The following is a 57,671-nucleotide window of genomic DNA, read 5'->3' as shown; positions in this document are numbered from 1 at the left end:
GAGTATCGAGAGGAATCTGGGTATGCATGGGTTGGGATGAGGGCAATCCTCCAAAACTCATGCTGCCGGTGGAGATGACAAGGACCAGGTGTTGCAGGAACGACAGGACCGCCAGAACGATCATCACCGCAATGAATGGCGTGATGTCCAGGCCGGAAACCGTGGGCGCCCATCGGCGCAAGGGTTTGATCGCCGGTTCGGTCACCTGAAAAACAAACCGGATCAGGGGATGGTGCAGGTTCAATCCCATGGGGCGGCGTTTCTTGAAGGTGTACCAGGCATGAAAATGAAATCCCCCTCGCACGCACAGCAACAGCATGTACAGGGTCAACAGCAGATGGGTGAAGGCGAGAAGTTCTCCCATGAACCCCATCAAGGCACCTCCCGCCAAACCTCCACGTAGCAATCCCACGATCAGGCGTTGCGCAAGTTGAACCGTCAGAAGGGCGGCGATCGGTGAAAGGTCAAGTCCGGCGATCGGTGGAATCAATCGGCGAAACGGACCGAGGACCGGTTCGGTGGCCTGGATCAGAAACTGCACGATGGGATTGTACGGATCGGGGCTGACCCAGGAAATCAACACCCGGATCAGGATCAACCAGGTGTAGATGCCAAGGATGAAGTCGAGCAGAATGGCCAGTGAACCGGATAGCCCCATGAAATGTATTCTCCTTGTTTTTGTTTCCGATACATCCACATGCGCACATGGAGAGACTTCAAGGCGACGGGCCTCGATGTCCTCTGGATGATCCGAACGGTATTTTGTACTCCACCGACACGGTCCAAAGCAACGATTCGAAGGGTTCGCGGGGTTGATTCTCGATGGCTGGGTGGCATGTTTTCTTCAGGATGGGATTCCGAGTTCCCGGGATCGTTGCCATGCGGCGGCGACGGCCCGCATCAGAATGCCCCGAAGGCCCGCTTCTTCCAGAATCCGCAAGGCGGCAATCGTCGTGCCGCCGGGGGAAGTGACCTGGTTTTTCAGGACGCCGGGATGAAGGCCGGTCTCCTGAACCAGCGCTGCCGACCCCTTAAGGGTCTGTACCGCCAGAAGGTCGGCCAGATCCCTGGGAAGCCCGCAGGCAACGCCACCATCCGACAATGCTTCGAGGATCAGATAGACATAGGCGGGTCCGGAACCGGAAAGGGCGGTAACACCATCGATCAGGGATTCATCATGCACCATCCGGACCACTCCCACCGTTTGCAGGAGGGTTTCGGCCTGTTGGATCCGAAGTGAACCGACATGACTTGTGGGACAGACGACGGTAACCCCTTCTCCGATCAGGGCCGGGGTGTTGGGCATCGCACGAAGAACGGGTTGACCAGGAGGAAGAGACGCACTCAGTGTGGCACAGGTGATCCCGGCGGCAATCGAAACGACGAGGGCCTCTTTTTCCAGGCAGGGGGCGATTTCCCTGAGTACCGATGGCACGACCTTTGGTTTGACCGCGATGACCACCAGGGACGATTCCCGCACCAGAGTGGCATTGTCGTTCGAGGAGGTGACCCCAAGTGATGCGAGGATTCGCCGCCGTTCGGGATCGGGTTCGGAGACGCGGATGGCATCCGCCGGCATTCCCGACCGGATCAATCCCTGGATCAGGGCTGTGGCCATGTTGCCGCCGCCGATGATGGCAAGGTTGGTTTCTTTCAAGGGATGTTCGGACATGGGCGTCTTCCTGGGATGAACGTGGGTGGAACATGATGTCCTTCGAACAAGTCAAAAAGACACCTTGGGGTGGATCGACGTTTCAAGCCCCTCCCCCGAGGCCATGATCCGATCCCCCTTTTCCGGGGCGACTCAACGTTTGCGAACCGCGCTTGGCGTTTTTCCCGGAATGGCGCTGACCTTTTTCCAGGCCACCTTGGCCTGGGTCTCCGTTTTGAAAGGGCCGACCCAGATTCTCAGATAAGTATGGTTCTGGACCATGAAATCCTGAAGATAGACGGGAAGGCCCATACGGCTGAGTTCGGCGAGCGCCTGGTCGGCGAGTTCGCTGTTTTCGTAGGCGGCAAGTTTGAAGGCATAGGTCCCGGGAACATGAGGAGAACGCCTTGGTTTCCCCTGGGTTTCGGGACGGACTGGCAGGGTGGGCTGGCTGGGGGCAACGATTCCAGACGAACTCTGTCCCATGGATTCCAGGGAACCTCGAACCGGCGGCATGGGTTCCCGTGACATCCATTCGGAACCATTGTCATCACTGTTGCCAGGGACTTGGGCCGTCATGCGCGAACGCATTGGCGTTCCCGATGTCAGGGGAGCACCGGGTCGCACTGTCGGCGTTTGTCCCACAAATGCCTGCGAATCGGCAGGGGGAGGCAACTCTCGTTCTTCCACGGCCCTTCCAGGTGGATGATTGGAACCCTCGGGGTCGATGATGAAGGGAGGCGTGACGGCGGAGGTGGAAGGGGGGTGTGTTGCCACATGCACCGTCTCCGGCCTGGTTTCACGGGTGATCCAGAGGGCGGCATGGACCCACGGAGCGCCTGGTTTTTTCTCCAGCAACCGTGAAAACCAAACCTTTCCCTGATCCGGTTTTTGTTTGATTCGTTCCAGTTCTCCGAGAAAAAACAGCGCCAGGTTTTCGGTTTCTCCGGGTTGTCCGTGGGGCGGGGCATGGACAGATGCGGCGGTCAGAACGGCATCGACCTCGCCACGCCCCATCATGAAGGAAACCATCACCCCAGGCCATTGCCGATCTTCCTTGAGATCGCGGATTCCGGCAAAGGCGTCCCGTCCCGGTTTGCCGAGTCGTTCCCTTGCCAGATACATCCACAGGGCGTTGGTGGCATCGGAATCATCCAGACGGCGCACCTCCTCGAAATCGGCGATCGCCTCGTCATATCGCTCCAGGAGATACAGGGAAATGCCACGAAGAAAAAGGGCTTCCCCATTGCCCTCGGGTTTCAGGCGCAGGGATTCGTAAAGGTCCACGAGTGACTGCTGGTAGGCCCCGATTGCCAAATAACCACGACCACGATGGAGGTAGGCGGGTTCATAATCGCGCCGGAAACGGATGAAGGAACTGAAATCGTCGATGGCCTTTTCGTGAAGTCCCTGGGCCAGATGGAGTCGTCCGCGATTGTAGAAGCTCCAGGAATGTCCGGGCTTGAGTTTGATGGCGCGGTCGAAATCGGCGACGGCCTTTTCCGTCCGGCCCAGTCGCGCCAGCGCAAGCCCACGGTTTTGCAGAGTCAGATGATCCTCGGGGGCCAGTGCCAGGGCAACGTTCAAATCTTCCAGCGCCCGTTCCGGATCGCCGAGGGTCAAATGAACCGTTCCCCGCAACCTCCAGGCGCGCTGGTGATCCGATTGGCTGACAAGCGCCCGGGTGCAATCTTCGAGCGCCTCCCGGGTCAAATCGGTATCGGCGTCGATCAGACTCTTTTTGTACCGCGCCGCACAACGCCCTTCGTAGGCTGCCGCCATCTGTTCTCGTCGATCGCTCCCGGTTTCGATTGCCTGACCAAATTGTTCGATCGCCTGATCCAAATGTTCCTGCCCCAACGCTTCGGCCCCCAGGACCAATGATTCTCCGATGGTTGGACCGGCCCAGCACGGTACCGACACCAGATGGATCATCAGAATCGGCCATATCCGTCTCGGGACGATCCTGGAAGGGCATCGTTGATTGTTCATGGTTGGTTCCACGCACTTGTTCATGTCCGCATTTCCGTTTCCCAGAGGTACCCATGGATCGCGGTTGCGAAACGTCAAGAAATCCGACAGATCGATTGTTCGGGAATGAATAACGCAAGTTTCACGCCAACAATCAATCCTTGGTGAACTCTTTTTTTGCTTATGATGTGGCGTTCTTCCGTGCCAGGAAGGCGGCGACGGCGGCGACGGGCATTTCGTGTCCGGTCCAGATCCGAAACGCCGCCGCGGCCTGATGGACAAGCATTCCCAGCCCATCCATCGATGGCAGCCCATGCCGTTGCGCCAATCGGGTCAGGGGGGTGCCCCGGGGACCATAGACGATGTCGTAGACCAGGCAGTCGGAGGGGAGACGTTCAAGCGCTACGGGAAGCGTTGTTTCACCTTCGAGGCCGAGCGAAGTGGTATTGACGAGCAGGGACAGTTCGTTCCAGGGAATTCGGTCGATGTTCAGGGGGATGGGATGGATGCGGTGTTCCTGGTCGAAAGGGGCAAAAAATCGGGCCAGTTGCCAGGCCCGTTCTTCGGTCCGATTGGCGAGAAAGATGGGGGCAAACGCACTGTCCAGGAGGGCGGACAACACGCTGCGCGCCGCACCACCCGCGCCAAGCACCAGGACCTTGCCACAGGTGACCGGCTTCGGGGCCTCTTCACGGAGTGCGGCAAGAAAACCATGGGCATCGGTATTGTGGCCGATGATCCGGTCCTGAAGATCGACCGTATTGACCGCGCCGACGCGAATGGCCGTGGGAGAGAGTTCGTCCATCCATGGCAGCAGAGCTTCCTTGTGGGGGACGGTGGCATTGAATCCCCGTCCCCCCAGGGAACGAAATCCCAGCAGGGCCTCGTGCAAGCGTGACGGCGGGACGTGAAAAGGAAGATAATGGTAGTCCAGTCCAAGAAGTCCCAGCGACAGATTATGAATCAACGGCGAAAGGGAGTGGGCGATCGGATCGCCGAACACCCCGAGAAGTCGGGTGCGACCACTCCCGAGACAAATCGATGGCCATTGGAAAAGAATGTCCGTGGCATCCGTGGCGGCGGAGGTGTTCAACTCACCCTTCTTTCCATGTCGGTTCGACCTGCCCCCGGGCATCGGTGATGGCCATGCCCGCCTTGTCGTACAACTCCAGTTCATCCCGGGTCATGTTGGCCATCATGGCTTTTTCAAACGCATGGCGAAATGGCGCAAGATCCAGTTGTTCGGGAACACAATCCAGGGATTCGGCGTGGCGGATGAAATAGATCCATTTTTCCAGGATTCCGGCACACTGGTCCAATGTTTTTGCAAATTTTGGCAATTCAATGAAATAATAAACAACATCGTCGAAATAAGCGTACCCGGTGATGGTTTCATAAGATTTGTGACAGGAAACGCAGTGATCGAAGTCGGGAAACAGGACAAAATCGGTGATGGTGACGACGATCACCTGATCCAGACTGGAGTAATGTTTACTTTTGGCGCTGTTGTACTGGATGCGTTTCAGAAAACCGTCCACCTCCACCTTCTCGATGTGCATTTCCACGATGAAGGAAGCGCCACGCTGGTCCTTGCAACGGACGTCGAGGAGGGAGGATTTGAGTTCCTTGAGGCGCGGGGCCGGGAAAGGATCCAGGATGGTCAACTCGGCGATGCTTCGCTCACCCTCCAGGCCCATCAGACTTTCCAAAAAGCTGATCGGAATATCCTTGGCATCCTCGCTGCCGAAGATTTTCTTGAAAGCGAAATCAATCCTTGGATCGATGAATTTCATGGGCATGCCTTTCAATGGAAAACGAAACCTTTGTCCATTTTCTCCAAAATCGACCTGTTCGTCCAGAACGATCTCTTTGAGAAAAATTCGCGGACGCCGGCAAACGCCCCGCTCAGGAACGGGCCGCGCCCTTTGCGGAAGAACCCGTGGGAAACTGGTAGATGGTGGGGGCGACCTGGACCAGGGGGACCTTCAGATTGTTGAGGGTTTCCGAATGGCCGACGAAAAAATATCCTCCGGGGGCCAGATGCCGGCAAAGTTTGTTGACGATCGCCTCGGTGGTCGGACGGTCGAAATAGATCAGGCAGTTGCGGCAGAAGATGATGTCCATGGTCTGGGAAACGTTATAACTCCCGTCCATGAAGTTCAAATGCTGGAATCGGACCATCTGACGCAGCTCGGGCCCCATCTTGACCTTCTGATTGTTCGGATCGCGGCTGCGCAGCATGTATTTTTTCTTCAGGACCACCGGCAATTCGGCGACACGATCCATGTCATAGACGGCGTTCTGGCCATGCTTGAGGGCCCGGGTGGAAAGGTCGGTCCCGAGAATCTGTCCTTTGTATTGCGGGATTCTTTGGCTTTCGGCAAATTCGAGGAGTACGATGGCCATGGTATAGGGTTCTTCACCCGTGGAACAGGGAGCGCTCCAGATCTGGACCGGACGGCGAATCCCGGCCTGGTGTCGTTTCAACAGATCGGGCAGGGCCTCCTTGGTCATATAGTCGAAATGACCCGGTTCGCGAAAAAAATCGGTCTTGTTGGTCGTGATGATGTCGATAAAATTGATCAGTTCCTGTCCCGCGGCACGAGGGTCCAGAACCCAATCGACATACTCGGAAAACGAATCCATCTTCAGGAGACGCAATCGTTTTTGCAGTCGGGCGGTTACCAGGGATTTTTTCGAGGGCGGCATCTGGATGCCGCACTCGCCCTGGATGAATTGGGCCAGTCGGTTGAAATCCTTGTCCGACAGGCCGTATCGCGGTTCGATGAAGGGGTTTTCGTCTTGCGCCATCGTCTCTTTCGTCTCTCCTCGATCCTGGATGAGGAAGTGGCAATCAGGATTTGTTTGGCCCGATCCATCCTACTTTCTTTTTGCCCGATATGGTAGCCCATAATGAACGGCATCCATCGATCAAGGTTTGTCCGGTTTGCCGGGAAGGGAAAACATCATTCGCCGCAAGGTGCAAACTCCTTTTGGGTCTGGATGGCGTGTGTCCCTTTCCTCCTGGGAATGACGACGACTCCGGAGCTGGAGGACCTGCTGGTCCACTTTGACCGTGTCGCCTTCGGCAATGAATATACCGGGGAACGGTTTCCCCGGGTCCGCAAATGGAAAAACCCGCTGCGCATCGGAATTCAGGGGGACGCCCCTGATTTTCTCGATGCCGAGATCCGGCAACATGTGGGCGAACTCCACCGGCTGACCCGGCATCCCATCGACCTTGTCTATTCCGCCGGAATGCGCCGTGCGGGGATGGTCGCCCCAGGGTTCAACACTCGCGACCTCAATGTCATCGTTTATTTCGTCCCGCGGGAAAAAATAGAACCGTCGATCCGCCACTATTTCGACAACGATTCTTCCCAGGTAGCGCGGATGATGGCCACTGCGACCTGCTTTGCCAAATTTTTCAAGAAAAAAGACGAGATTCGCGCCGCCATCGTCGTCATCCCCGCCAATCTGTCGCGAGAAGTCATCCGTGCCTGCGTGGTGGAGGAACTGACGCAGATCATGGGGCTGCCCAATGACAGCGATCACATCGATCAATCGGTGTTCAATGACAAAAGCCGATTCAACGAACTGACCCGCTACGATCGCATGCTGGTGCGTCTCCTCTATGACGAACGCCTTGCATCGGGAACGCCTCGTCCGGAAGCCCTGGCCCTGGCGCGAATCACCCTGGGCCGGTTCCTGACCCAGGATTTGGAGTAAAGGAAGACCATTGTCGCCAGGGTTTGCATGTGGCTCCAGGTGGGATACGGAAAGCCATTGTCGCCGGGAGTGGCGTTGAATGATCACACTCCGGTCCGAGGCACCTCGCCATCAACGGGGAATCGATACGGTCGAGTATCCAGGTTCGTCTCTCGTCAACGTGCGGTCAAGGATTACAAGCGCATCGTGGGGCCCTACAAGTCCTTCCATGGTTACCGTGCCTGGAGCTATATCGGGGTCGTTGCGAAACAACTGCCATAAAATCTTTAACCTTTCTGTATGATCGAAGATGTTGGATTGCGCTGTGGGGATCCCCTTTGCCCTGGCCAGGGCCACGAGCTGGCGTCCCAGTCGTTCCGCTCCGTCAAACCTTGTCTTGTCTTCTTCTATGACAGGCGGAATGATGCCGCTGGCTTCACGGAGTGCCGCAGCCGCAGTTGCATCCCTTATTTTTCGGGCCGTTGGCCGACCATGAAAAACGATTCTTGCAGGCAATATGCCGGCCTCGGCCGAGATCAGTTCAGCTCGTAGTACTGCAATACGTCCGGCAATCGCGAGGCGATTGTTTTCGAAAATCTTCTCTACATCATTGAGCCATCGTTTGACTTCAGGAACAAAAGTGGCATCTTTTTTTTCTTGGAGATTGACAAGTGAAGGAATACGCAGGAGCAAACCCTGGATTTCTTCAAGATTTACAATACGCAGCATATTCCTGACCTATTCGGGGATCAGACGGTTTTTCTTCTCGCCTTCTGACTCGATGGTGGTCCATTCAAACGCCTCTTCGGTGATTTTCAACCGAAACCGCGTCATGACTTCACTTGGCCCTGCCTCGCGGATTTCAGCTGTCGTCACAAGTGCCTTCAGGCGCTCGGGCGGTTTTCTCAATTTGATGAACTCATTTCTTGCCAGCGTCATCATTCTTTTTTCCAGTGCTTTCACCTTTTCCGGTGCCAACCCTGCTTCACGCCACTCACTTTCCGTCATCTTACGGGTTACCGCCTTGGTCAGTTCGTCGGCCAAATCGCTGACATCCACTGCAATCTCTGTCGGGCGGAGGAGTCCCCCCCCCCTTTCGTCAAGCACCGACTTGAGTCTTTCCTTGAGCCTTGGAGTCATGCGGATATTTTCCTTTTCAAGTTCCGCAGCCAGAACGGCATCAAAAGCCTTTCTCATCTCCGCTGGCGTCGGTGCGCCGCGGGGATATGCACCTGATGCAGGCTCTTCCATGGCCTTGATCACCACAGGAAGATCCATTTCGATATTTGGCATACGAAAATGGGGTACAGGCATGTGACGAAGGTACGGATGGCTTGCGTACAGTTCAGCCACCCGTACCGCTTCAAGGTCGGCCTGCATGCGGGCAATCGTTATCTCGGACAAGAGTTGCCCTATATAGTCACCAAGATTTGGCAAGCGTCCTCTCCCTTAATGCTTTTCTGCGTCTCTTGTATCCAAATCGTGCCCGACTTGAAATCAGTGGTTCACATCGATCACTCATTAAGCCGGTTGGGGTACCGGTTTGGACGTGATTGCATTTTCCAGGATGGAAAGTATCTTCTCCATTCCGGAAGGCATTTCGTCCTGCACAGCCTTGACATGAATCGCCAGGGAATAGGTCCGGTTTACTGAACTGCCTTGCTGTGTTGATCGCTGGTATGCGGTCGATACCTTAAGTTTTGCAGATCCCCACAGCCAGCCTGCATTTGCCTCAAGTGATGCATCGACCTTGAGGTTTGTGTCTGTCTTCCGGTATTCGACAGAGTTGATCTTTGCATTGAAATCGATGGTCACAAGATCAATGCGGATGTAGGGGATGGGCAGCATGGTCAATATGGGGACTTTGAGTTCCTGCGTCTCGTATACGGCGGGCACCGCTGGAGTTCCAGGAACACCCGCACTGCCGGGCGTTGCGGGTTGGTACGGTATCAGTTCCTTCGGATACTTGAACGAGACGTAAATCGGGTCTGCCGTACCGGTATCGCCGCCAGCGGTATCCTCTGTATCTTTTTTCTTGAATCCCACTTCTTTGATGAAATTGACCGTCGTCATGGCGGATTGTGCCTGAGCATTGATGACAGCGATCAGCGGTCCGCCAATCATTGATTCAAAATCAATACTGGCTAATTCCTGCCCTGGAGTTGGCATACTTGTTCTCCCTTTCTGATTTTTGAAGTATCATTGTTCTGCCGTAGTCAATGTACGACAGTCATTTATCGATCTGGTTCCTTCTTCCTGCAATGATCCGTGACCGTAAGCTCAACCCCTCTGGAACGTCCATGATCGGTCTCCCTGTCAAATTGATCTTGTTCATTTTGCATGTCTTGTATCTTTCTTTTTAAAAAATTATCTACATTTACAGATGTTTGTGACTCAATTTCTTCCAGGCCTGAAACAAGATTCATTGTCCCAAGCTCAAATATTTTGCGATGGCCGTCTTCATGTTCGTAAAGGGCGCGCCACATTATATCCCATGCGTCTTTACATTCCTGTGGCTGTCGCGTGTATCCCGTCCATCTTGGCATGGTGATGGTATAGGTTGGCATGAGATTTACGGAGGTTACGTTCTTGTTGGCGTCAGCTTTCCATTTATATTGAATATTCCCTTTAAATAGTCCCCATTCATCTCGTCCAACGAGAATCCGTAAGGCGTTTTCCAAATCGGCTGCGTCCACACGAAATTCAGCGTTCTTATTCCTGGGGCCCCATGTCAGATTAACCATCAATTTTTTTTTCAAGATTCGGCTCCATCATCATGGTTCCGCAGAACCATGTCGATCCTGCAAAAGCCGCAAATCTAAAGATAAATAGCAATGTGATTGCTATTGATCCTGGTATGATTCGCGCCCGTCAACACTCGTATAATTATCAATTTTTAGATGATAGAAAATATTTGCAAAGATGTCAATCATAAATATTCCGCGTGTCGGCAGCAAATGATTTGTCCGGTTTCCATAGGGGGAGCGAGGTGACCTATGAAACGGACTGAACGGCTGCAGAAGACACGCAAAATGAAATTCGAAAAAGCGTATGGTGGTCGGTTGGAGGCCGATTGACTCAGGAAGGGGCTGGCAGGCTGCTCGTCGTGAGCGAACGAACATTTCGATTATGTTGGGTCGAATTTTGCGGGAGGCTCAGGTTACAATGTTTGATAGTGTGGACCATCTCCCCCTTCGGGCGGTTGCCAGAAGATCGCCGTGTCGGGATCCTTGATCGAGCAGGTCTGGCAATGAAGGCAACGGTGCGAACGCAGCGGTATCCGGGAAGTCGGCCCGGAGGAAGAAGAAAAAACCCCCGCCGGGCAATAGTGGTGTTCGGGATGGTCAACGGTTTGGACCTCGGTCTGGTTCGAGGAGGGTTGGGGCGTCGCGGGACGTTGAATGCGGACATGGGGGGGTTGGTTCTCCCGATAACGGACCCCCGCCAGAAAGAGGGTCCGATCGCGGTCGATGACCATTGGTCCGTGGCAAGAAAGCGATGGCGCCGGGGAAGTGGTGTGTCTTCCGGGAGCGCGGTCGGGTCGGTGGCGGCGCAAGGTCCATGGCGCATGGCCGCGAAACAGGGACTGGTCGATGAATCCGTGGAGCATTCCCGGCCAGAGTCCCATGGCCATGCCGGGCTGGACATTTCTGCCCCGGATCAGGTCGGGCAGGACAAGGGAGTGGAGAGATTGGCGGTAACGTCGGCCCCAGGCAAGATCCTGGGGAGGTGTTTTTCCAAGCTCCAGAATCGTCGTGGCGGCGGCCACTCCCGACAGAATGGCCTGATGAATTCCCTTCATTCGTGTACCATCGAGAAATCCCGCCGCGTCGCCGATAAGAAATCCGCCGGGAAACGCAGGGTTGGGGAGCGACTGGACTCCCCCTTTGACCAGGACACGCGCCCCGGCTTCGAGGGGACGGCCCCGCGCCAGCAAAGACCGCAGCCAGGGATGGGTTTTCAGGCATTGCAGCAGGGCAAAGGGATCGGTTCGTGGGTCGGGGTAATCCAGATCGACCACCAGTCCCAGGTCAATGCGTCCCGTCTCGGAGTGGTAGGCAAAACCACCACCATGGCATCCCCGTCCCAGTGGCCAGCCGACGGCATGACCGATCGTTCCCGGACGGGAGGTGGCGGCAGGAATTTCCCAGACCTCCTTGAGACCGAGGGCGTAGTGTTGTGGTGTCTGTCCCTGGTCCAGGCGCAAACGCTGGATCAGGATGCTGGCCAGATGACCCCGGGCCCCTTCGGCGATCAGGGTGATCGGGGCGAGAAGACGAACGCCGGGTTGAAAATGCGTCATGGGTTGGCAATCCCTGTTGCGTCCCCGATCGCCGGTCACGACCCCGCGAAGGATTCCCTGGGTATCCCAAATCGGCTCCTGGGCGCAAAAGCCGAAAAAAACATGAACGCCCAGTGCTTCGGCCCTCTGGCTCAACCAGCGACAGAGTTTTCCCAGGCTGACGAGACAGCATCCCCCATGGCCAAAAAGGTTGAAATGGGGCAGAGGGCATGTCTTTTCGGGGGTGAGAAAGACGAAACGTTCCTCGGTCACCGGAATCACGGGCCATGGAACCTCCTGTTGCCAGCCGGGGAGCAGAAGATTCATCCCTTTGGGATCCATGATGGCTCCGGAGAGAATATGGGCCCCCGGATGACGCCCCTTGTCCAGAAGGGCGATGGAACGGGACGGGTCGGCCTGGGCCAGATGGATGGCCGCGGCCAATCCCGAAGGTCCGGCGCCGACGATGAGGACGTCGAAATGGAGTTCTTCGCCTTGCGTCTGGTGGGTATTCCGGTGTGTCATCGGCCAAGGTGGGTCCGTTGTATCGAAAAAATGAGCGATCCCCGGAAATTTCGATAGTGCCATTTTAGACCAGATTCCAGCAAAAAGAACCGGAAGGAACGTGAATTTTTCCTCCGGCGTGGGTAGATTCCCTTTTCGATGGACCGTTCATGAACGATCGTCATGCAGTGATGGTGTTTTGTCGCGCCGGATTCGAGTCGGAATGCCTCATGGAACTCAGAAGGGTCATCACGACACTTGGCCTGGAGGCGGAAGGTGACGCAATGCCGCGATCGGGACATGTCCTGATCCGCTCGGGCCGCGCCGGTGACGAACGGATCCTTTTGGAGAAAATTTCCTTTCGGCGCCTTGTTTTTGCCCGCCACATCGTTCTGGTGGATGATGGAGAAACACCATTGACCCCGGGAGATCGAATCGAAACCCTGTGTGCCCGGCTCGACGTTCTGTCCCGCCGAACCGGTCCTTTTTCGCGGCTTTGGCTGGGGTGGCCCGATCATGAGGAAGGAAGGGTCCTGGCCCCCCTGTGCCGGGCATTGCAAGGGCGGATGGAAGAAGGATTGCGTTCACGGGGACTGCTGGATCCCAATGGCCAGGGGGTGCGGGCAGAGGTGGTGTTCCTGGAAGGGACACGGGCGCTGACAGGTTGTTCGCTGCCGACGAACAGTTCCTCCTGGCCCATGGGGATCCCTCGATTGCGTCTGCCCGTGGCCTCGCCCAGCCGTTCCGCCCTCAAACTCGAAGAGGCCCTGGTCGGACTCGTCGGCGCGGAGATGACCCCGAGGGAAGGTCAGAAGGCCATCGATCTGGGAGCCGCTCCAGGAGGGTGGACCTGGGCAATGGCGCGGCGTGGCGTCTCCGTGACGGCGGTCGATCGCGGCGCCCTGGCCGCGCATGTGCGCAACTTGCCCGGAGTGCAACATCTGCGCGAAGATGGCTTTCGTTTCAAACCGCCCGTTGCGGTGGATTGGTTGTTGTGCGACATCGTGGATCAGCCACGACGGGTGGCGGACCTGGTGGCCCGATGGGCCGGACTGGGTTGGTGCCGCTGGTCCATTTTCAATTTGAAACTGCCAATGAAAAAACGGGACGAGGAGGTGCGGTTGTGCCAGGACCGGATCGAAGCCCATTTAAGGTCGGAAGGGCTTGGTTTTCAATTGCGTTTTCGACAACTGTACCATGATCGGGAAGAGGTGACCGGATTTCTCGGGATCACGACCCCAAGCGGCGGTTTTCCCCGTCGTCGCCGTCGTGACACGGCCTGATCAGGGGAAAGGAAAGAGAGAAACGTGACAAGTTTGCGGGAACGGTTGCTCCATCGTTTGCAATGGACCTGGGAACGGTCACGCCGCCGGATGAAGACCGGGGTGATGCAGCTTTGGCAACGTTTTTTTCCACTGCAATTGCCGCGGACTCCGGATGGACAGGTGTGGATTCACCTGGGATGCGGCGACCTGGACCTTCCGGGATTCATCAATGTCGATGCCCGTGCCGCGCCACACGTCCATATCGTCGGCGATGTCGGCGACCTGTCTCGTTTCGCCGAGGAAACGGTGGATCTGGTGTATGGCTCGCATGTCCTCGAACACATCGCGCCACGACGGGTCCCAGGGGTCTTGTGGGAGTGGCGTCGCGTGCTGAAACCGGGAGGAATCCTGCGTCTGTCGGTGCCCGACCTGGAACGGATCATCGAACTTTACACCCTTTCGGGCGGCAACGCCGAAATCATCCAGGCCCCCTTGTTCGGACAACAGGATTATCCGGAAAATCTCCATCGCGCCGTCTACGACCGCTCCAGGCTTGCACACCTTCTGCTCGCGGCAGGGTTCACCACCGTCCGCCCCTGGTCCCCAGGGGACGGACCCCTGCCCGCAATCCCCGATTGTTCCTCCCTCCGAATTTCCTGTGCCGGAGGTCCGGTCTTCATCAGCCTTAACCTGGAGGCGGTGCGATGAACAAAGCGGGACCTGGTTTGAAATGGCGAACGGCTTATGGTTCCCTGGCACTCGTCGTCTTCAACATGGCGTTGTTTTTTCTTCTGATCGAGGGACTCTCGCGCCTGATCCTCGGTATGCTCGATCCGGTGCAGACCCATGATCGACGGATCATCACCCATTTCGGCGAAGACAAACTCAAGGAAATCTATCCAGGCAGAACCTGGAATGCGATTCGATCACTCCTTGGCGAAACCTGGTCGCGGCCTCATGTCTACGAACCCTTTGTCCAGTTTCGCGAGGCCGAGGTCTCGGGGCAAGCGGTTCAGGTGACCCGGGCGGGCTTTCGCCGCCATCATGCAACCCCTCAACCCTGGCCGCCGGACCCGAAACATTGGAATGCATTCCTTTTCGGCGGCTCGACGGTGTTCGGCTATGGCGTGGCGGGAGAAGACACCATCGCCGCAAACCTGGAACAGGCGTTGCCCCGGATGAATGGCCGCAAGGTGCAGGTGTATAATTTCGGTCAGGGATTTTATTATTCTTCCCAGGAATTGATTCAATTCCAGAGACTTCTTGTTTCCGGTCACCGTCCCGATGCCGCAATCTTCCTCGACGGGTTGAACGATTTCTTTCACGAGCGGGACCAACCCTTCTACACCGAGCGCCTGCGACGGATGATGTCCTCCGACCCGGAGCGTAGCATTGTCCCGCGCATTCCGGAACTGGCGGTTGTGCGCCTGACCCACAAGGTGTTGCCTCGAATCATTCCAGAATCGCCTCCCCCACCACCGGAAACGTCCCCGATTCTCCACGCCGTGATCGACCGCTACCTCGCCAATCAACGGTTGATCCGGGCGGCGGCGGCGGCCTTTGACGTTCGCACCCTCTTCGCCTGGCAACCGGTGCCGGTGTGGCATCACCAACCGGGACAGCATCTGGTCCGCGGCGAACTGACGGAACACCCCCGGGTCGCCCCCGGTTATGAATTGTTCTTCCAGAGGTTACAGCGGCAACCATCGGAAAATCAATTGATCTGGTGTGCCGAGGTCCAGACGGGGATTCATGAACTTTTATATGTCGATCGGGTCCACTACAATAGTCGGATGAACGCCTTGATCGCCCGTTGCCTGGCGGATGGACTGTGACCTATCCGATTATGGCATGTCAATTGCTTAATGATCCAGGCGGTCGTCTGACGATGAATGGCCGGGCCGCCCCATCATACTCGAATCGCGTGGAACAAGCCCATGGCGGAAAATCAGGATTCGGAACTGGACAACCTTATTCAGGCCTCGGCCCCAGGGGGAGACGCCGAAAAGGCGCCCAGGGAGCCCAAGGAAGAGCCTCCGAAAAAATCGGGCATGTCGCCGATGACACTGGCCATGATCGGTGTCTTCATCGCGGTCCTTGCCATGGGGTACATGACCCTGGATGGCTATGTGACGAAAAAAAACGCCGAACTGGAGGCGGAATTTCAAAGAAAGCGCGTGGAATACCGGATTCAAGCCCACCGTCGCATGTACGACACGCTCCAGGGACAGATTCAGGTGGAAATGATGGATCGGATGAAAAATCAGGGGGGGCCCATTGGCCCGCGTCAGGGAATGGTTGCGACCGATGTGACCAGCCGCTCTGTCGGCGCTCCCGACACCTCTTCCGAGGTCTCTCCCCGTTTGGATCCGCCCGCGACAGGACTGGTCATGCCCCATGTCGCCCCATGATCCTTACAGAGTCCGCATCAAGATCTGCGGCCTGACCCGTCCCGAGGACGCCAGAGAGGCCGTCGCGGCGGGCGCCGATGCCATTGGTCTGGTCTTCTTCGAAAAATCGCCCCGCTCGGTGACGGTTGCCCAGGCCCGGGAAGTGGTGTCGGAACTGCCGCCGTTCGTGACGGTGACCGGATTGTTCGTCAACGCGGCGCTTCATGACATCGAGTCGATTTCCAACCAGGTCCGTCTGGACGCCTGGCAACTGCATGGAGATGAAACGCCCGATTTTTGCAACCGTCTTCCGCGACGGATCATCAAGGCATTGCGGGTTGCCGATGAAAACGACATGAGAAAGGCCGCAGCGTATACCGTCGCGGCCATCCTGTACGATGCCAAGGTTTCCGGTTTGCCGGGGGGGAATGGACGCACCTTCGACTGGTCACTGCTGCAACACCATCCAGGACATCGGCCCTTGATCCTAGCGGGAGGATTGAATCCGGGCAATGTCGCCGCGGCGGTTTCCCAGGTTCGTCCCCATGCCGTCGATGTCTCCAGTGGCGTCGAATCGGCCCCCGGAATCAAGGATCCCCGCCTGATCCGGCACTTCGTCTCCGAGGTTCATCGTGGATGGTCAGGCTCCCGATGAATGATGGAATGGACTGATGAATCAACATTGGACAACCCCCTTCCTCGGCAAACATTTTCTCGAACGCCTGGAACACCATGCCCGTGACTGCGGGGACAAACCGGCCCTGGCCTGGGAAGGGGGGGAAACGCTCGATTATGGGACCTTGTGGCGGCGGACCGGCGGGGTGGCCCGGGGACTCGCGGGACAGGGCCTTGCGCGGGGACAGAGGGTCTTTCTGGTCATGGACGGATCCGCCGCCTCGATCCTGTGCTACCTGGGATCGCTGCGCCTGGGGGCAGTGACGGTTCCGATCGATCCGGGACTGACGATGGTCCAATGGGACAGCCGCCGCGCCGATTTGCATCCGGCGATGGTGATCGCCCCCGAAGGGCTGTTGCGGAACCTGGCACGGTCTCCCCGTCCGGTCCAAGGTTCACGAATCCCGATCCAGGTGGATATGGCCTCGGTGTTTCCGGACCTGGAGGCACACCAGACTCTGCCTGATGGTCCATCGAACGATGACGTGGTGGGAATACTCTCCACCACCGGCACAACCGGAAAAGCCAAGCATGTGGCGCTGACCCTGGGCAACATCAGCGCCGCGGCACACCAGATCAACCAGGTCATGGGTCTGACCGGGGACGATGTGGAGGTGATCACCCTGCCATTGTATCATTCCTTCGGTCTGGGGCGGTTGCGCTGCGGGTTGGCGGCGGGCAGTTTTGTCCATCTTCTTCCGGGACGATTCCGTCCCGAACGATTGCTCAAGGGGATACGCGCGGCAAAGGCGACCGTGTTTTCCCAGGTACCCGCCGGAATTCGCCTTCTTCTGGCCCTGGGACAACGGATCGCCCCCTGGCTTGCAGGGATCCGCCTGGTGGAAATCGGCAGCGCGTCCATGGACGTGACGGAAAAAGAACGTCTCTGCGATTTGATGCCCCATGCCCGGCTGTGGCATCATTACGGACTGACCGAAGCCTCCCGGTCGTTGTTCCTGGAATACCACGAGGCCCGGAGCATGAACCGGCTTTCGGCCATGGGGCGCGTCACTCCCGGAGTCGAGGTGATCCTGGGGTCGGACCAGGGACGCCATGAGGGCAAAGGCGACGGGGAATTGCTGGTACGGGGGCCTCATGTCACCCCGGGATACATCCACCCCGATGGCAAACCCGGCGAAGGACTGCCGTCCGCGGGCGGGTGGTTTCCCACCGGAGATCTGGTCCGCCGCGACGAAACAGGTTTTTTTTTCCTTCTTGGACGCGCCGATGACTGCATCAACCTGGGGGGGTTCAAGGTCCATCCCATGGAGGTCGAATCGGTTCTGGAGACCTGTCCGGGGATCGGGGAGGTCGCCGTGGCCATGCGCCACGATCAGGAAAAACCATTTCTGATCGCTTTCGTCGCGCCCGATCCAACCACACCGTTCGACGAACGGACAGCCCGAGACTGGCTCGCCAGCCGCCTCGAACCGTATAAACATCCCCAGGTGTACCACCAGGTTCCATCCCTGCCGCGCACTCCATCCGGCAAACTTCTCAGGCGCGATCTCCCTTCCGTTTGAACACCACGAATTCATGGGAAAATGTGATATTCTTCGATAACGCCAACCTTCGTCTTTACTTGGACGAGCGTCTCGATTAATATTCAACACCAAGTTTCAAGTCCCTTTCCGCAATGAAACAGCCATGGATAAGCGATATGTCATCGAAAAAGGTTGCCCTGATTACAGGAGTCACTGGTCAGGATGGCGCTTATCTTGCGGAATTTCTCTTGGGAAAAGGATATGAAGTACACGGCATCAAACGTCGTTCCTCCCAGTTCAATACGGAACGGATCGACCATCTCTATCAGGGACCCGATGTCGCCGATCGCAGGTTTGTCCTTCACTATGGCGATGTGACCGACGCGACCAACCTGATCCGGATCATCCAGAAGACGCAGCCCGACGAAATCTACAACCTGGCGGCCCAGAGTCATGTGGCGGTCTCCTTCGAGACTCCGGAATACACGGCCAATACCGACGCCCTGGGGCCACTGCGCATCCTGGAAGCGATTCGCATCCTCGATCTGATCGACAAGACCCGTTTCTATCAGGCCTCGACCTCGGAATTGTATGGCAAGGTCGCGGAAACGCCGCAACGGGAAACGACGCCGTTTCGTCCCCGTTCTCCTTACGCCGCGGCCAAGCTGTATGCCTATTGGGTCACGGTAAATTATCGGGAAGCCTACGGTATTTTTGGGTGCAATGGCATTTTGTTCAATCATGAATCGCCGGTCCGTGGCGAAACCTTCGTGACCCGGAAGATCACCCGGGGTCTGACGCGGATCCAATTGGGCTTGGAAGAGACGCTGTTGCTGGGCAACATCGATGCCTTGCGTGATTGGGGTCATGCCCGGGACTATGTGGAAATGCAATGGTTGATGTTGCAACAGGAGCATCCCGACGATTATGTCATCGCCACCGGACAACAACATTCGGTCAGGGAATTCGTCGAAGCGGTCGCCGACGCGCTTGGCATGACGATTCTCTGGCGCGGCAAGGGGGTCGATGAGGTCGGGATCGAACGGGAGACAGGACGGATCATCGTGCGCATCGACCCACGTTATTTTCGTCCGACGGAAGTGGAATGTCTTCTTGGAGACGCAACCAAGGCACGGGAAAAACTGGGCTGGACGCCGCGCATCACCTTCAGGGAACTGGTCCGGGAGATGGTGGAACAGGACATGAAAAAGGCAAGACTGGAAAAACTGCTCCTCGAACAGGGAATTCCTCTTCTGGGGGCGGGGTCCCTGGATGGCTGAGGGAAAAGCGATGCGATCCAGGGAAAGGGTTTCTGGAGGTTGAGATGTCCACCGACACATTGTCTGCAAACGATTCCATGTTCCCGACCGGCGATGAGCATGCCCGGTTTCCGGAGCTGTTGGATGGGGTAGACCTGGAAGAGGGGCTGGAGAACATGGATGGCGACCGGCGCCTCTACCGCAAGGTGCTGGAAAACACGCTGCGTCGCTGCCGCCAGTTTCCCGAGCTTTTGGCGGGCCATCAGGACCAGGAGAATTGGGCCGAGGTGCGACGCATGTTTCATACGCTCAAGGGGGTGGCGGCGACCGTGGGGGCGATGGATTTGCGGGATCAGGCCTTGAACGTGGAACGGACGTTGGATACATCCAACGGAACGGGCCCGGTTCCCGAAGAGGTCATGCAGGCGTTCGAGCGCGAACGGACACGTCTTGTCACTTCCCTGACACCGTTGGAAGATGATGCCTCCGTGGAGACCTGGTCGGAAGGAACAACGAAGAAAGGAACCCAGAGGCCCATGGGAAACACTGGACAGTCCGAGGCGGTTGCGTCCCGGGAACGGCCATTGGAGGATGTGGTCCGATGTCTTGAGAAGGCGATCGACGAAGGCGATGGCGAGGTCAAGGAGCATTTGGGGGAATTGGGACGACTTCTTGGAGAGCGGGTTCGGAGTGATCTGTACCGTAATCTGTCCCGGCAGGTGGACAATTATGATTTCGATCAAGCCGCTTCCACCCTGCGTCAACTTTGGTTCATGCTTCGCGGGGAACATTTCTGACTGGAAGGAACAGGCAAAGCGTGGAAGGTGAAAAAGCCAAGCTGTTGATTGTCGATGATGAAAAGATCAACCTGGACGTGCTCCTGAGTGTTCTTGGCCAGGAATATCGCACGGTGGTGGCCACGGATGGCGCCATGGCCTTGCGCCGTCTGGAAACGCCGCCGTTGCCTGATCTGGTATTGCTCGATGTGATGATGCCGGGAATGGACGGATTTACGGTCTGCCGGAAGATGAAGGAAAATCTTCTGACGCGCAACATTCCGGTCATCTTCGTCACTTCGCGAACCGGGGAGGCGGATGAGGCCGTCGGGTTTGCCGCCGGTGCGGTCGATTACATCATCAAACCGTTCCATCCTGCCATCGTTCGCGCCCGCGTGCGGACGCACATGGAACTCAAGCGCCGCGGCGACATGCTGGAGCGGTTGTCCAATCTGGATGCCTTGACGGGCATCGCCAATCGCAGAAGATTCGATGAATTTTTGCGCTTCGAATGGAACCGGTCGGTGCGGACGGGACATCCGGTATCGATGGTGTTGATCGATGTGGATCATTTTAAACTGTATAATGACAATTATGGACATGGACAGGGAGATCATTGCCTGATCGAAGTGGCACGGGCGCTGACGGGACCGATGCAGCGGGCGATGGATCTGGTGGCGCGCTATGGTGGCGAAGAGTTTGCCACCATCCTTCCCGAAACAACGCAGGAGGGGGCGGTTGCGGTAGCGGAGCGGATGCGTCTGGCAGTGGCCAATCTGGGGATTATCCATTCGTTTTCTTCCGCCGCCCCTCATGTCACCATCAGTCTTGGCGTGGCGACGGTTTGGCCGGGAAAAGACGATCCGGCGCAATATTTGATCGAAAAGGCGGACAACGCCTTGTATCTTGCGAAGGGCCAGGGAAGAAACCGGTATGTTGTCGCGGTGTGATCATGGACAGACGGAATGGCGATCTTCCAGCCGCCCCTGGACACCAGTTCCACCCGGCGGGTGGCGCTCCGGTCGGACAAAATCAACGCGATGAAGAATGCTGTGTACTCCAGGGACAATCCACCACGGGACACGCCGCGCATCGGGGTTTCTTGAGGCAATGTTCCTTGGCGTGCCGAACGATCAGGGCATGAAACTCTCCCAGAACCGCCGCATCCGCCGGCATGGCCGCATGGACCAATCTCTGCATGGTGTCATAATCGGCCTTTCGCGCCACCCAGCCCAGCCGTTCGAACAAACGCCCGGTATAGGCATCGACCACGAACACCGGTTGCCGGGCGGCATAACAAAGAATGGAATCGGCGGTCTCCTTGCCGATTCCATGGATCGCCAACAACTGACGCCGCAGTTCGCCATTTTCCGGAGAAACAACCCGTGAAACCGTTTCCCACGGGGCCATGAACGCCGCCAAAGCCTGGAGACGGCGCGTCTTGATCCGGAAATAACCCGCAGGACGGACAATGTCCCAGAGTTCCTCCTCTGCCGCCGCCGCAATGGCCACAAAATCCAGCAATCCCCGTTCTTCCAGCCGTGCCACTGCCTTGGCCGCCTGGGTCCAGGCGGTATTCTGCACCAGAACCGCGCCGACCATCATTTCCGTCATGGTCCGCGCCGGCCACCAATGTTGCGGGCCATACCGTTCATACAACCGCCGGTAGAGACCGGAAGGATCGGCCTTCATCATTGTCGTAACGCCCCTGCAACAAAATTCAGATACCCATTCGGCGCGTCGTTCATCATGCTTTGGCAGTTCCCGCCTCCGACCTCTTCCACAATTCTTCAAAACCAGGCAAGGATGTCCCCATCACACCTTGTCCGAGAAAACATCGTCCAGTGACTGGGCATCCACAAATCGAAGACTCCATTCCTCCAGAAAGGATGGCCCGGCTTTGGCGATCTTTTCGCTGGCCCATTCGGACACCGTGCCGAAGCGGCGCTGTAATAGGCGCGTCAGGAGTGCGGCTTCTCCTTCCTGCCGTCCTTCCCATTTACCGGCACCATAGGTGGAAAGCACAAAACTTGCCTGGTCATGCAGTTCGTCCTGATAACGTTCATAGGCCTTGCGCTCTGTCTCCGGCAATTGCAGAACATCAAGCTTTTCTTTGGCCTTTTTCAATCCACGCGCCGTGAACTCGTCACGAATATCGGAATTTTTCAAAAAATAGACCCACTCGTCCAGGGTGTCGCGGGCGACATCATCAAAATTTTTCACCTTGATCAAGTAATGCTCCGGGAAAATAGCGGCTACCGAAGGGCGTTGAAACAAGGCTTTCTGCCCCTCGTCCAAGGCCAATTCTTCCTGGGTATGCATCCCCCTGAAAGAGGTGCTGCCCACATAGATATAATCGCTGCCACGCCCCAGATCAAAATAGAGAATGCTGACGGTAATGACCTTGATGACACTGGCGTAAGGCCTACCTTCCGTCATATGTTCGGTGATGGCCTTGGCGGTACCGAAGAGTAACCTCTGTAAATAGTCCCACTCTCGTTCATATTGTAATTCAACGATGACAATCTCATCCCGTGTGTTTTTGATCTTGAGATCGACACGGTTGAATTTGTCGTTGCGGGCTTCCCGATTGCTTTCGCTCTCCAGGATTTCAACGATGCGCACATCCTCGCGAAGAAGTTCGGAGAGAAACCCTTCCAGGATTTCAAAATTGGCCTTGCTGCGCAACAGACGCTTCAAGGCCCAGTCGAAACTGATCAAATGACGTTGCTTCATCTTGGAAAGACTCCGTAAACCACGGTCATGACACAATTTCATGGCCGATCCCTTCCCGCAATGGCCGGTTTCCTGAATACCTTGACGGGACCACTGTCCCTGTTCAAAGCCATGGCGACATCTTCGTCGAACAATTTCCGTTCCTCCCACCCCGTCACGGGTCGCCAAAGCCCCCGCGGCAACTCCCCCAGAGCCACCGAGCCATAGGAAACACGGATCAGGCGGGAAACCTTCATGTCCAGGGTTTCGAAGATGCGGCGAATGATCCGGTTGCGTCCTTCGCGAAGGGTCAGGGTCAACCAGTTGTTGGCGGCGGTATCCCGATCGACGACGATTTCAAGGGGACCGGTCGGGCCGTCGTCCAGTTCGACCCCCTGACGCAGCCGGTTCAAGGTTGCCTCGTTGATCCGCCCATGAACCCGAACCCGGTACCGGCGGGCGATCCGGGAAGATGGATGGGTCAACCGATGGACCAGATCGCCATCATTGGTCATCAGGATCAACCCCTCCGAATTGATGTCCAGCCGCCCCACATTGAGCAACCGTTCCGGAACATCGAAGAAAAAATCATGGATCGTCTTGCGGCCCTCCGGATCGCGACGGGTACACAAGATGTCGGGCGGCTTGTGGAACGCCAAAAGGAGACGTCTCTGCCTGCTTCCGCCCGCTACCGGCTTTCCATCGACGACCACCCGGTCCCCCGGATTCACCTGGGAACCCGGTTGCATCACCACCTGACCGTTGACCGCGATACGGCCCTCGGCGATCCATCGTTCGCCCTCGCGTCGGGAACAAAGACCCGCCTGGGACAACCACTTTTGCAGACGCATGGAATCAGCCATGAAGGGGGCCCCGCGAATGGACCGGCAAACCAAGGGCATCCATGACCCGAATCATGGTCTCTTCCGCCCGTCGCGCCGCCTGCTCGGCGCCGCGATCGAGGATCCGTTGCAGTTCTCCCCGATCCGCCATGAACTGTCGATAACGGTCCCGGATGGGTTCGAGGACCGCATTGACCGCCTCGGCGGTTTCCACCTTCAAGCGGCCATATTGATGATGACTGAAATGATCCAAGGCCACGTCCCGTCCCTGTCCCGTCGCGGCGCACCAGAGGGTCAACAGATTGGTGACCCCCGCCTGACGGGTCTCGTCGAAACGGATTTCACCCAGGCTGTCGGTGACCGCCTTCTTGAATTTTTTCAGCACCGTCGCCGCATCGTCAAGCATCATGACCCGGGCCAGTTCCGACTCGACCGATTTGGACATCTTCTTCTCCGGATTCTGAAGGTCGCGCACCCGGGCCGTCCCTTCGGCCTCGATCATCGGTTCGGGAACCCGAAAGATCGGGCCATGAATATTGTTGAAACGGATGGCAATATCCCGGGTCAGCTCCAGATGTTGTTTCTGGTCCTCGCCGACAGGTACGACCTGGGTCTGGTACAGCAGAATATCAGCGGCCATCAGGACCGGATAGGTAAACAGGCCCGCGTTCACATTCTGCCGATGCCTCTGGGCCTTGTCCTTGAACTGGGTCATCCGTTCCAGTTCCCCAAGCTGGGCGAAGGTCGAAAGAAGCCACGCCAGTTCGGCATGCTGATGGACCTGGCTTTGAATGAAAATCACACTTTTTTCCGGATCGATTCCCGAGGCCAGATAAATGGCGGCCAGTTCCAGGATGCGGCTGCGCAATTCATGGGGATCCTGGCGGACGGTCAAGGCGTGCAAATCGACGACGCAAAACAAAGTGTCGTAACGTTCCTGCAACGGAATCCAGTTCCGGATGGCGCCAAACAGATTGCCAATGGTCAATTGTCCGGTTGGTTGAGCCGCGCTCAACGCCACCGGACGGTCCGGAGATTCTTTGGTCATTGGATGTGGATCCTTCAAGATTTTTGGTAATGGCCCAGGTACCCTCTGGGTTCAATTATTGAAAGAAAAAAGGGGTCTGGGGGATTGCCCCCAGGGTTTTGATTTTGACTTTGTTTTTCACGCGCCATTTCACCCGCGCTTACCGCGACGGAAGATCCCGGTCATCCCCGCTCAGGCGGTCACTTTCCGCCATGACCATCACCATAACCGCCTTGAGATACTCCCGCTCCAACTCCACGAATTGTTCCCGTACCTGCCGGGTCGCGCTGGAATTGCGTGTGGCAATGGCCAACTTGAACGCCTCGTTGCGCACCAGATCCGCGCCAATCCCGTGAGACACCCCTTTCATCTCCTCGGCATTGGTGGCGACGACCGTCATATCCCCGGCTTCGATGGCATTGTAAAGACGGGTCATGATCCGGGGCCACTGGGTAAAGACGACGACGCGGGTGGCATGATACTCGGGACTGCCGATAAAATTGAGTTTGATGATCTTGACCTGGCTCGATTTTTTGCGCAGCACCTTTTTCTGGGTCAACTGCTTGTCCATGCGATACAACACCGAAAGCAGATCCCGCGGGCGAAACGGCTTGGCGAGGAATCCATTCATCCCCGCATTGAGACATTTGTTGCGGTCCCCTTTCAGTACATGGGCCGTGATTCCAATCACCGGAACCGAGGAGGCCGTGCCCACCGGATCGGCGCCTCTGTTGCGGATCGCCCGGGTCACCTCGTATCCGTCCATCCCCGGCAACATGATGTCCATCAGCACCAGGTCGAAAACCTCCGCCTCGATCCGCTCCAGCGCCACCAGACCATCCCCGGCCAGACTCCACGTATGCCCCGCCTGATCGAGGATGTCGGTAACAAGTTTCTGATTGTTGGGTTCGTCCTCCACCACCAGGATATGATAGGTATTTCCCCCAGCCTTTCCTTCGCCACGGGAGCGTTGTCCCACGGGACGATCGGGAAGCAAACCCAACAGCGGCATCGATTGCAGCGTGTCGAGCAATCGTTCCGCATGGGCCGGCTTCACCAGCATGGCCCCGACATGCGGACCACGTTCCAGATGAGGATCGTTCTTGCGCCGATGGGCCGGCAACATGGCGACGGTCTTTTCGCACAAATCCGATCGACTCCCCAAATGACCGCAAAGGGTGCTGCCATCGGCGCCATTCCACAATTTATGCCCGATGACGAACACATCGAATCCGGTATCTTCCCAATCCTCCGCACCGCCGGAACCGGGACTCCCAGGACTTTCCGACATCGCCCGCCATGCCGCGTCGCCATCACATTCCACGGTGACACGGGCGCCAAGCCGGCTCAGAACCCCTGCCACCAGGCGGCGATTGGTTTCCAGAATATCGGCAACGAGAATATTCATCCCCTGAAGCGGCTGCCGGTTCGTCCCCTCCATGTGCGGCGCCGTTTCGCAATCGAGGGTAAAGAAAAACCGACTCCCCTTGCCCTCTTCGCTCTCCACCTCCAGCACCCCCCCCATCAATTCGACCAGTTGACGCGAGATCGTCAACCCCAGGCCGGTGCCACCGTATTTCCTTGAGGTCGAACCATCCGCCTGGGTAAAACTGTCGAAAATCTTTTCCAGTTTTTCCCCGGGAATGCCAATCCCGGTATCGCGAACGGCGAAGGTGATCGACGAACGGGAAGGCCCGGACGAAGGAACCGAAGTGATTTCCAAAACAATCTCGCCATGCTTGGTAAACTTGATGGCATTGTTGATCAGATTGACGAGAATCTGACGCAAACGAAACGGATCGCCCCGCATCATCTCCGGGACCCCGGGATCGATGTCAAGATAGATTTCCAGTTCCTTGCGATGGGCATTGACGGCGAGGGTATCGCAGGCGCTGCCAACGGGATCCTTGAGGGGAAACAGTATGTTTTCCAACTCCATCCGCCCCGCCTCGATCTTGGAAAAATCAAGAATGCTGTTCAAGAGGGCCAACAGCGCTTCCGCCGAGGAGAGGACAATTTCCAGATAACTTTTCTGTTCGCGTTCCAGGTGCATGTCCAGCACCAGATCGGTCATGCCGATGACCGCGTTGAGCGGGGTGCGGATTTCATGGCTCATGTTGGCCAGAAATTCGCTCTTGACCTTGCTCGCCTCCTCCGCCGCCACCTTGGCCGCCAACAACTCCCGGGTACGCAACCGGACTTCCCGCCGCAACCACAGATTGCCAACGATGAAAAGCAGAAGCAAAAGAAAGACAATGGCAAAACTCCAGCGCAACCATGACGGCAGAGGTTCCCTGGGGCGGATGTTGCCGAACCATTTGTCCATCGATTTGAAGTAGATGGAATCCTTGTCGTCCTTGAGCCGCTTCAGATGAAGATCCAAAGCAAGGATCAGATCCTGATTCCTCCCGCCCGCCACCGCGTAACGAACCTCGACCGGACAGCAGATGATCGGACTGCGAATCAACGGATACTCCTGTTCCAGCACCAGTCCGCTGGTGCGGGAGACGATGGCGGCATCGGCCCGACCGAGGGCGACCAGTTCCATCGCATCGCTGTACTGTGGCACCTCGATGAACGTATGCGGGATGTCGAGGGATTTGAGCAGTTTTTTCAGACTCAGGGTATAGACATCGCTTTCCAGGCCCGCGACCCGCCGGTGCTCCAGATTGATCAGGGATTGGATGGCGCCGTCGCGGACGTAGACCTGACCCCAGTTGGCCAGGGCCGTTTCCCGATTGAAATCGAAGGTCTTGTCCCGTTCCTCGGTATGGGCGATGGCGACGACAAGGTCGATTTCACCATCCGCCAAATGCTCCAGAAGGCGCGACCAGGAACCAAACACATAGTCGATGCGCCATTGCTCCTCGGTCGCGACATACTCCAGAATATCGACGTAAAACCCCTGGGCCTTGTTGGTCGCCGTATAGAAAACCCCCGGCTTGTTCTGATAAACCCCCACCCGAATCCCGCGCGGTTGCGCATCCGCGGTTGGGACAAGAAAAACAAGAAGCGACAGCAACAACAGCATTCCCATGCCCAACCGGACACAACCCCGAAAAAAAACTCCGGGCACCGTCGCGGGTGACGACAGCGCGGTCGAAACGCGCCGACCGGTTGCTTCGAACCCCGACCGGAACGCCGGGCGGCCCATCGGATCGTCAGGGACTGCCGCGTGGACATTGTTTCTCCGGGAGGGCCAAACGGGGATGATCATGATGGTTGGTCTTTCTTTTGCATCGAGGGCCTTCATGATCAGGGAATCAGCAGCCCTCTTCACCGTGTCATTCAATCGCAGCGCGCTCCCCAACCCCATCCTGGGAACTCGAAAACGATCGGCGTATGACGCACAGTGGGTCGGATCTCAAGGGCTATCGGCCAACATTCTTCGGTCGCACGGGTCCACGTTGGAGCGTCGTCATCCTTCTGACCATGCAATGGCTGTCCGGCGGGTGTCTGTGGCATCAGGATCCCATTTCACCCACGGAGCGTCAAGAGATCATTGCAACGGACCGGCAACAACTGTTTCCCGACGAATCCCATCTTTCGAATCCGATCGGCCTGTTCGAGGCGTTGGCGCGCGGATTGAAGTTTAATCTTGGATACCGGATCGCCGTTCTCGACCAGACGATCCGGCAGGAATCGTCCCAACTGACGGGACTGTCGCTGTTGCCGGGATTGACCGCCAGCGCCGGATATGCCGATCGCGACTCGTTTTCCGCCACCTCCGGCATGTCGAGCCACGATGGCGTCCGTTCCTCCGTCTATTCGATTTCCCAGGATCGGGCCATCCGTTCGGCGGATCTGACCATGATCTGGAACATTCTCGACTTTGGCATCGCCTGGGTCCAGGCGGGCCAGGAAGAGGATCTGGCCCGCATCGCCCTGGAAAACCGTCGCAAGGCGGCGCACAACCTGTTTCAGGAGATTCGCTCGGCCTTCTGGCGGGCCGCCGGGGCGCAACAATTGGAGGATCGGATCCCCCCCGTCCTGGCATTGGCCGCCGAGGCGCTCGACAAGGCCCGCAGGGTCGAGGATGAACGATTGAAGCCGCAGCTGGAAATGTTACGCTTTCAACGGGCACTGATGGACATCGTGCAACAATTGGAAGGGTTGCGCCATGAATTGAACAAGGCCCGCACCGAATTCGCGGCGCTGATTCATCTTCCCCCCGGGGCCCCTTTTCGCCTGCTGATCCCCGACGACGACGCCCTGGCGATCCCGCCAATCGCGATGAGCCTCGATGAGATGGAAACCCTGGGATTGCTGCACCGCCCCGAATCGCGGGAAAAAATACATCAGGCGCGGATCGACAAGGGCGAGGTGAAAAAAGCGATGCTCCGGCTGTTGCCCGGCCTGGAAATCGACCTTTCGGACAATTACGATTCCAACTCCTTTGCCCTGCACCATCAATGGGAGGCCCTGTCCTCGAAGGTCATCCTCAACCTGGTCGAGCTCTTCAAGGGTCCACGATCGATCCGCCTGGCCGAGGATCGTCAATCCCTCGGCGACCTGCATCGTCTGGCAATGGACATGGCGATCCTGACCCAGATTCATCTGGCTTGGCATCAATATCGGGAAGATGTGCGCAAACTGAAACGGGCCGAGGAAATCGATGCCATCGATCAACGCATCCTGCGCCATATCGGAACCCTGACGGGCGAAAACACCCAGAATCGTCTCGAACACATTCATGCCGCCGCCGGGGCCATTTTTTCCCGCCTGCAACTGTATCAGGCCTATGCCGAGGCGCAGAACTCGATAGGAAGGATTCATGTCTCCATCGGTGTCGATCTGGTTCCGTCGATCGACGAAAACACCGCCATCGAGGATCTGGCCCGACAACTGCGTCAGGCGACCCGCGAATGGAACGAAGGGGCCTCGTCCGAACCCAAACCATTCAAACCGTTGCGTCCCATCCTTGATTCCGCCATCGACCTCCCCGCCCCGGTCGATCATTCCCCCGCGACCTCCGGGGACAATCCGCGACCTTCCCCGCCGCCCCACGTCCCAGAATATCTGCGCCATCCCGATTTCTCCATCGCCCCCCATGAGGGTGACCGGAACGATCCCGAGGCATTCTCCGACCACGATCCTTCGTCAACCACGCCGGAAACCACTCCCGACAACGAGGAAACAACCATTCCAGCGACCACCACGCAACATGCACCGACAACCACCGCCAATCCCTCCGACACCCCGGACACGAGCAAACCCGCTCCCGTGACCAGCGACCCGAACCGGAGTGAAAAAAAGGTGCAACCGTCGCCCACGGCGCTTCCGCCACGCCCCGGTCCTGAAACCCATGCCATGGTTTCACCGCCCCGGCCCACGTCAAGGACAACACGCATTCCCCTTCCCCCCGCCGACATCAAGGAGGTCTGGACCCTCGTTCAGGAATGGTCAAACGCCTGGTCGCTCCGTGATCTGGATCGTTTCGTCTCGTTCTACGGTCCCGGTTTCATTCCCTCGCACCAGGATTCCCTGGAGCGTTGGCGGGAACGGATGGGAGAAAATTTCAAGATTCTGGGTTCCATCCGGATCATGATCGACGCCCTGGAACTTCATCCCATCGATGACCGTCGGATCGAAGCCACCTTCGTCCAAAGTTACCGTTCCGACCTTCATCATGATCTTTCGGAAAAACTGCTGATTCTGGAAAAAACGGCGGGAGGATGGAAAATCGCCGGCGAGGTTTCGACCGCCATCCGTGAACCCGACCCGGACCCCCGACCCGGACCCTATTGGGTCCAGGCACTTTCGGCACGCGATGAGCAGGGACTCCGGGAGATTCGGGAAAAACTGAAACCGCTTTGCCCGACCCCGCGCATCACGACCCGGCGGGAACAGGATGGCCAAACATGGTATACTCTTCAATGCGGTCCCTTCGACCACATCAATCGGGCCAAATGGTTGCAACTGGTTCTCAAAAAAAATCATGCCCTCGCGCCACTCATCGTCGCGGCCACGAAAAAAAGTGGCACGGAGGATCATGAGGGCGCCAGTGTGCTTCCCGGACAAACCCCATCAAACGAGGGAAAAGAGTGATACGTCCGAAGGTGGCTATTCAGACCCTTTTTTCTTTCAATAATTCTGGATCCGGGAGGAAAGGACATCATGATGAAGCGACGGATCATCGTGGCGTTGGCGCTGCTCCTGCCCATGAAATTCACCCTGGGCGAAGAACAACTCCTCCCACTCCTCCCAATCCTCCCGCCCCCGGAGCCGCGCGCCGAACTGGTCACACACCGCCATCTGGTCCTGTCCAGCGACTTTGCGGCACGAATTCTGGAAATCCAACCCGAAGAGGGACAACCATTCAAACAAGGACAGCTTCTGGTCCGTTTCGATTGTGCCCTGGAAAAGGCGCAACTCGAACGAGCCAAGGCCCAGGTCAAAAGCGCCGAGACCAAAGTTGCCGTACAACAAAGACTCTCCCGTCTCGACGCCACCAGCCGGATGGAAGAAGAACTGGCCGCCGCCGAAGCCGCCACGGCCCGGGCGGAAATGAAAATCATCCAGGTTCGGATCGACCGTTGCGACCTGTCAGCCCCCTTTTCCGGACGGGTGGCAGTCCGGATGGCGCAACCGCATCAATATGTCAAGGCGGGCGATCCTTTGATGGAAATCCTCGACCCCACCGCCCTGGAAGCGGTATTCCTGCTGCCAAGCCGCCAACTGAATCAACTGCCCCAGGGAGCGACCTTCAAAATTCACATCGATGAAACCGCAACCACCTACACCACCCGGGTAACCGCCACCGGAACCCGAATCGACCCCATGAGTCAATCGATCAAGATCGTCGGACGCATCGACGGTCATCATCCGGAGCTGCTGCCGGGAATGAGTGGCCGGGCCATCCTCGAAGGACTCCGCGGACCACCATGAACCACCCTCCCGAAACACCGTCCCTGGCACACGTCATCGCCACCCTTCTGGAGCTGATGCGCAAGGCGGGAACCGTCACCACCCGTGAAGCGTTCGAATTTCTCGTGGTCAACGAAACGCGCCGGCTCGTCGTCTACAGTCACGCGGCCCTGTGGTCCGCCACGGAAGAGGGTGGCCGAGTCGTGGCCACGTCGGGTCATCCCCGTCCCGACCCCGATTCCCCGTACATTCAATGGCTCTCCACCCTGCTGCGGCAGGCGATGTCCCAAGACGACCACGAGGGGCACCTGGTCCTCGCGAAAAACAATGTTTCCGCCCCCATCGGCGCCGATTGGCCCGACCATCTGCCACCACATGGCCTTCTTCTTCCCCTGAATCGCCGCCACGATGCCGGTGAGGGAGGATTGTTCCTGGCTCGGGAGCACCGCTTCGAACGTGACGAGATCGTGTATCTGGAAGATCTGGCGATGGTCTACGGCCTGGCGTGGCACCGGATCACCAACCGCCCCTCATGGTCACACAGGGGATGGTTGTCGCTCCTGCCACGAAAACGAACTCTGGCACTGCTGTTGCTGGTGTCACCACTTCCGTTCCTGCCGATACGGCAATCGGTCCTGGCTCCGGCAGAGGTCGTGGCGGACCAGCCGATCATTATCCGTTCGCCCATGAAGGGAATCGTCGATCGGTTTCTCATCCGCCCCAACCAGGAGGTCGCCACGGGGGATCCACTTCTGGTCCTGGACGACAAGGAATTGAAAAATCGTCTGGAAATCGCCCTGCGCGAACAGGAAATCGCCGTATCGGAACTGCGGACGGCGGAACAACAGGCAGTCCACGGCGCGGAAACCTCCTCCATGGCCACCCTGTTGCGCCTCAAGGTCAAACAACGCTCCGCCGATGTCACCTACCTCGAAGAAAAATTGAAAGGAGTCGTCATTGCCGCTCCACGGGACGGCATCGCCATTTTTGCCAATCCCGAAGATTGGATCGGTCGTCCCATCGACCAGGGAGAACGTCTGTTCATGCTGGCCGACCCTTCCCGTGTCGCCCTGTCCATCCGCCTGGCCGTCACCGATGCCATTCAGCTCGAACCAGGCGACCCGATCACCCTTTTTCTCCATGGCCGTCCCGCCGACCCCATCGCGGCCACCCTGACCCATGTCCATTACATGGCCGACCTCGCCCCGGATGGAACCTTGGCCTACCGGCTCGATGGCACCTTCGATCGACCCACCCCCCTGGCCCGTATCGGCTTCAGGGGATCGGCGCGCATTTATCATGGCCGTGTCACCCTTGGCGGACACCTGGTTCGTAAACCCTGGATCCTGATCCGGCAATGGCTGGGAATCTGAATCCCCTGAGGGAAGACCTCGACCTCCACTCCGGACCGGTCAACGCCGACGGCAGCCCGTCGTGGACCATTCACGATCCGGTCTGCCATCGGTTCCATCGCATCGGATGGGAAAGCTTCGAAATACTTCTGCGCTGGTCTCTCGGCGATCCCCGGCGGATCGCAACCGCCATCCGCGCAGAAACAACCCTCGACACCACCCCGGCGACCGTTCTCGATCTTGAACGTTTCCTCCGTCAATACCATCTGCTTCAGCCACAAAGTGATTCGGAGCGACAGCGCTGGATTCAGGAGGCGCGGAACAATCACCACGCCAACATCAAGGATTTCGTTTCGCGTCTCCTTTTTTTCAGGATCGCCCTCGTTCACCCCGATCGCTGGCTGCAACGCCTGGTTCCCCGAATCTCCCGGCTCTTTTCCCGGCCCGTCCTCGGGTCGATCGCCGCGGCCACATGCGTCGGCCTGATCCTGACCCTGCAACGATGGGAGCTTTTCACCGCGGCCTTCTCCGGTTTTCTCACCCCCTCGGGCCTCGCCCATTCGGCGTTCGCCTTGGTGATCGCCAAGAGCGTCCATGAGTTGGGCCATGCCATCGTCGCCCGCCATTTCGGTTGCCGGGTCACGACCATGGGAATCGCCTTCATCACCCTGTGGCCGGTACTTTACACCGAAACCAATGACACCTGGAAACTTCCCGAAAAAAACAAACGCCTCCTCGTGGCGGCCGCGGGAATCCTCACGGAACTGGGCGTGGCGGGTCTTGCCCTGTTTTCATGGCATTTTCTCCCCGAGGGGACAATCAAGGACAGCGCGTTTCTCCTGGCCACAACCGCCTGGATCTGGACCCTGCTGATCAACCTTAATCCATTCATGCGCTTCGATGGTTATTTCATCCTTTGTGATCTCCTGAATTTTCCCAACCTGCACCAGCGCTCCTTCGCCTTTGGCCGGTGGTGGCTCCGGGAGGCGGTATTGGGCCTCGGTCTGCCACCGCCGCACCCGCAACCGGTGACGGTTCGCCGGTTTCTGATCCTCTTTTCCCTGATGACCTGGATCTATCGGACGACCCTGTATGTGGCGGTCGCCCTGTTCATCTATCATCTGCTGTTCAAATTGCTCGGATTGATCGTGTTCCTGTGGGAAATGCACCACTTCATCGTCACGCCCATCTTTCGGGAAATCCGGGTCTGGTCCTCCCTGCCACGGACCCGGACACACAATGGTCATGCCCTGATGTCGGGAATGCTGCTCCTTGTGATGGTAGCGCTTCTGTTCGTTCCCTGGCACGAAAACCTTCACGCCCCCGCCATCGTGCGCGCCAAACGCCATGCCGTGTTCCACGCCCCCGAGGCAGGACGGCTGGAACAACGCCCCATCACCCTGGGCCAGAAGGTCGAACAGGGCGCCCTCCTCGTGCGCCTGTCCGCCCCCGAGCGGATCCATGAAGCCCGATCCCTCGATCTGGCCATCGAGCGGATCACCTGGCAACTCAACGCCCCCGGCATCCGCCGGCTGCAACTGGAAGGAGAACCCTCACTCCACCAACAACTGCGGTTTAGACAGGCCCAGGTCCTGGCCCTGAAAGAGAAGTTTCGTCGTTTGAACGTCATCGCCCCGTTTCCTGGCGAGGTTGTCAGCCTCGCGCCCCACCTGAACCCGGGAGACTGGATCGCGGAACATGAAATTCTTCTCACCCTGGCCGACCGCTCCCAGGGGATCATCGAGGCCGTCCTTCCCGCCGGGGGTCCCGAACCTCCTCCCGGGACCCCGGGAATGTTCATCCCCGAGGCCGGAGACCAGCCGCCACGCACATGCCGTCTTGCGGACGTGGACCGGACCAGCCTTCAGACCCTTCCCGATCCCATGCTGGCATCGATTCATGGCGGTCCGGTCGTGGTACGGGTTACCGCCCAGGGCCTCCCCATCCCACAAGACACGCTGTTTCGCGCCACCTGCCTCCCCGAGGATCTCACCCTCCCCGTCCCCCGGATCGTTCGCGGCGCCCTCGTGTTCCAGCGCCCCGGAGAAGCCCCGATGGTCCGCCTTGGCCGATGGCTGTTGGCACTTCTGCTGCGGGAGAGTGGATTTTGAACGTCGCGGCCAGGGGTGAAAAAAATGGCGTGAAGATCGTCGGTCAGGGAATATCCAACCCCTGAGCCAACAGAGAGGTGACATGTTCGATGATGGTATCGTGCTCGTCATGATTGGCATCGAAACCGGGAAGCAATCGACGCAACGGCGCCGTTTCAAAATGGTACATCACCAATCCGGCGATGGAGGTGAACAACATCAGGGGATCGTGGCGTGAAGACAGGGAACGGATAAATCCACCGACCTCTTCGTAAACAGGCTGAAAGACATACTGGACCAACAGACGCAGCCGGGTCTCGTCGGCGTCGGTCATTTCCCGTTGCAGCAGGGCCCGCAAGATGACATCACTGCCGAAGGTCTCGACCCAGAACGAGACAAGGGCGGAAAGCCGATGCCGCGGCGTATGGGTTTTGGACAGGGCCTCGGCCAGTCCCGAAACCTGGGCCTCGAAAGCGTATTCAAGCGCCTTGAAGTAGAGGCTTTCCTTGTTCGGGAAATGGTTGTACAGCGCGGCGGCGGTGATGCCCACGGTATTGGCGATGTCGCGCATGGCGACGCCCTTGTAGCCGAAGGCGGCAAACAAGGGAAGGGCCGCTTCGAGAATCTTGATGTAGGTTTTGGTTTGTTTGGGCATGATGAGGATGCCTACCCCCTGCGCTGCCGGATGGTTGACCCGCTGCCGTCGAGTTCAATCGATCAAGCCATACTTTTTAATTTTTTCCAGCAAGCTTCGTTTGGTCACCGGCTTGGTCAGATAGGCATTGCACCCTCCCTTGTCGAAGGATGAAATCACCGTCTGCATCGAATTGAGCGCCGTCACCATAATGACGATACTTTGATCATTTGGCGATATTTTTTTTCCCTTTTCGATATCGCGCATTTGCGCCAGGGCCACCTGACCATCCATGTCGGGCATCATGATGTCCAGGCACACCAGTTCGAAGGGGTCACCACGGTCGTAGCCTTCCCGGAACAGATCCACCGCCTGGAGACTGGTTTCCGCCATGACGCATTCGCCATAAGGGGAAAGGATGCCTTCAAGCAACCGCCTGCTGCTGTCGTCGTCGTCAGCGATCAGGATTCTCATGAATCGACCTCACTTCCAATGTCCTGGTCCATGAATACACTTCCAAACCCGGCAATACCCTCCCCCAATCCGGGGCAATACCAGTCGTGGAAAGAACAATGTGTCATTATACCGTGAAAGCGAGATCAAGTGCATGGTAATTTCCACACCATCCCGCTGCTGTCTCTCCTTTCTCCATGGACCAAATCCATCCATTTTCGAAAGCGATCATGTGCAGCCTCGTCATTCTTTACCGCCCCGATCATGAATGGCCCCTGCTCCTGGGGGCAAACCGGGACGAAATGATGGATCGCCCCTGGCGACCACCGGGACGACATTGGCCCACCCGAAGGCATATCCTCGCCGGACTTGACCAAATGGCGGGAGGCAGCTGGCTGGGGATGAACGATCGGGGGGTCGTCGCGGCGGTATTGAATCGGACGGGAACCCTGGGAGCGGTTCCGGGAAAGGCAAGCCGAGGTCTGCTGGTCCTCGAAGCGCTCGATCACGACACGGCCCGCGCCGCCACTCTGGCCATCGAACGATTTCTGGACAAAAACCATCCACGTCCCTTCAATCTTGTCATCTGCGACGCTTCCCAAGGGTTTTGGATTTCCTGGAGGGCCACATCGAGCGAACACGACACCACCCGGCAAACGATCCCCTTGAGCCCCGGTCTTCACCTCCTGACCTCCCGCGACCTCGACGATCCCACCGATCCCAGAATCCGGGGGAATTTGCCTCGCTTTCGTTCCCAGCCACATCCCGACCCATCCGCCAATGACTGGTCGGCATGGATCAAACTGCTCTCCAGCACCACCCCCATCCCCGGGGTGGGTCCCGAAAGCGCCATGTGTTTCCAACTGGAAAACCGCTTCGCCACCGTTTCCAGTTCGCTGATCGCCCTTCCCCACCCCCGTCAACACGACCGCACCCCCGTTTGGCATTTCGCCGCGGGCAGTCCAGATCGTGCGACGTTCCTTCCGGTCTCCCTCCATTCGAACTGATCCTTGTGTGTCTTTTTCCGTGTCTTTTGACACACTCCATCGGCCATTTTGCACGGAGACACAACGAAACGATGGAGAGATTCCTGTTTCATCAATCGTTTAAATATGGCATCAAATCTGCGTTACCGTCGCATCCCCATTCTTCTCTTCATCGGATCCGGAGGTTTGCCATGACGTGGTTCAATAAAATCGGCGCCATTGTGGTCATTGCGCTTGGATTGGGTCTCCTGGGCGGTTGTCAAACGGTCGAACCGACCCCATCCCGCGACACCTCTGCCACAACCTCGGGGATGATCCTTGAAAATCCCTGGGCCCGCGCCACTCCGGGAACGGTACCCAATGGCGCAGTCTTCCTGAAAATCGTCAATCAGGGGTCAACGGACGACCAATTGGTGGCGGCCCATGGAAAGGTTTCCGCAACGATCGAACTCCATACCCATGTTCTGGAAGGTTCGGTCATGAAAATGCGGGCTGTACCGCACATCGATGTCCCCAAGAACCAGAGTGTGGAACTGCGCCCCGGTGGACTGCACATCATGCTCATCAATCTTCACGCCCCGCTCAACGAGGGGACGAAGTTCCCCCTGACCCTTGAATTCGCCCGTTCGGGAAGGATGACGGTCGAGGTCCCGGTCAAAGGGCCGGCGGAAATGGCGGGGGAAAATCATTCCGACCACCACCACAAACATTGAAACGCCGCCAATCGATCATCCGAAGGACCATCCTCATGGGAACGCCATCATGAATCCGTTCACGCATGGCCAAAAGCGCCACTTTCGTTGCCTTCTCAAGGTCCTGGCGTTATCGCCCCTGTTCCTGGCTAGCCCGGTACATTCCGAATCCACCGATCCTCTTCCACTGAAGGGAAGTTTTTCCCTGAAGGATGAACAGGGGACCACCAGGAAACTGGAGGACTATCGAGGGTCGTATCTTCTGGTCTATTTCGGCTATACCTACTGTCCCGATGTCTGCCCGACCAACCTGGGCATCATTGCCCAGGTATTGAACACCCTCCCGACAGGGGTCGGGGACCACCTGACGCCGCTGTTCGTTTCGGTGGATCCCGAGCGCGACACTCCGGCGCAACTCGGCGATTACACCGATGCCTTCCATCCACGCCTGATCGGACTGACCGGCACTGCCGAAGAAGTGCGGCAAGCTGCCAACACTTTCGGCGTCTATTATGCGCGGGTCGAAAATCCCGCCGATCGCGGCCATTATCTGGTCGATCATTCCTCAAGCACCTATTTTATCGACGACCAGGGACGACTCCGCGACATCTTCGAGCATGCCATGGCCCCTGAAGATATGAGACGAAGGATCGTCAAAGAAATACAACCCTGAAAGATCGGGAAGATCGTCCCATGCGGTGGAATCCGGCTTTTGTTTTTCGGTCTTGCCTTGTCTTGCTGCTTTGCTGGTCCGCGCTCCCACGGCCATCGGTCGCGGAGGTCGTCCGCAATGATCATCCCGCCGTGGCAACCTACAAAAAATTTGCCGGCGCCTTCATCCGGGGAAGGCTGTCCGAGGCCCGACGACTGGCCAAGGGGGAGACCCTGAGAATCATCGCCCGCCAGGAGATCCTGATCGAGAAAGGTCCCCCGCCGCCGCCGATCGTCGATTCCCAGTTCATGATTTTCGCCGAACAGTTTTCCGGGAAGGGACGCAAGCTCCGCCTCAACGCCCTGCATGTGGTACAAACGGGCGGAGCGGATTCCCTGTACACCCCCCCGCGGCTGCACCGCCAGGATGTAACCCTGCACGAAGGAAACGAAGGATGGCGGGTCGTCCGCTTCAAGGACAATCTGGAAAAGTGCTGCCTTCCTTAAGATTCATTCGGGAAATAAGATAAATCACTCCGGCCCATCCAGAACAATCCGGGTTCCCAAATCGACCACGCGAATGGGAGGAAGATTGAAAAATCCGGTTGCGGTTTCGGCATTGCGAAACATGTCCAGGAACAGTTTCATCCGCCATGGCGACATCTCGGGGTGGTTCCCCGCCAGAAAGATGGCCTTGCCCATGAAAAACCAGCATTCCTCCAGGCTCAATTCCCTGCCATCACCAAAACGACACCCTGCCAGTGCCTGGGGAACATCGACCGTCTCCATGAAGCCATAGCGAATCCGGATGCGATGATATTTGGTGAACAGGGTATCGATTTGCACCCGTTCCATCTCCCCGACATAAGGCAACTGATCCGTCTGAACGCTGAGAAAGATGACCTGGTCATAAAGGGTTCGGGTATGCTGCAACAATTGCACGAAGGCGGATGGAGCGACCTGAAAGTTCTGGGTCATGAAAACAGCCGTCCCCGGCATTCTTGGGAATGATTCGGTCTCGAACTGATGCAGGAAAGGTTCCAGGGGAATTTCCTGCCGCCGCACTGCCTGCCGTACCAGATCCTGTCCCTTGCGCCAGGTGGACATCAAAAAAAACAGGATCGCCCCCAAAGTCAGGGTAAACCAGCCACCATCGGGAACCTTCACCAGGTTGGCCCCGAGAAAACCGAGATCGACCGTCAGAAAAATCACGAGAAGAATCCCGGCCCTGGCCCAACTCCAGGAAAACGTCTTGCGCAATACGATGCCAAAAGCCAGGGAGGTATCGGCGATCATGGTGATCGTGACGGCAATGCCGTAGGCGGCGGCCAGGTTGTTGGAACTCTGGAAACCGACCACCAGGATGACCACCGAAAGCAACAACATCCAGTTGGTGACCGGGACATAGATCTGCCCGAATTCGGTGGAAGAGGTATGGATGACGCGAAGACGGGGCAGGTATCCCAGGAGCATCGCCTGCCGGGTGGCGGAGTAGGCCCCGGAAATGACCGCCTGGGAGGCGATCACCGTGGCGGCGGTCGCGAGAAACACCATGGGCATCAATCCCCATTCGGGGACACTCATGTAAAATGGATTGCGCACCGCCTCCGGGTTACCCAGAATCAAGGCGCCCTGGCCCAGATAATTCAGGATCAGCGCCGGAAAGACAAACAATCCCCAGGCCCAGTTGATGGCCATCTTGCCAAAATGACCCATGTCGGCATACAACGCTTCCGCCCCGGTGACGGCAAGAAAAACCGACCCCAAGATCAGGAACGTACCGCCGACATGCCCACCAAGGAGGTATTTGATCCCGTATACCGGATTCACGGCGGCCAGAATTTCCGGATGATTGAGGATTTCCTTGAGTCCGATCAGGGCGATCGCCAAAAACCACAAGGAGCAGATCGGGCCGAACAGCCTGCCGATCCGCGCCGTCCCCTTGCTCTGAAAGAAAAACAGAAAAAACAACACCATGAGAGTCACGGGAATCACATAGGACTTCAACGCCGGAGCCACCACCTCCAAGCCTTCAACCGCCGACAGGACCGAAATGGCCGGAGTGATCACCCCATCGCCAAAGAAAAAAGCGACGCCGACCATTCCCATGATCATGATCGGTCGATGCAGACCGGGTTTGTCCCGGGTCAATTTTCTCGCCAGTTCCACCAGAACCAGACTCCCCCCCTCTCCCTGATGGCTGGCACGCATGATGAAAAATTGATATTTGACCGTCAAGACCACCAACAAAGTCCAAACGATCAACGAGATCACCCCCAGGACATTGTCATGCGTCGGAGCGGGGGCGTGGCTTCCCCCCAGTGCCTCCTTGACGGCATAAAGCGGACTGGTGCCAATGTCTCCGAACACCACTCCGATCGCCCCCACCATCAGGGGAAACAAACGGTTTCCCGGCGTCTGCTGCGTCGATTGACTCATGAAGATTTCACCATCAGCCTGTTCCACCACCACGAAAAAACTTTTTTAGACATCATCCATTGAACGCATGGCCATTCCACCCGACTTCAATCAAGCAACCGGAGACTTCCCGCGCCATCGTTGCCGCAAAGATCCCGGTTGCAGGGAATGGCGCAGACGACGCAGTTTCATCCCCATGGAGGAATGGGACAACGCCTCCTCGAACCGGCTCCGGGTGGCCGCGACAATTCTTTCCCCTGTCCGGTTGTCGTTGCGATACCAGAATTCCTCGATATACACCCGCACATGTTCCGGATCCAGCACGAACGTTCGCGGATCCCGAAGCAGCGCCCCCAATCCTTCGACACGAGAAAAATGACCCAACCAGGAAGGCATCCACGGAGTTGGAGAACACTGTGGCCGCGTGTGCCAATGACTCGATGGTCCCAGGGGAATGCCGCAACAGGCCTCGATTCGGGTATGATCGAGAAACGGAAAATCAAATTTGAACGTTTCCGGATTGACGTAGATGAACGGTTTGTTGAAATATCCGGTATCCATCGACGATGTGGTGTTGATCCCAACCCCGATGTCCATGTGGGCGTACATGAGCCGGGTATCCTCGGGAACAAGAATCCGGGCATCGACATGGCGATGCCAGAAATCAACCTCCTCCCCTTCCTGGCACCAATAACCGACATAGGCGGCGGGATGGAGTTTGATCAGCAGGTTGCATCCGGCATCGAGAATCTGCCTGCAAATTTCCAGGTATTCGCCGACCATCCTGGCAACATAATCATCGATCTGGCCAGGAGACCATTCGGGATGCCAGCGACCCAGTTTGACCCGGTAGGGATGGACGCCGGCGGGAAACAAGGTCACGATCCGCCGCGATGGATCCATCCCATAGCGAAGGCAAAAAGTCTCCCGGTCGGCGATGGGCTCATGTCGGTCCAGGGCTTCGTGCAACGCGGATCCAACAATGATCATGCGATTGACCGGAACACACGCCACCGCCCCACCGGTTGTCTCGAAATATTCCAATAATCGGATCGCCATGGCGCTTCGGACCAAACAATGATCCACCCCGTTCGGCCAGAAATCCATCCCCCCCGTTGCGGAAAAATTAATGCTTGGCAGTCCGGCATGACGGGCCATGGCACTCAATGGGTCATAGGAACGCCAGGTGCTCAAAACCACCCCCTGGCATCCCCTCATGACTCGGCGAAAATCCCATTCCCCATCGATCAAACAGGCCCCTTCCCGTTGAAACACCGGATCCTCGAATGCCTCGCGGAGAAAGCCTCCCTTGTTCAAACCACGACCAGGAATCCCCAGCGTGACTTCGATCCCCTGGGCTTCGAACAAATGTTTGATCCGAACTTCGCGATAGGGATTTTCCCGCAGATGGCGCCCCGCGACCAACAGGATTCGGTTCAGGCTGGCCATGAAGATTAATCGACTCCTCTGTCATCCCGCACGATGAAAAAACGCCCTCTTTAAGGAAACCGGGAGCCAGCAGATACTGGGCAAGAACCATCAGAAAGTAAAGGGTCACCTTTTGCCTGCCCCTCGCCCGCATGGTAGCATCTCCCATCGTGATACAACCGTTTCGTCACGTCCGCCAACAACGCCCCTCTGCCTCGCGGAATCCACCCATGGAACCCCTTCCCCCCATTCTCGCCTTTGCCCCCCACCCCTGGTGGAATCATTGGCTCAGCCGGCAACAACTCCTTTCCCGTCTGGGACAGAGGGGCTGGAACGTGATCTACAGTTTCGGTCCGCTCAATGTCTGGCATCGTCATGCCCCCCTGTGGCAACAATCCCCCTGGTTGGGCTTTCTGGAACAGCGCGACCATGTCCGCGTCGATCATCCGGGAAAAATCCCCCCCCTGTGGCCAAAGTTTCCATTCTGGGATCATCAGGTCATCCGCCATCACGCCCAAAGAATGTTGCGGGAACTCGGACCGGAAACAAGGAAAATCCCTCCGATCGCTTTTCTGTTTCATCCCACCTTCGAACCCTGGTTGAAGTGGCTTGCACCACGTCATGTCGTCTACCATGTTTTCGATGCCTACCGCATGATGGAAACCTGGACCCCGGCCAAGGCGGAAATGGAACGCCGTCTGATCGAACGCGCCGACCTGATCACCACCTCTTCCAAGGGAATGGCCGACACCCTCCCCTGGGGCGGCAATCACAGAGCCAGAATCCTCAACAATGGCGCCGATTCCCGGCGGTTTCTGGAGGCACACTCGGTTCCCTGCCCCCGGGATCTCGCCGCCATTCCCCATCCGCGCCTTGGCTATGTCGGCTCCATCAATCCCAAATTGGATCTGGACATGGTTCTTTCTCTTTCACATCAGAGGCCCGAGTGGCAATGGATTTTCATCGGACCGGTGTACATGAACGGCCTCACTCCACGCGACGACCAGGCCCGGAAACGATGGCAGGAATGCCGGCAACGGCCCAACATTCATTGGCTTGACCGAAAATCATTGGAGGAAATGCCGGGTTACCTCAACCATCTGGATGTGCATCTCATTTGTTACCTGATTGCCCGGGATGGACAGGGGCTCAAGGAAGATTGGGTGGTCCATGGCTACCCGACCAAACTCCATGAATGCCTGGCAACGGGCCGTCCCGTGGTCGCGGCGCCGCAGCAGGTCATCGTCGATGAATTTCGACATGTGGTATCAATTGCCGAAGAGGTGTCCCAGTGGGAAAGGGCCATCGACAACGCCCTTGCCGGACGCGGAGCCGGTACCGCCTCCTTGCGACGCGAGGTCGCGCTTGCCAATACATGGGATGCCCGGGTCGATCAGCTGGAACGATGGCTGTTCGACATGCTCGGACACCCATGAACACCTTTGGAGCATCGCCGCAAACCTCACCGGAACGAAAAGATGGTCGTGTCGTGATTTGATTGCACCGTGAAACGTAACAGGTTACACTTGGGGCGTGATCATCCATTTCCGACATAAAGGCTTGAAGCTCTTTTTTGAAACCGGCTCAAAGCGCAAGATCAAACCTGAACACGAGGGGAAGCTGCGCCTGATCCTGGCTCGACTTGAGGCCAGTCATCAACCTGAAGATATGAGTCTTCCTGGATTGAAGCTGCACCAACTGGGAGGGAATCTTGACAGCCACTGGTCCGTTTGGGTCTCTGGAAACTGGCGCGTCACCTTCCGCTTCCAGGAAAATGATGCCGTTGACGTTGACTATCTGGATTACCATTAAGCGGAGAGAAAAAAACAATGCGCATGCACAATCCACCACACCCGGGTGAAGTGATCCGGGAATTGTGTCTCGTCCCACTGGAACTTTCGGTGACCAAGGCGGCGGAAGGATTGGGGGTCACCCGGAAAACACTTTCTTCTCTTTTGAATGGCCGATCCGGTATTTCCCCAGAAATGGCGATCCGCCTTTCCAAGTCCTTCGGAGGAAGCCCGGAAAGCTGGCTGTCACAGCAAATGATGTATGATCTCTGGGAAACAGAACATAGGGTCGGTGAAATCAATGTTACTGTTTTCAATGGCGTTCTTGCAAAATTCGATCAAAATTGATCGCATCGATACTTTTCTTCAGGAATACGATCGATCAGAGCGTCCATTCCCTCACCCCTCCCCCTCTCCCAAAGGGAGAGGGGAGAAAAAAGGTGGGGTCTGAATGGTGACGACGAGTCGGCTGGCCTAATTGGCGATGTGCGTCGTCCGCATCTCCCGAATCACCGTGACCTTGATCTGCCCCGGATAGGTCATCTCATTCTCCACCCTGTTGGCAATATCCCGCGCCAACATCATCGACCCCTCATCATTGACCTTGTCATAATGCACGATCACCCGGACCTCGCGCCCGGCCTGAATGGCAAACGCCTTCTCCACCCCATTGAAACTGGTAGCGATCTCCTCCAACTGCTCCAGGCGCTTCAGATAGGTTTCCACATTCTCCCGCCGCGCCCCCGGTCGCGCCGCCGAAAGGGCATCCGCAGCATTGGTCAAGGGCCCATAGACCGAATTGGGCTCGATGTCGAAATGATGCGACCAGACGGCATTGACGACAATCGGCTTTTCCCGATACTTCTTCGCCAACTGCCCGCCGATCACCGCATGGGATCCCTGGATCTCATGATCCACGGCCTTGCCGATGTCGTGCAGCAAACCACAGCGACGCGCCAGACTGCCATTCAAACCCAACTCCTCGGCCATTGCCCCGCAAAGAAACGCCACTTCCACCGAATGCGACAGGACGTTCTGCGTGTAGGAAGTCCGAAATTTGAGCGTTCCCAACAATTTAATCATTTCAGGATGGACATCGGTCAAACCAACCTCGAACACCGCCTTTTCGCCCGCCTCCTTGATCTCGTTCTGAATACTCTGGGTCGCCTTCTTCACCACGCTTTCGATCCGCGCCGGATGGATGCGGCCATCGCCGATCAACTCCTCAAGCGCCAAACGCGCCACCTGCCGCCGAACCGGATTGAAACCGGAAATGACCACTGCCTCGGGGGTGTCGTCGATGATCAAATCACACCCCGTCGCCGTCTCCAACGCCCGAATATTGCGCCCCTCCCGCCCAATGATCCGCCCCTTCATCTCCTCACTGGGCAGGGCAACCACCGAAACCGTCTGCTCCGATACAAATTCCCCCGCCAAGCGCTGAATCGACGTGGCAATGATCTCCCGCGCCCGGCGATCGGCATTTTCCTTCGCTTCGGTCTCCAATTGCTTGAACAATCGTCCCGAGATGTTGCGCGCATCTTCCTCGAACCGGGACATCAACTCCGCCCGGGCCGCATCCTCGCTCATCCGGGCAACCTGCTCCAACCGCTGTTGCGCCTGAATCACCAGGTCCTCATACTCCTTCTTGCGTGTGGCGATCGCCTGATTCATCTCCTCAAGCTGTTTGCGCTGCCGCTCATTCTCCCGTTCCCGCTGATCCAACTGGTCAAATTTGCGATCAAGCTGTTCTTCCCGTTTATCCATGCGACCTTTTTGCCGGGCCAACTCCTCCTCGACCGCCTGAAACTTGCTCTTGGTCTCCTCCTCCATCTGAAGTTGCGCCGCCTTCTGGCGCAGTTCGATCTCTCCGGCAATCCGGGCGGTTTTTTCCTCCGCTGCCTCGATGAGCTGTTGCGCTCTTTCTTCCCGCTGACGCAGCGATTGCTGCTCGGCGCGCTGTCGGAAAAAAACAACTGCAAAGGAAATGGCCGCCCCCACGATCAATCCGGTCAACAGGGCGGAAATCGTCATGACCTGCATTCTCCAAACCACGACCATCCGACCAACGAACGAACGCGGCTGTATAAGGTTGATCCTGATCACCGTCTCCGACAGTGATTCGTTTTATGACGCAAGAGGCGCATCCGGCATCGGAATGACCCCATTTTCGGTAATCACATAATGCAATTTTTGATCATGGCGTTCGACCGGCAGGGACACGACCTCCTGAAAACCATAGGCCAATCCTACCCGACACACCACCCGGTCCCCCTCCAGATAGCGATCGAAAAAACCTCCTCCATACCCCAAACGTCCCCCATGTCTGTCAAATCCGACCACCGGCAAAAACAATACATCCATCCCCCCGGGACGCACCGTGTCCCCATCCTTTCCCGTGCGTCTGGGTTGCCAGATCCCGAATGGACCCCGTTCCATCGGCGTGTCCGGGGTCCAGCAAACAAAAACCATGCCACCTCCCCTGGGATCAACCACTGGAAGGGCAACCTTTTTCTTGACGTGTACCGCATGCGTCCGCAGAAATCCCGTATCGACTTCACGATCAAACGGATAATACAGACCGATGGAACGGGCGCGGACATAGGCAGCCAAAGAAATTGCCGCCTGACCTGCTTGGAGACTCGATCGGGCGGCATCCTCATCGGAAAGCGATCGTCGCGCTTCCCGCAATCGGTTCCGCAATACCTTCTTGTCCCCGTGCATCGAAACAATCCCCCACATGTGCCGTTGAACGTGCTCCTCTGAACCCTTCGTTTAAGGTGGGCTCCCGATAACCGCTTCCGGTCGGCCATACGGCCAACACTTCACGGACAGTGCAGGATCCCAGGGCTCATGATTATCGGCTCAGGAGGAAGGCTGTCCTATCGAACACCGCAGGGGATTGTCTTCATGCCGTCGTTCCCAGAACCCGATCACTCTCGGCAATCAACCGGGTCAACGACTCCTCGATTTTCCGGGTTTCGGCCTGCCCCAGCCCCGCCATTTCCCGGCGCGCCGATTCCTGGAACAGCGCATCGGCAATCTGCATGGCGGCCATGATGGCGACACGATGACCCGGTTCCTTGCTGAAATGACGGGCCATCTGGGAAATGACCTCGTCCACATGCCGGGCGATGCGTTGCAAATCGCCTCCGCCATCCTTGGCACGCATGCGAAACAGTTGGCCATGGATCTTGATTTCAACAAATTCCGACATGGCCACCCGCAACGCCACCGTTGTCCCTATTGGATGTTTTCAAATTGCCTGATCCGCTCCAAAAGCGCACCCATCCGCTGCTCGGTCTCTTCCCGTTCACGAAGCAATCCTTCGGCACGCTGATTGGCTTCCTGATACCGCGACTCCAACAGACCCGATTTTTCCTCACGGTCGCTCAGTTGTTCCTGAAGAAAGGCATTTTCATCGCGAAGGCGTCCGATCAGCTCCATCATTCGCCCCCACCGGACTTCAAGTTGCCCCAAAAGATCAAGCAATCGGCTTCCGTCTCCCGATGCATGCATTGCGGTTCCCTGCGGCCCGGAGGAATTCATGCCATGGTCGTCCATGAGTCAGGCTCCAAAATTGATGGTGGTTGATGATTCAGTCAGGTTCAGTTTATGAAAGTCAGATGCAAACATCAACCCCGGACCTGAATACATCAAGCAAATTATCCCACCCGTCCCGATTCATCGTGACTTCAACCACCGGTCCACCCCTGCCGCGGCACTCCGGCCACCAGCGATCGCCCGCAGGACCAGCGATTGACCTGTCGCCATGTCGCCGGCGGCAAAAATCCCAGGAACGCTCGTCATCTGATTGCGATCGACACGAACATTACCCCGGGCATCCAACTCAAGCCCTTCCAACACCCCTCCTTTTTCGGGATGGACAAACCCCATGGCCAGCAATACCAGATCCGCCTTCAATACAAAACGGCTTTCGGGAATCTCCTTCATGATCATCTGACCACCATCTTCCCGTTGTTCCCACAGGAGGCGAATGCATTCAAGCTGTTCCACCGTCCCCTTTGATCCGGCAAATCCCTTGCTTTGAATACTCCAGATCCGCTTGCATCCTTCCTTGTGCGAGGTCGAGGTACGCAACATGTGCGGCCATGAGGGCCAGGGGGTTTCGGGGGCGCGATCATCGGGCGGCTTGGGAAGAAGTTCAAGTTGGGTCACACTCAGCGCCCCATGACGAATCGAGGTCCCGACACAGTCCGATCCGGTATCGCCGCCGCCGATCACCACCACATGTTTCCCGGAAGCCGTGATTTCCTTGTCCGGAGCAACGGCAATGCCGGCGACACGTCGATTCTGACCGGTCAGAAAATCCATCGCAAAATGGATCCCCTTCAGATTCCGTCCGGGGATGGGAAGATCCCGTGGAACCTCCGAACCACCACAGAGAAGGATGGCATCATAATCCTTCCGGAGTTGGGAAAGGGATAGGTCCCGTCCCGCATGCACACCCGTCTGAATCTGGACCCCTTCGGCGACCAGTTGTTCCAGGCGGCGATCGATGACATGTTTGTCCAGTTTGAAGTCGGGGATGCCAAAACGAAGCAGACCTCCGGCCCGTTCATTCTTTTCAAGGACTGTAACCTCGTGTCCCAGACGGGCCAACTGTTGCGCCGCTGCCAATCCCGCGGGTCCCGAACCGACAATGACCACTTTTTTCCCGGTTTTTTCGCGGGCGGGTCGCGGAACGATCAATCCGCGCCGCCATCCTTCCTCGGCGATGGTCCGTTCGATTTCGCGGATGGTCACCGGTTCGCGATTGATCCCCACCACACAGGCGCTCTCGCACGGCGCCGGGCAGATTCTTCCGGTAAATTCGGGAAAATTGTTGGTGCGGTGCAACGTTTCCACCGCAAGATCCCATCGGTCCCGATAGACCCAATCATTCCACTGCGGAATGATATTGTTCAGGGAACAGCCGGTATGACAGAAGGGAACCCCGCAGTCCATGCACCGGGAGGCCTGTTCCTGAACCCTGTCGGTGGCAAAAGGATGATACAATTCCTTGTAGTCGCGAATCCGCTCCAAGACATCCCGTTCTTCGGGCATTTCGCGATTGATTTCCATGAACCCCGTGGCTTTACCCATGACCAACGGCCTCCTTCGCTTTCATTTTTTCAAGGACCCTTCGGTATTCATGGGGCATGACCTTGATGAATTGCAGACGTTTTTGCTGCCAGTCCTCCAGGATGCGCTGGGCCAACCGGCTGGACGTGTAACGTTGATGTTTTTCGATGACCTCCCGCAACACCTGTTCATCTCCGGGGTCCAGGGTATCCAGGGCCACCATGGAGGTGTTGCACCGACTCCGGAAACGCCCGTCCCGATCCAGGACATAGGCGACCCCGCCACTCATTCCCGCGGCAAAGTTGCGCCCCGTCTTGCCCAGAACCACGACCACCCCGCCGGTCATGTATTCACAGCCATGATCTCCCAGCCCCTCCACCACCGCAACCGCCCCTGAGTTGCGCACCGCGAACCGCTCCCCGACGACACCACTGAAATAGGCCTCACCCCCGGTGGCCCCGTAAAGAATGGTGTTGCCGGCGATGATGTTCTCCTCGGGAATCAATTGCGAGGCAGGATGAAAGCGAATGCTGATCCGTCCCCCCGACATCCCCTTGCCGACATAGTCGTTGGCAGCCCCTTCAAGACTCAGGGAGACCCCCTTGACATTGAAGGCGCCGAAACTTTGTCCCGCAACACCACTGAATTGAATGTTGATGGTATTGTCCGGCAGACCATCGGCCCCGAACCGCTTGGAGATTTCCCCCCCAAGCATCGCCCCGACGGTGCGATCGGTATTGTGGATGGGGAGGCGGATTTCCAATGGTTGCCCGGTCTCGAACGCCCGATAGGCCAGATCGACCAGCTTCAGATCCAATACCTTGTCGATGCCATGGTCCTGGTCCATGACCTTGCGGATGGCGATGTTGGACGGGACATCCGGTTTTCTGAGGATCGCGGAAAAATCAAGCCCCCTGGCCTTCCAATGGTTGATCGCCCGTTCCGGCTGAATCCGATCGACCCGGCCAATCATGTCATCCACGCGACGGAAGCCCATGGTGGCCATGATCTCGCGCAGTTCGTTGGCGACAAAGAAAAAATAATTGACCAGGTATTCCGGCTTTCCGGTAAACTTCTTGCGCAGTTCCAATTCCTGGGTGGCGATGCCGACCGGGCAGGTGCCCAGATGGCATTTGCGCATCATGATGCACCCTTCGACCACCAATGGCGCAGTGGAAAAACCGAACTCCTCCGCGCCAAGCAATGCGGCGATCGCCACATCCCGACCGGTGCGCAACTGTCCATCGACCTGGAGCCGGATCCGTCCCCGCAAATCGTTGAGAACCAGGGTCTGCTGCGATTCGGCCAGCCCCAGTTCCCAGGGGATTCCCGCGTGCTTGATCGAACTCAGGGGACTGGCCCCCGTGCCCCCGTCGCCCCCCGAGATCAGCACCATGTCGGCATGCGCCTTCGAAACCCCCGCCGCCACGGTCCCCACCCCGACCTCGGCCACCAGTTTGACCGAAACCCGGGCCTCGGGATGGACGTTTTTCAGGTCGAAGATCAATTGCGCCAGGTCTTCGATGGAATAGATGTCGTGGTGCGGCGGCGGCGAGATCAGCGTCACCCCCGGCGTCGTATTGCGCACCTTCGCGACCGTTTCGTTGACCTTGTGGCCGGGAAGCTGGCCCCCCTCGCCCGGCTTGGCCCCCTGGGCGATCTTGATCTGCATTTCGTTGCTGTTGACCAGATAGTGACTGCTGACCCCGAACCGACCCGAGGCGACCTGCTTGATGGCGCTGCGGGCCATGTCTCCATTGGGCCGCGGATTGAACCGTTCCGGGTCCTCCCCGCCTTCGCCGGTATTGGATTGCCCGCCGATGCGGTTCATGGCGACGGCAAGGGTTTCATGGGCCTCCTTGGAGATCGATCCATAGGACATGGCCCCGGTCACGAACCGTTTGACGATTTCCGAGGCCGGTTCGACCTGGGACAGGGGCACCGGAGCATGGGCCTTCTTCAAAGTGAACAGTCCACGCAACGTACACAGCGCCTCCGCCTGTTGATCGATCAGACGGGTGAATTCCTTGAAAATACGGTAATCGTTGTTGCGGGTGGCCCGTTGCAGCCGGGTCAACGTCTCCGGATTCCACAGATGGCGCTCGCCACCCATGCGGTATTTGTATTCGCCGCCAATATCCAGGGGAGGGATGAAGCGAACCTCTTCGCCGTAGGCCCGTTGATGCCGGCGGATCGCCTCTTCGGCGATCTGATCGAGGGTGATCCCCTGGATCCGGGAAACGGTTCCGGTAAAATAGCGTTCCACCACATAATGATCCAGCCCGATGGCCTCGTAAATCTGCGCCCCGCAATAGCTGAACAGGGTGGAGATCCCCATCTTGGAGAAAACCTTCAACATCCCCTTGTTGATCGCCTTGACATAATTGTATTGCACCGTCTTGGCCGGAAGATCGCCAAAGAATAATTTTTTCTCGCACAGATCGGCCAGGGTCTCGAACGCCATGTAGGGATTGATGGCGTTGGCCCCGTACCCCACCAGAAGGGAAAAATGATTGACCTCGCGCACTTCCGCCGATTCGACGATGATGCTGGCCTTGTTGCGGTCGCCGGCGCGGATCAGATTGTGATGGACGGCGGAGGTGGCCAGAAGAATGGGGATCGAGAGCATCTCGGCGTTGATTCCGCGATCGCTCAGAATGATCAGGTTGACCCCCTGGGCCAGGGCCTGGGAAATCTGGTTGAACAGGTCCGAAAGGGCCCGCCGCATGCCGATGGCCCCCTGGGCCTTGGAAAACAGGGTGGAAAAGGTTGCCGCCAGCAACCCCTTGGTCCGCACGGCGCGAATCTTTTCCAGATCGGCGTTGGTGAGGATCGGTTGCGCCAGGGCAATGCGGTTCATGTGTTCCGGGGTTTCGTCCAGGAGATTGCCCACCGGCCCCAACTGCATGTTGAGGCTCATGACCAGTTCCTCGCGGATCGGGTCGATGGGGGGATTGGTCACCTGGGCAAACAGCTGTTTGAAATAGGCAAACAAAGCGACCGGTCGATCCGACAAGACCGCAAGGGCGGCATCGTTGCCCATGGAGCCGATCGGCTCCTCGCCATTCAGCCCCATGGGGGCCATGAGGACGCTCAGATCCTCCTCGGTATAGCCCAGGGCGAGCTGGCGCAGATGCAAGGGTTCCGATTCGGTCGCCTCGGTCCCCCCTGCCGGAAGATTCTCCAGCCGTTGCAGGCCGTTTTCGACCCATTGGCGGTAGGGCTTGGCGCCGATAATCTCCGACTTGATTTCATGATCGTCGATGATGCATCCCCGTTTCAGGTCGATGACAAACATCCGCCCCGGTTGCAGACGCCAGGAATAGAGTTCTTCCTCCGGCGGGACAAAGACTGTCCCCGCCTCGGACGCCATGATGCACTGGCCCCCCTTGGTGACGATGTAGCGGGCGGGACGAAGACCGTTGCGATCCAGGGTCGCCCCGATGTAGCGCCCGTCGGCAAATGCAACCGCCGCGGGTCCGTCCCAGGGTTCCATGATGGAGGCGTTGAATTCATAAAAGGCGCGCCGGTCGGCATCCATCTGTTTATGATTTTCCCAGGCCTCCGGAATCATCATCATCATGGCATGAGGCAACGACCGACCGCTGATGGTCAGAAATTCCACCGCCCGATCGAAGGAGGCGGAATCGGAGATTCCCTCCGGGACGATGGGAAACAGCTTGTTGATGTCGCTGCCGAAAAGATCCGACGAAAGCGACGCCTCGCGTGCCCGCATCCAGTTGATGTTGCCTCGGAGCGTGTTGATTTCGCCGTTGTGGCAGATCATCCGGAAGGGATGGGCCAGATGCCAGGTGGGAAAGGTGTTGGTCGAGTACCGATGGTGGACCATGGCGAAGGCGGAAACCATGGCGGGTTCCCTGAGATCGGGAAAATAATCGCCCAACTGGTCGGCCAGGAACATCCCCTTGTAGAGCATGGTCCGGGAGGAGAGACTGCAAATGTGAAACGCCTTCACCTCTTCGGGACCGTATCCCAGCACCTGTTTTTCGATGCGGCGGCGGATGATGAACAGTTTGCGTTCGAGCCACAGTTCGTCGGCATTGCCAGGACGATTGCGGACGCCGACGATGACCTGGCGGATGGCCGGTTCGGAGGCTTTCGAAGTGTACCCGATACGGGCATCGACGCTCACCGGGACATCACGCCATCCCAGGAACATCTGTCCTTCCTCGGCGATGGTGTTTTCCACCAGACGGCAGCAGGATTCCCTGAGGAGGGTATCCTTGGGAAGAAAAATGGTTCCGACGCCGTAGTCGCCGAACGGCGGCAGATCGATCCCCAGTTCACGGCACTCCTGCCGCATGAAGGCATCGGGCATCTGGATCATGATTCCCGCGCCGTCGCCGGTGAGGGGATCGGATCCGGTGGCGCCACGATGGGTCATGTTGATCAGGACCCCGAGGCCGGTCTCGATGATGTCGTGGGATGGGGTTCCATTGATCTGAGCGACGAAGCCGATGCCGCAGGCGTCGTGTTCGAATCGGGGATCGTAGAGGCCGGTTTTGTTGGGCATTCCGGGAAATTTCATTCTGCCGTCCCTGCTTGATTGGAAAGATGGAAACATTGCTTGCGAATCACAACCGCGCACTATACCCGCGATTGCCGCCGCTCACAACGGTATGAATCAATTATTCATGACAAACCAAGGTCTTTGTCATTATCGAGACAAAGATTCGACCTTCCCTGCTCATCGCAAGGGTTTTCCGACCTGGGTCATGCGCAGGGCAAGCAGGTTGGGAGAAATCCAGGTCAACAGGTCGTCAAACGCATGCTCCGGGTCTTCCCGATACTCATCGAGGACAAACCGGGCGTCACGATCGCTGTTTTCCCGTTCCGAAAGGCTTGTTGCCGGCCCCTGGAGAAGATTGACGGCATTCACGGCCCCCAGGCCATTGCCACCATGACTGACCACAACCACCGGAGTCTGATCGATGCCGTTCGTCACCGCGATGCGTCCCCGATCCTTGCCGGAAAAAGGGGGCAGTGGGCTGGTACCGCCATCGACGAACGCCGCATCGACCGCATACCGCAAACGGTTGTTCCAGGGATCCATACGGCCCACCCCGAGGGTCACATGCGGCAGTTGACCGAGAAAAACATCCCCCGCAATCACCATCGACCCGTCGCAGCCCATGTCCTTGCGATCCTCCCGACCATCGCCATCCCCATCGGGACAAGGAAAATAACCATGCGTCATGACGAATCCCATCAGGGTATCATGGACCTCGCGCAACAACGCCTCTCCCTCCTGACGCCGGTTGACCTCCTGACGCTGGGACAGAGGCCCGAGCATGCCACCCAGCAACAATCCGAGAATCAACAAGACCATGGCCATTTCCAACAGGGTGAAGCCGGAACACGACCCCCTGCCCCCCACCGGCGGCCAATCGAAGAACCATCCCGTCCGATCGGGTTCTTCCGACCCGTCCATGAAAGAAAATCCCATTCGTGAAAAAAAACGACGTTTGATCGCCTTCATTTCCTGGTCCCTTGTCCGCTCCCCCGGAAGCGCCGCATGGATCGATTTCGATTGTACCGCCCCCCCCTCATGAGCTATCTAGTGGGAAGGAAAACAAACACGCTCCACCTCGGGAAAAAGTCACGCATGCCCCCCAGGAAATCCATGGAACAACTTTTTCCTCGTCAACACGTTCCCGTTCCTCCAGCGATGGCCCAACATGACCCTTCAAGAGGCGCTTGATCGATATATCGAGGAAATCTCCCTGAAAAAATCGCCCCAGGGACACGATCGGGATGTACGGCTCGCCCGCATCATCCTCGACCGCATGGACCCGGAGCAACCGTTGATCGATGTCTCGCCCCTCGTCCTCGACCGCTATCGCGAGCAACGCCTGAAAGAAGCCAGCCCCACCACCGTTTCCAAGGATACCGAACTCCTTCGGGACCTGTTCCGGGTCGCCCTCGCCCATTGGAACCTCCCCCTGGAGGGAAACCCTGTCCACGCCCTGGCAGAACATGGCCCGGGTCCTGATCGCACCACCAGACTCGCCCCCGGAGAACGCCTGCGGCTTGTGGCGGCCTGTGACCACTACACCAATCCCATTCTCGGACTCGTCGTCCGGATCGTCCTGGAGACAGGCCTGCGCAAAGGAGAAATCCTCGCCCTCAAATGCGACGCCGTCGATCCGAGACGCCGGATCTGCCATGTCCCCCGCCTGCAACGCAACGCCCCACGGCAACTTCCCCTCACCCGGACCGCGGTCCTATTGTTTCAACGCGCCCTGGACCTGGAAGACCGCCCCGAGGAGACCGAATGGATTTTTTATGGCGAACCCAGCCGTTTCGGTGATCGCAAACCCTACGCCCTCGACCGCGTCTTCAAGAAGGTCACCGCCAAGGCCAGACTCAAACGGATCGCCTTCGACGACCTGCGCTCCGAGGCAATCGCCACCATGGCCGAAGCGGGTCTGACCGAGGGCGAAATCGCCGCGATCACCGGTGTACGTCAGATCAGGATTTCCCGAAAGGCCCCCGAATACCAGATCGAACGCCTCCTGCAACGCCTGGATGCCCTGTTTCCGGAATCCTCCCCCCCCCCCCCCATCGCTTCCGAAGAGGTCGATGACACCGAACCCCTCCCACCAGAAAAAAAACGCAAGCCAATCAACCGTCGTACCGGAGGAGGGTTCGGACAACCGAAAAAATATTGATGGATCATCCCGCCCATTTTGGTGACCATTCTTCGCAGTTCGAGTCCTTCACGCACGTCGCGCCGACTTTGCAATCATGTCCCTACACCCCCAGAAAACGCCGCAACCTGGGAACCAGATCCTGGGAGGCCATCGGCTTGGTGATGAAATCGTAGGCCCCCATCTGGAACGCCCGTTGCCGCGTCGCCATGCTTTCGTCGGAGGTGATCAAAATGGCGGGAATCGATTTAAGTTTGGGATCGGCATTCATTTTTTCGAGAAACTCGAAACCATTCATCCCGGGCATTTGAATGTCGCAGATCACCAGGTGATACCGATGGGCGTTGAGCATCGCCAACCCCTCGGGACCGTTGTCGGAAAGTTCAAGCAGAACCCCCTCCTTCCGAAGGTAATGACGAAACAGTTCCCTGGAATCGGGATCGTCGTCCACCACCAGGATTCGCGGGACCACCTCGGGCAGGGTGACACAAAAAACGCTCCCCTCCCCAAGCGTCGATTCGACCGTCAACGTACCCCCATGGGCTTTGACGATGTCCATGCTGAACGGAAGGCCAAAACCGGTCCCTGATTCTCCCGCGGTGCCGATGGTGGAAGTTTTTTCTTCCAGTTTGAACAGGTTTTTCATCTGCTCGCGGGCGATGCCGACGCCGGTATCCCGGACTGCCAGCGCGGTCGGCTGGTTTTCGGGGCTGAACAAGGTGATCGTATCGCCACGGGAAGAAAACTTGATGGCATTGGAAACCAGATTCTGTACCACTTCGCCCAACAGGTTGGCATCGGCATAAATACGGGTTGTTTCGCCGACCTCGTTGACCAGGGCAATCCCCTTCTTCGCCGCCAGGGGCCCCAGATTGGCAAACACCTTGTCGCCCAGAAAGCGAAGGTTGATGAATCCGGGTTCCAGGGTGATCTTTCCGGTCTTCAGACGGCTGATGTTGAGCAACTCGTCGATCATGCGCAACATTTTCTGGCAACTGTCCACCACCCAGCGCAAAAATCCCTTCTGCTTGTCGCTCAGGGGATTTTCCTTGTCCTTTTCCATCAATTCGAGGAAACCAAGGATGGTCGTGAATGGCCCCCTCAGGTCATGGGCCACCAGGGAGACAAACTGGTCCTTGAGGCGGGTCGAACGCTCCGCCTCTTCCTTGGCCCGGCGCAGGATCGATTCATTGCGACGATACTGGGTGATGTCCCGCGGGATGACCACCGCGTTCCACCCCTCCTGATGTTGAAAACGGGCGATGGACGCGGCAACGGTCAGGCACTTGCCATCTTTTTTCTTGACCGTGAACTCGCTCACCTTTCCCACCAGGGCCCCGGTTCCCGTTTCCCTGAACTGGGCGAAAGTGTTCATCAATCCCCGCTTGAAAGTCGAGGAGGGAAGCAGGCAAAACACCTCCTTGCCCATGATTTCCTCCTGGGAATAGCCGAAAATACGTTCGGCGGCGGGGTTCCAAAAGGTGATCCGGGCTTCGTGATCGATCATGATGATCGGATCGTGCGCGGTCGCGGTGATGGCAAGCAGCTTTTCCCGTTCCGCCTGAAGCTCCATGGTCCGTTCACGGACCCGGATTTCCAGACTGTCCCGCGCCTCGCTCAATTCATGGAGAGCGGCATCGAGGTCCCGGGCCGCCTTGACCTTGGCCAGGGTATTATGGATCACCCGGCTGACCGCCTCGATGCTCAGGTCATCCTTGCTCAGATAATCATCGGCCCCGGCGCGCAACGCTTCAAGAAGCGCCACCTCCCCCGCCTGACCGGTAAAGAGGACCATCCCCGAACGGCAACCCGCCTCCTTGAGGCCCCGGATCAGATCGGTCCCCAGTTCTCCCTGGAGGCGAAAATCGACGAATGCCACATCGGGCAACTGGCCGCGCACACAGGAGTTTGCCTCTCCCCCCGTCGCGCAGGTGGTGGTGACGATCCGCCATGGCCGGACCTTGCCCAACAAACCCGCCAGGAGCTTACGTTCCACGGGATTGTC

50 protein-coding genes and 1 other RNA gene (2 of these 51 cut by a window edge) are annotated in these 57,671 nt (G+C 57.6%); 22 read left to right on the top strand and 29 right to left on the bottom strand.

Going from position 1 to position 57,671, the window contains the following annotated elements:
• The 6 genes from HQL76_02195 to HQL76_02170 form a co-directional block, all read right to left on the bottom strand.
• Positions 1–658: the 5' portion of a YggT family protein gene (locus HQL76_02195; GenBank protein ID MBF0107975.1), read on the bottom strand. 8 nt of this gene lie to the left of the window's left edge; the window shows 658 of its 666 coding nt (coding positions 1–658); its start codon is at positions 656–658; its stop codon lies off the left edge, out of view.
• A 186-nt stretch (positions 659–844) separates the two neighbouring features.
• Entirely contained in the window at positions 845–1,672 is an 828-nt protein-coding gene (locus HQL76_02190; protein ID MBF0107974.1) for a pyrroline-5-carboxylate reductase, read from the bottom strand.
• 132 nt (positions 1,673–1,804) lie between these two features.
• The gene (locus HQL76_02185) at positions 1,805–3,667 is read right to left on the bottom strand and encodes a tetratricopeptide repeat protein (GenBank protein MBF0107973.1); all 1,863 of its coding nucleotides are present in this window, start codon (positions 3,665–3,667) and stop codon (positions 1,805–1,807) included.
• Between the two features lie 136 nt (positions 3,668–3,803).
• Positions 3,804–4,715 (bottom strand): shikimate dehydrogenase, encoded by a 912-nt coding sequence (gene aroE / locus HQL76_02180; GenBank protein ID MBF0107972.1) that lies wholly within the window; start codon positions 4,713–4,715, stop codon positions 3,804–3,806.
• 1 nt (position 4,716) lies between these two features.
• Entirely contained in the window at positions 4,717–5,415 is a 699-nt protein-coding gene (locus tag HQL76_02175; GenBank protein ID MBF0107971.1) for an Rpn family recombination-promoting nuclease/putative transposase, read from the bottom strand.
• Between the two features lie 112 nt (positions 5,416–5,527).
• Positions 5,528–6,433, bottom strand: a complete 906-nt coding sequence (locus tag HQL76_02170) for a chemotaxis protein CheR (protein MBF0107970.1) — start codon at positions 6,431–6,433, stop codon at positions 5,528–5,530.
• Between the two features lie 192 nt (positions 6,434–6,625).
• Between HQL76_02170 and HQL76_02165 the strand changes: the two genes are divergently transcribed.
• Positions 6,626–7,351 (top strand): DUF2927 domain-containing protein, encoded by a 726-nt coding sequence (locus HQL76_02165; protein MBF0107969.1) that lies wholly within the window; start codon positions 6,626–6,628, stop codon positions 7,349–7,351.
• 111 nt (positions 7,352–7,462) lie between these two features.
• Here the strand turns inward: HQL76_02165 and HQL76_02160 are convergent, their stop codons facing one another.
• The 5 genes from HQL76_02160 to HQL76_02140 form a co-directional block, all read right to left on the bottom strand.
• Positions 7,463–8,059, bottom strand: a complete 597-nt coding sequence (locus HQL76_02160) for a hypothetical protein (GenBank protein ID MBF0107968.1) — start codon at positions 8,057–8,059, stop codon at positions 7,463–7,465.
• Positions 8,060–8,068: 9 nt separating this feature from the next.
• Positions 8,069–8,767 carry a hypothetical protein gene (locus tag HQL76_02155; GenBank protein MBF0107967.1) on the bottom strand — a complete coding sequence of 233 codons (699 nt, stop codon included), beginning with the start codon at positions 8,765–8,767 and terminating at the stop codon, positions 8,069–8,071.
• An 84-nt stretch (positions 8,768–8,851) separates the two neighbouring features.
• Complete coding sequence (locus HQL76_02150; protein MBF0107966.1) at positions 8,852–9,499, bottom strand: DUF2589 domain-containing protein; 648 nt, start codon at positions 9,497–9,499, stop codon at positions 8,852–8,854.
• Positions 9,500–9,564: 65 nt separating this feature from the next.
• Positions 9,565–10,089: a DUF922 domain-containing protein gene (locus HQL76_02145; GenBank protein MBF0107965.1), complete on the bottom strand. Its 525-nt coding sequence runs from the start codon at positions 10,087–10,089 to the stop codon at positions 9,565–9,567.
• Between the two features lie 401 nt (positions 10,090–10,490).
• Positions 10,491–12,137: a 4Fe-4S dicluster domain-containing protein gene (locus HQL76_02140; GenBank protein ID MBF0107964.1), complete on the bottom strand. Its 1,647-nt coding sequence runs from the start codon at positions 12,135–12,137 to the stop codon at positions 10,491–10,493.
• Positions 12,138–12,286: 149 nt separating this feature from the next.
• On the opposite strand from HQL76_02140, the gene rlmM reads away from it, so the two are divergent.
• The 9 genes from rlmM (at position 12,287) to HQL76_02095 (ending at position 20,915) form a co-directional block, all read left to right on the top strand.
• Positions 12,287–13,399 (top strand): 23S rRNA (cytidine(2498)-2'-O)-methyltransferase RlmM, encoded by a 1,113-nt coding sequence (rlmM, locus tag HQL76_02135; GenBank protein ID MBF0107963.1) that lies wholly within the window; start codon positions 12,287–12,289, stop codon positions 13,397–13,399.
• 24 nt (positions 13,400–13,423) lie between these two features.
• Positions 13,424–14,089 carry a methyltransferase domain-containing protein gene (locus HQL76_02130; protein MBF0107962.1) on the top strand — a complete coding sequence of 222 codons (666 nt, stop codon included), beginning with the start codon at positions 13,424–13,426 and terminating at the stop codon, positions 14,087–14,089.
• Positions 14,086–15,216, top strand: coding sequence for an SGNH/GDSL hydrolase family protein (locus tag HQL76_02125; GenBank protein MBF0107961.1), 1,131 nt, complete (start codon positions 14,086–14,088; stop codon positions 15,214–15,216). The genes HQL76_02130 and HQL76_02125 overlap by 4 nt, the downstream gene beginning before the upstream one ends.
• A gap of 102 nt (positions 15,217–15,318) precedes the next feature.
• The gene (locus HQL76_02120) at positions 15,319–15,792 is read left to right on the top strand and encodes a hypothetical protein (GenBank protein MBF0107960.1); all 474 of its coding nucleotides are present in this window, start codon (positions 15,319–15,321) and stop codon (positions 15,790–15,792) included.
• Positions 15,779–16,426 carry a phosphoribosylanthranilate isomerase gene (locus HQL76_02115; GenBank protein ID MBF0107959.1) on the top strand — a complete coding sequence of 216 codons (648 nt, stop codon included), beginning with the start codon at positions 15,779–15,781 and terminating at the stop codon, positions 16,424–16,426. The genes HQL76_02120 and HQL76_02115 overlap by 14 nt, the downstream gene beginning before the upstream one ends.
• A gap of 16 nt (positions 16,427–16,442) precedes the next feature.
• The gene (locus tag HQL76_02110) at positions 16,443–17,969 is read left to right on the top strand and encodes an acyl--CoA ligase (GenBank protein MBF0107958.1); all 1,527 of its coding nucleotides are present in this window, start codon (positions 16,443–16,445) and stop codon (positions 17,967–17,969) included.
• Positions 17,970–18,106: 137 nt separating this feature from the next.
• The gene (gene gmd / locus HQL76_02105; GenBank protein ID MBF0107957.1) at positions 18,107–19,210 is read left to right on the top strand and encodes a GDP-mannose 4,6-dehydratase; all 1,104 of its coding nucleotides are present in this window, start codon (positions 18,107–18,109) and stop codon (positions 19,208–19,210) included.
• A gap of 44 nt (positions 19,211–19,254) precedes the next feature.
• Positions 19,255–19,986, top strand: coding sequence for an Hpt domain-containing protein (locus HQL76_02100; GenBank protein ID MBF0107956.1), 732 nt, complete (start codon positions 19,255–19,257; stop codon positions 19,984–19,986).
• A gap of 20 nt (positions 19,987–20,006) precedes the next feature.
• Positions 20,007–20,915 (top strand): PleD family two-component system response regulator, encoded by a 909-nt coding sequence (locus HQL76_02095; protein MBF0107955.1) that lies wholly within the window; start codon positions 20,007–20,009, stop codon positions 20,913–20,915.
• An 82-nt stretch (positions 20,916–20,997) separates the two neighbouring features.
• Here the strand turns inward: HQL76_02095 and HQL76_02090 are convergent, their stop codons facing one another.
• The 5 genes from HQL76_02090 to HQL76_02070 form a co-directional block, all read right to left on the bottom strand.
• The gene (locus tag HQL76_02090; GenBank protein ID MBF0107954.1) at positions 20,998–21,660 is read right to left on the bottom strand and encodes an endonuclease; all 663 of its coding nucleotides are present in this window, start codon (positions 21,658–21,660) and stop codon (positions 20,998–21,000) included.
• Between the two features lie 120 nt (positions 21,661–21,780).
• Positions 21,781–22,701: an Rpn family recombination-promoting nuclease/putative transposase gene (locus tag HQL76_02085; protein MBF0107953.1), complete on the bottom strand. Its 921-nt coding sequence runs from the start codon at positions 22,699–22,701 to the stop codon at positions 21,781–21,783.
• 38 nt (positions 22,702–22,739) lie between these two features.
• On the bottom strand, positions 22,740–23,543 hold the full coding sequence (locus HQL76_02080; GenBank protein ID MBF0107952.1) for an rRNA pseudouridine synthase: 804 nt from the start codon (positions 23,541–23,543) through the stop codon (positions 22,740–22,742).
• The gene (gene trpS / locus HQL76_02075; GenBank protein ID MBF0107951.1) at positions 23,536–24,570 is read right to left on the bottom strand and encodes a tryptophan--tRNA ligase; all 1,035 of its coding nucleotides are present in this window, start codon (positions 24,568–24,570) and stop codon (positions 23,536–23,538) included. The genes HQL76_02080 and trpS overlap by 8 nt, the downstream gene beginning before the upstream one ends.
• Positions 24,571–24,709: 139 nt before the next feature.
• Positions 24,710–27,841: a response regulator gene (locus HQL76_02070; protein MBF0107950.1), complete on the bottom strand. Its 3,132-nt coding sequence runs from the start codon at positions 27,839–27,841 to the stop codon at positions 24,710–24,712.
• A 50-nt stretch (positions 27,842–27,891) separates the two neighbouring features.
• Here HQL76_02070 and HQL76_02065 point away from each other — a divergent pair, with 50 nt between their 5' ends.
• The 4 genes from HQL76_02065 (at position 27,892) to HQL76_02050 (ending at position 34,879) form a co-directional block, all read left to right on the top strand.
• Positions 27,892–30,597 carry a TolC family protein gene (locus HQL76_02065; protein MBF0107949.1) on the top strand — a complete coding sequence of 902 codons (2,706 nt, stop codon included), beginning with the start codon at positions 27,892–27,894 and terminating at the stop codon, positions 30,595–30,597.
• 69 nt (positions 30,598–30,666) lie between these two features.
• On the top strand, positions 30,667–31,437 hold the full coding sequence (locus HQL76_02060; protein MBF0107948.1) for an efflux RND transporter periplasmic adaptor subunit: 771 nt from the start codon (positions 30,667–30,669) through the stop codon (positions 31,435–31,437).
• A complete protein-coding gene (locus HQL76_02055) occupies positions 31,434–32,789 on the top strand; it encodes an HlyD family efflux transporter periplasmic adaptor subunit (protein MBF0107947.1) in 1,356 nt (451 codons plus the stop codon). Before HQL76_02060 ends, HQL76_02055 begins: the two co-directional genes overlap by 4 nt.
• Positions 32,774–34,879 (top strand): hypothetical protein, encoded by a 2,106-nt coding sequence (locus HQL76_02050; GenBank protein ID MBF0107946.1) that lies wholly within the window; start codon positions 32,774–32,776, stop codon positions 34,877–34,879. Before HQL76_02055 ends, HQL76_02050 begins: the two co-directional genes overlap by 16 nt.
• A gap of 43 nt (positions 34,880–34,922) precedes the next feature.
• Here the strand turns inward: HQL76_02050 and HQL76_02045 are convergent, their stop codons facing one another.
• Both HQL76_02045 and HQL76_02040 read right to left on the bottom strand, forming a co-directional pair.
• Positions 34,923–35,513: a TetR/AcrR family transcriptional regulator gene (locus HQL76_02045; protein ID MBF0107945.1), complete on the bottom strand. Its 591-nt coding sequence runs from the start codon at positions 35,511–35,513 to the stop codon at positions 34,923–34,925.
• 54 nt (positions 35,514–35,567) lie between these two features.
• Complete coding sequence (locus HQL76_02040; GenBank protein MBF0107944.1) at positions 35,568–35,966, bottom strand: response regulator; 399 nt, start codon at positions 35,964–35,966, stop codon at positions 35,568–35,570.
• Positions 35,967–36,175: 209 nt separating this feature from the next.
• Between HQL76_02040 and HQL76_02035 the strand changes: the two genes are divergently transcribed.
• From HQL76_02035 to HQL76_02020, 4 genes are all read left to right on the top strand, one after another.
• The gene (locus HQL76_02035) at positions 36,176–36,952 is read left to right on the top strand and encodes an NRDE family protein (protein MBF0107943.1); all 777 of its coding nucleotides are present in this window, start codon (positions 36,176–36,178) and stop codon (positions 36,950–36,952) included.
• Between the two features lie 170 nt (positions 36,953–37,122).
• Positions 37,123–37,644, top strand: a complete 522-nt coding sequence (locus tag HQL76_02030) for a copper chaperone PCu(A)C (GenBank protein MBF0107942.1) — start codon at positions 37,123–37,125, stop codon at positions 37,642–37,644.
• Positions 37,645–37,693: 49 nt separating this feature from the next.
• Entirely contained in the window at positions 37,694–38,296 is a 603-nt protein-coding gene (locus HQL76_02025; protein ID MBF0107941.1) for an SCO family protein, read from the top strand.
• Between the two features lie 131 nt (positions 38,297–38,427).
• Positions 38,428–38,781, top strand: a complete 354-nt coding sequence (locus HQL76_02020; GenBank protein MBF0107940.1) for a hypothetical protein — start codon at positions 38,428–38,430, stop codon at positions 38,779–38,781.
• A 24-nt stretch (positions 38,782–38,805) separates the two neighbouring features.
• On the opposite strand, the gene HQL76_02015 is transcribed toward HQL76_02020, so the two are convergent.
• Together HQL76_02015 and HQL76_02010 are read right to left on the bottom strand one after the other, a co-directional pair.
• Positions 38,806–40,713: a potassium transporter Kup gene (locus HQL76_02015; GenBank protein MBF0107939.1), complete on the bottom strand. Its 1,908-nt coding sequence runs from the start codon at positions 40,711–40,713 to the stop codon at positions 38,806–38,808.
• A gap of 90 nt (positions 40,714–40,803) precedes the next feature.
• Positions 40,804–42,141 (bottom strand): hypothetical protein, encoded by a 1,338-nt coding sequence (locus HQL76_02010; protein MBF0107938.1) that lies wholly within the window; start codon positions 42,139–42,141, stop codon positions 40,804–40,806.
• 209 nt (positions 42,142–42,350) lie between these two features.
• On the opposite strand from HQL76_02010, the gene HQL76_02005 reads away from it, so the two are divergent.
• The 3 genes from HQL76_02005 (at position 42,351) to HQL76_01995 (ending at position 44,258) form a co-directional block, all read left to right on the top strand.
• Complete coding sequence (locus HQL76_02005; GenBank protein ID MBF0107937.1) at positions 42,351–43,556, top strand: hypothetical protein; 1,206 nt, start codon at positions 42,351–42,353, stop codon at positions 43,554–43,556.
• Between the two features lie 97 nt (positions 43,557–43,653).
• Positions 43,654–43,932: a type II toxin-antitoxin system RelE/ParE family toxin gene (locus tag HQL76_02000; protein ID MBF0107936.1), complete on the top strand. Its 279-nt coding sequence runs from the start codon at positions 43,654–43,656 to the stop codon at positions 43,930–43,932.
• A 17-nt stretch (positions 43,933–43,949) separates the two neighbouring features.
• Positions 43,950–44,258 carry a HigA family addiction module antidote protein gene (locus tag HQL76_01995; GenBank protein MBF0107935.1) on the top strand — a complete coding sequence of 103 codons (309 nt, stop codon included), beginning with the start codon at positions 43,950–43,952 and terminating at the stop codon, positions 44,256–44,258.
• A 126-nt stretch (positions 44,259–44,384) separates the two neighbouring features.
• On the opposite strand, the gene rny is transcribed toward HQL76_01995, so the two are convergent.
• The 8 genes from rny to HQL76_01955 all read right to left on the bottom strand — a co-directional run bounded on the left by rny (position 44,385) and on the right by HQL76_01955 (position 54,447).
• Positions 44,385–45,953 (bottom strand): ribonuclease Y, encoded by a 1,569-nt coding sequence (gene rny, locus HQL76_01990; protein MBF0107934.1) that lies wholly within the window; start codon positions 45,951–45,953, stop codon positions 44,385–44,387.
• 84 nt (positions 45,954–46,037) lie between these two features.
• Complete coding sequence (locus HQL76_01985; GenBank protein ID MBF0107933.1) at positions 46,038–46,634, bottom strand: 5-formyltetrahydrofolate cyclo-ligase; 597 nt, start codon at positions 46,632–46,634, stop codon at positions 46,038–46,040.
• A gap of 5 nt (positions 46,635–46,639) precedes the next feature.
• A non-coding RNA gene (gene ssrS, locus HQL76_01980) (6S RNA) lies at positions 46,640–46,814 on the bottom strand.
• Positions 46,815–46,818: 4 nt separating this feature from the next.
• Positions 46,819–47,127 carry a cell division protein ZapA gene (locus HQL76_01975; protein MBF0107932.1) on the bottom strand — a complete coding sequence of 103 codons (309 nt, stop codon included), beginning with the start codon at positions 47,125–47,127 and terminating at the stop codon, positions 46,819–46,821.
• A 26-nt stretch (positions 47,128–47,153) separates the two neighbouring features.
• The gene (gene zapB, locus HQL76_01970; protein MBF0107931.1) at positions 47,154–47,474 is read right to left on the bottom strand and encodes a cell division protein ZapB; all 321 of its coding nucleotides are present in this window, start codon (positions 47,472–47,474) and stop codon (positions 47,154–47,156) included.
• Positions 47,475–47,594: 120 nt separating this feature from the next.
• The gene (locus HQL76_01965) at positions 47,595–49,016 is read right to left on the bottom strand and encodes a glutamate synthase subunit beta (protein MBF0107930.1); all 1,422 of its coding nucleotides are present in this window, start codon (positions 49,014–49,016) and stop codon (positions 47,595–47,597) included.
• Positions 49,009–53,544: a glutamate synthase large subunit gene (gene gltB / locus HQL76_01960; GenBank protein MBF0107929.1), complete on the bottom strand. Its 4,536-nt coding sequence runs from the start codon at positions 53,542–53,544 to the stop codon at positions 49,009–49,011. The genes HQL76_01965 and gltB overlap by 8 nt, the downstream gene beginning before the upstream one ends.
• 159 nt (positions 53,545–53,703) lie before the next feature.
• Positions 53,704–54,447, bottom strand: a complete 744-nt coding sequence (locus HQL76_01955) for a prepilin-type N-terminal cleavage/methylation domain-containing protein (protein ID MBF0107928.1) — start codon at positions 54,445–54,447, stop codon at positions 53,704–53,706.
• Positions 54,448–54,694: 247 nt separating this feature from the next.
• Here HQL76_01955 and HQL76_01950 point away from each other — a divergent pair, with 247 nt between their 5' ends.
• Positions 54,695–55,687 carry a site-specific integrase gene (locus tag HQL76_01950; GenBank protein MBF0107927.1) on the top strand — a complete coding sequence of 331 codons (993 nt, stop codon included), beginning with the start codon at positions 54,695–54,697 and terminating at the stop codon, positions 55,685–55,687.
• Positions 55,688–55,769: 82 nt separating this feature from the next.
• Here the strand turns inward: HQL76_01950 and HQL76_01945 are convergent, their stop codons facing one another.
• A protein-coding gene (locus HQL76_01945) for a response regulator (GenBank protein ID MBF0107926.1) crosses the window boundary here: on the bottom strand, positions 55,770–57,671 show its 3' portion. 33 nt of this gene lie beyond the right edge of the window; only the last 1,902 of its 1,935 coding nucleotides appear in the window; the start codon falls outside the window, past its right edge; it ends in the stop codon at positions 55,770–55,772.

This window comes from Magnetococcales bacterium, from assembly GCA_015228815.1.
GTDB lineage: Bacteria > Pseudomonadota > Magnetococcia > Magnetococcales > UBA8363 > UBA8363.
Note: the sequence above shows the minus strand (reverse complement) of the source record. Positions and strands in the feature narration are given on the sequence as shown.

Excerpts from the sequence above, each read along its gene's own strand:
- HQL76_02190 (MBF0107974.1), bottom strand. The coding sequence starts at position 1,672 with ATGTCCGAACATCCCTTGAAAGAAACCAACCTTGCCATCATCGGCGGC.
- HQL76_02185 (MBF0107973.1), bottom strand. The coding sequence starts at position 3,667 with ATGAACAAGTGCGTGGAACCAACCATGAACAATCAACGATGCCCTTCC.
- HQL76_02175 (MBF0107971.1), bottom strand. The coding sequence starts at position 5,415 with ATGAAATTCATCGATCCAAGGATTGATTTCGCTTTCAAGAAAATCTTC.
- HQL76_02170 (MBF0107970.1), bottom strand. The coding sequence starts at position 6,433 with ATGGCGCAAGACGAAAACCCCTTCATCGAACCGCGATACGGCCTGTCG.
- HQL76_02165 (MBF0107969.1), top strand. The coding sequence starts at position 6,626 with ATGGCGTGTGTCCCTTTCCTCCTGGGAATGACGACGACTCCGGAGCTG.
- HQL76_02160 (MBF0107968.1), bottom strand. The coding sequence starts at position 8,059 with ATGCTGCGTATTGTAAATCTTGAAGAAATCCAGGGTTTGCTCCTGCGT.
- HQL76_02150 (MBF0107966.1), bottom strand. The coding sequence starts at position 9,499 with ATGCCAACTCCAGGGCAGGAATTAGCCAGTATTGATTTTGAATCAATG.
- HQL76_02140 (MBF0107964.1), bottom strand. The coding sequence starts at position 12,137 with ATGACACACCGGAATACCCACCAGACGCAAGGCGAAGAACTCCATTTC.
- rlmM (MBF0107963.1), top strand. The coding sequence starts at position 12,287 with ATGAACGATCGTCATGCAGTGATGGTGTTTTGTCGCGCCGGATTCGAG.
- HQL76_02125 (MBF0107961.1), top strand. The coding sequence starts at position 14,086 with ATGAACAAAGCGGGACCTGGTTTGAAATGGCGAACGGCTTATGGTTCC.
- HQL76_02120 (MBF0107960.1), top strand. The coding sequence starts at position 15,319 with ATGGCGGAAAATCAGGATTCGGAACTGGACAACCTTATTCAGGCCTCG.
- HQL76_02115 (MBF0107959.1), top strand. The coding sequence starts at position 15,779 with ATGTCGCCCCATGATCCTTACAGAGTCCGCATCAAGATCTGCGGCCTG.
- HQL76_02110 (MBF0107958.1), top strand. The coding sequence starts at position 16,443 with ATGAATCAACATTGGACAACCCCCTTCCTCGGCAAACATTTTCTCGAA.
- gmd (MBF0107957.1), top strand. The coding sequence starts at position 18,107 with ATGTCATCGAAAAAGGTTGCCCTGATTACAGGAGTCACTGGTCAGGAT.
- HQL76_02100 (MBF0107956.1), top strand. The coding sequence starts at position 19,255 with ATGTCCACCGACACATTGTCTGCAAACGATTCCATGTTCCCGACCGGC.
- HQL76_02090 (MBF0107954.1), bottom strand. The coding sequence starts at position 21,660 with ATGATGAAGGCCGATCCTTCCGGTCTCTACCGGCGGTTGTATGAACGG.
- HQL76_02085 (MBF0107953.1), bottom strand. The coding sequence starts at position 22,701 with ATGAAGCAACGTCATTTGATCAGTTTCGACTGGGCCTTGAAGCGTCTG.
- HQL76_02080 (MBF0107952.1), bottom strand. The coding sequence starts at position 23,543 with ATGGCTGATTCCATGCGTCTGCAAAAGTGGTTGTCCCAGGCGGGTCTT.
- trpS (MBF0107951.1), bottom strand. The coding sequence starts at position 24,570 with ATGACCAAAGAATCTCCGGACCGTCCGGTGGCGTTGAGCGCGGCTCAA.
- HQL76_02065 (MBF0107949.1), top strand. The coding sequence starts at position 27,892 with ATGACGCACAGTGGGTCGGATCTCAAGGGCTATCGGCCAACATTCTTC.
- HQL76_02060 (MBF0107948.1), top strand. The coding sequence starts at position 30,667 with ATGATGAAGCGACGGATCATCGTGGCGTTGGCGCTGCTCCTGCCCATG.
- HQL76_02055 (MBF0107947.1), top strand. The coding sequence starts at position 31,434 with ATGAACCACCCTCCCGAAACACCGTCCCTGGCACACGTCATCGCCACC.
- HQL76_02050 (MBF0107946.1), top strand. The coding sequence starts at position 32,774 with ATGGCTGGGAATCTGAATCCCCTGAGGGAAGACCTCGACCTCCACTCC.
- HQL76_02045 (MBF0107945.1), bottom strand. The coding sequence starts at position 35,513 with ATGCCCAAACAAACCAAAACCTACATCAAGATTCTCGAAGCGGCCCTT.
- HQL76_02040 (MBF0107944.1), bottom strand. The coding sequence starts at position 35,966 with ATGAGAATCCTGATCGCTGACGACGACGACAGCAGCAGGCGGTTGCTT.
- HQL76_02035 (MBF0107943.1), top strand. The coding sequence starts at position 36,176 with ATGTGCAGCCTCGTCATTCTTTACCGCCCCGATCATGAATGGCCCCTG.
- HQL76_02030 (MBF0107942.1), top strand. The coding sequence starts at position 37,123 with ATGACGTGGTTCAATAAAATCGGCGCCATTGTGGTCATTGCGCTTGGA.
- HQL76_02025 (MBF0107941.1), top strand. The coding sequence starts at position 37,694 with ATGAATCCGTTCACGCATGGCCAAAAGCGCCACTTTCGTTGCCTTCTC.
- HQL76_02015 (MBF0107939.1), bottom strand. The coding sequence starts at position 40,713 with ATGAGTCAATCGACGCAGCAGACGCCGGGAAACCGTTTGTTTCCCCTG.
- HQL76_02010 (MBF0107938.1), bottom strand. The coding sequence starts at position 42,141 with ATGGCCAGCCTGAACCGAATCCTGTTGGTCGCGGGGCGCCATCTGCGG.
- HQL76_02005 (MBF0107937.1), top strand. The coding sequence starts at position 42,351 with ATGGAACCCCTTCCCCCCATTCTCGCCTTTGCCCCCCACCCCTGGTGG.
- HQL76_01995 (MBF0107935.1), top strand. The coding sequence starts at position 43,950 with ATGCGCATGCACAATCCACCACACCCGGGTGAAGTGATCCGGGAATTG.
- rny (MBF0107934.1), bottom strand. The coding sequence starts at position 45,953 with ATGCAGGTCATGACGATTTCCGCCCTGTTGACCGGATTGATCGTGGGG.
- HQL76_01985 (MBF0107933.1), bottom strand. The coding sequence starts at position 46,634 with ATGCACGGGGACAAGAAGGTATTGCGGAACCGATTGCGGGAAGCGCGA.
- HQL76_01975 (MBF0107932.1), bottom strand. The coding sequence starts at position 47,127 with ATGTCGGAATTTGTTGAAATCAAGATCCATGGCCAACTGTTTCGCATG.
- zapB (MBF0107931.1), bottom strand. The coding sequence starts at position 47,474 with ATGGACGACCATGGCATGAATTCCTCCGGGCCGCAGGGAACCGCAATG.
- HQL76_01965 (MBF0107930.1), bottom strand. The coding sequence starts at position 49,016 with ATGGGTAAAGCCACGGGGTTCATGGAAATCAATCGCGAAATGCCCGAA.
- gltB (MBF0107929.1), bottom strand. The coding sequence starts at position 53,544 with ATGAAATTTCCCGGAATGCCCAACAAAACCGGCCTCTACGATCCCCGA.
- HQL76_01955 (MBF0107928.1), bottom strand. The coding sequence starts at position 54,447 with ATGGACGGGTCGGAAGAACCCGATCGGACGGGATGGTTCTTCGATTGG.
- HQL76_01950 (MBF0107927.1), top strand. The coding sequence starts at position 54,695 with ATGACCCTTCAAGAGGCGCTTGATCGATATATCGAGGAAATCTCCCTG.